The 56,101-nt window shown below is 53.7% G+C and carries 55 protein-coding genes, 1 other RNA gene and 1 pseudogene (1 of these 57 cut by a window edge); 8 read left to right on the forward strand and 49 right to left on the reverse strand.

Translation table 11 applies throughout. The annotated features are described in order from the left end of the window. The first annotated feature begins 302 nt into the window (after positions 1–302). Together OCH80_RS04965 and OCH80_RS04970 are read left to right on the forward strand one after the other, a co-directional pair. Positions 303–1,247 carry an NAD(P)/FAD-dependent oxidoreductase gene (locus OCH80_RS04965; RefSeq protein ID WP_404538466.1) on the forward strand — a complete coding sequence of 315 codons (945 nt, stop codon included), beginning with the start codon at positions 303–305 and terminating at the stop codon, positions 1,245–1,247. 101 nt (positions 1,248–1,348) lie between these two features. Further along, the gene (locus OCH80_RS04970; RefSeq protein WP_206989403.1) at positions 1,349–2,017 is read left to right on the forward strand and encodes a VTT domain-containing protein; all 669 of its coding nucleotides are present in this window, start codon (positions 1,349–1,351) and stop codon (positions 2,015–2,017) included. A gap of 80 nt (positions 2,018–2,097) precedes the next feature. Here OCH80_RS04970 and OCH80_RS04975 read toward each other — a convergent pair whose 3' ends face one another. From OCH80_RS04975 to OCH80_RS05000, 6 genes are all read right to left on the reverse strand, one after another. After that, positions 2,098–2,709: a TIGR01906 family membrane protein gene (locus tag OCH80_RS04975; protein ID WP_404538469.1), complete on the reverse strand. Its 612-nt coding sequence runs from the start codon at positions 2,707–2,709 to the stop codon at positions 2,098–2,100. A 2-nt stretch (positions 2,710–2,711) separates the two neighbouring features. Further along, positions 2,712–3,491 (reverse strand): TIGR01457 family HAD-type hydrolase, encoded by a 780-nt coding sequence (locus OCH80_RS04980; RefSeq protein WP_302188357.1) that lies wholly within the window; start codon positions 3,489–3,491, stop codon positions 2,712–2,714. After that, positions 3,472–4,101 carry a YutD family protein gene (locus tag OCH80_RS04985; protein ID WP_404538473.1) on the reverse strand — a complete coding sequence of 210 codons (630 nt, stop codon included), beginning with the start codon at positions 4,099–4,101 and terminating at the stop codon, positions 3,472–3,474. Before OCH80_RS04985 ends, OCH80_RS04980 begins: the two co-directional genes overlap by 20 nt. Further along, positions 4,067–5,470 carry a bifunctional metallophosphatase/5'-nucleotidase gene (locus tag OCH80_RS04990; protein WP_404538476.1) on the reverse strand — a complete coding sequence of 468 codons (1,404 nt, stop codon included), beginning with the start codon at positions 5,468–5,470 and terminating at the stop codon, positions 4,067–4,069. The genes OCH80_RS04985 and OCH80_RS04990 overlap by 35 nt, the downstream gene beginning before the upstream one ends. A gap of 9 nt (positions 5,471–5,479) precedes the next feature. After that, positions 5,480–5,806 carry a hypothetical protein gene (locus OCH80_RS04995; protein ID WP_404538479.1) on the reverse strand — a complete coding sequence of 109 codons (327 nt, stop codon included), beginning with the start codon at positions 5,804–5,806 and terminating at the stop codon, positions 5,480–5,482. A gap of 111 nt (positions 5,807–5,917) precedes the next feature. Beyond that, positions 5,918–6,919, reverse strand: a complete 1,002-nt coding sequence (locus tag OCH80_RS05000; RefSeq protein ID WP_154548132.1) for a substrate-binding domain-containing protein — start codon at positions 6,917–6,919, stop codon at positions 5,918–5,920. A 154-nt stretch (positions 6,920–7,073) separates the two neighbouring features. Here OCH80_RS05000 and pepQ point away from each other — a divergent pair, with 154 nt between their 5' ends. Continuing rightward, on the forward strand, positions 7,074–8,180 hold the full coding sequence (pepQ, locus tag OCH80_RS05005) for a Xaa-Pro dipeptidase (protein WP_404538483.1): 1,107 nt from the start codon (positions 7,074–7,076) through the stop codon (positions 8,178–8,180). A 62-nt stretch (positions 8,181–8,242) separates the two neighbouring features. Here pepQ and OCH80_RS05010 read toward each other — a convergent pair whose 3' ends face one another. Then, on the reverse strand, positions 8,243–8,488 hold the full coding sequence (locus OCH80_RS05010) for a hypothetical protein (RefSeq protein WP_404538486.1): 246 nt from the start codon (positions 8,486–8,488) through the stop codon (positions 8,243–8,245). Positions 8,489–8,727: 239 nt separating this feature from the next. Here OCH80_RS05010 and OCH80_RS05015 point away from each other — a divergent pair. After that, positions 8,728–8,907 (forward strand): annotated as a pseudogene (locus tag OCH80_RS05015) (M24 family metallopeptidase); the annotation flags it as partial. A 268-nt stretch (positions 8,908–9,175) separates the two neighbouring features. On the opposite strand, the gene OCH80_RS05020 reads toward OCH80_RS05015, so the two are convergent. Then, positions 9,176–9,550 (reverse strand): DUF1269 domain-containing family protein, encoded by a 375-nt coding sequence (locus OCH80_RS05020; RefSeq protein WP_404538489.1) that lies wholly within the window; start codon positions 9,548–9,550, stop codon positions 9,176–9,178. Positions 9,551–9,566: 16 nt separating this feature from the next. Beyond that, a complete protein-coding gene (locus OCH80_RS05025) occupies positions 9,567–10,013 on the reverse strand; it encodes a DUF948 domain-containing protein (protein WP_154548138.1) in 447 nt (148 codons plus the stop codon). Between the two features lie 115 nt (positions 10,014–10,128). Between OCH80_RS05025 and OCH80_RS05030 the strand changes: the two genes are divergently transcribed. Further along, the gene (locus OCH80_RS05030; protein WP_404538492.1) at positions 10,129–10,977 is read left to right on the forward strand and encodes a mechanosensitive ion channel family protein; all 849 of its coding nucleotides are present in this window, start codon (positions 10,129–10,131) and stop codon (positions 10,975–10,977) included. Positions 10,978–11,051: 74 nt separating this feature from the next. Here the strand turns inward: OCH80_RS05030 and OCH80_RS05035 are convergent, their stop codons facing one another. Beyond that, entirely contained in the window at positions 11,052–11,672 is a 621-nt protein-coding gene (locus OCH80_RS05035) for an XTP/dITP diphosphatase (RefSeq protein WP_404538495.1), read from the reverse strand. Positions 11,673–11,869: 197 nt separating this feature from the next. Between OCH80_RS05035 and OCH80_RS05040 the strand changes: the two genes are divergently transcribed. Beyond that, positions 11,870–12,265, forward strand: a complete 396-nt coding sequence (locus OCH80_RS05040) for a YslB family protein (protein ID WP_154548144.1) — start codon at positions 11,870–11,872, stop codon at positions 12,263–12,265. 134 nt (positions 12,266–12,399) lie between these two features. On the opposite strand, the gene trxA is transcribed toward OCH80_RS05040, so the two are convergent. The 18 genes from trxA to OCH80_RS05130 form a co-directional block, all read right to left on the reverse strand. Next, positions 12,400–12,711 (reverse strand): thioredoxin, encoded by a 312-nt coding sequence (gene trxA, locus OCH80_RS05045; RefSeq protein WP_404538499.1) that lies wholly within the window; start codon positions 12,709–12,711, stop codon positions 12,400–12,402. 116 nt (positions 12,712–12,827) lie between these two features. Continuing rightward, entirely contained in the window at positions 12,828–15,185 is a 2,358-nt protein-coding gene (locus tag OCH80_RS05050; RefSeq protein WP_206989392.1) for an endonuclease MutS2, read from the reverse strand. Between the two features lie 90 nt (positions 15,186–15,275). After that, positions 15,276–15,599 (reverse strand): DUF1292 domain-containing protein, encoded by a 324-nt coding sequence (locus OCH80_RS05055; RefSeq protein WP_154548150.1) that lies wholly within the window; start codon positions 15,597–15,599, stop codon positions 15,276–15,278. Positions 15,600–15,601: 2 nt separating this feature from the next. After that, on the reverse strand, positions 15,602–16,030 hold the full coding sequence (gene ruvX / locus OCH80_RS05060) for a Holliday junction resolvase RuvX (RefSeq protein WP_154548152.1): 429 nt from the start codon (positions 16,028–16,030) through the stop codon (positions 15,602–15,604). Then, the gene (locus OCH80_RS05065; RefSeq protein WP_302188049.1) at positions 16,030–16,287 is read right to left on the reverse strand and encodes an IreB family regulatory phosphoprotein; all 258 of its coding nucleotides are present in this window, start codon (positions 16,285–16,287) and stop codon (positions 16,030–16,032) included. Before OCH80_RS05065 ends, ruvX begins: the two co-directional genes overlap by 1 nt. Before the next feature lie 81 nt (positions 16,288–16,368). Next, positions 16,369–19,008: an alanine--tRNA ligase gene (gene alaS, locus OCH80_RS05070; RefSeq protein WP_404538503.1), complete on the reverse strand. Its 2,640-nt coding sequence runs from the start codon at positions 19,006–19,008 to the stop codon at positions 16,369–16,371. A gap of 252 nt (positions 19,009–19,260) precedes the next feature. Continuing rightward, the gene (locus OCH80_RS05075; protein ID WP_404538506.1) at positions 19,261–20,625 is read right to left on the reverse strand and encodes a DEAD/DEAH box helicase; all 1,365 of its coding nucleotides are present in this window, start codon (positions 20,623–20,625) and stop codon (positions 19,261–19,263) included. Further along, on the reverse strand, positions 20,618–21,583 hold the full coding sequence (locus OCH80_RS05080) for a bifunctional oligoribonuclease/PAP phosphatase NrnA (RefSeq protein WP_154548158.1): 966 nt from the start codon (positions 21,581–21,583) through the stop codon (positions 20,618–20,620). Before OCH80_RS05080 ends, OCH80_RS05075 begins: the two co-directional genes overlap by 8 nt. Before the next feature lie 84 nt (positions 21,584–21,667). Then, positions 21,668–22,789, reverse strand: coding sequence for a DNA polymerase IV (gene dinB, locus OCH80_RS05085; protein WP_206989388.1), 1,122 nt, complete (start codon positions 22,787–22,789; stop codon positions 21,668–21,670). A gap of 30 nt (positions 22,790–22,819) precedes the next feature. Beyond that, positions 22,820–24,265, reverse strand: a complete 1,446-nt coding sequence (gene zwf / locus OCH80_RS05090; RefSeq protein ID WP_404538510.1) for a glucose-6-phosphate dehydrogenase — start codon at positions 24,263–24,265, stop codon at positions 22,820–22,822. A 111-nt stretch (positions 24,266–24,376) separates the two neighbouring features. Beyond that, the gene (yajC, locus tag OCH80_RS05095; protein ID WP_404538513.1) at positions 24,377–24,763 is read right to left on the reverse strand and encodes a preprotein translocase subunit YajC; all 387 of its coding nucleotides are present in this window, start codon (positions 24,761–24,763) and stop codon (positions 24,377–24,379) included. An 86-nt stretch (positions 24,764–24,849) separates the two neighbouring features. Further along, positions 24,850–25,860, reverse strand: coding sequence for a Holliday junction branch migration DNA helicase RuvB (ruvB, locus tag OCH80_RS05100; protein WP_404538516.1), 1,011 nt, complete (start codon positions 25,858–25,860; stop codon positions 24,850–24,852). 35 nt (positions 25,861–25,895) lie between these two features. Further along, complete coding sequence (gene ruvA / locus OCH80_RS05105; protein WP_154548168.1) at positions 25,896–26,504, reverse strand: Holliday junction branch migration protein RuvA; 609 nt, start codon at positions 26,502–26,504, stop codon at positions 25,896–25,898. A gap of 40 nt (positions 26,505–26,544) precedes the next feature. Beyond that, positions 26,545–28,443: a DNA mismatch repair endonuclease MutL gene (gene mutL / locus OCH80_RS05110; protein WP_404538519.1), complete on the reverse strand. Its 1,899-nt coding sequence runs from the start codon at positions 28,441–28,443 to the stop codon at positions 26,545–26,547. A 7-nt stretch (positions 28,444–28,450) separates the two neighbouring features. Beyond that, entirely contained in the window at positions 28,451–31,030 is a 2,580-nt protein-coding gene (gene mutS / locus OCH80_RS05115) for a DNA mismatch repair protein MutS (RefSeq protein WP_404538522.1), read from the reverse strand. A 162-nt stretch (positions 31,031–31,192) separates the two neighbouring features. Beyond that, on the reverse strand, positions 31,193–32,812 hold the full coding sequence (gene groL, locus OCH80_RS05120) for a chaperonin GroEL (protein ID WP_154548172.1): 1,620 nt from the start codon (positions 32,810–32,812) through the stop codon (positions 31,193–31,195). A 21-nt stretch (positions 32,813–32,833) separates the two neighbouring features. After that, a complete protein-coding gene (gene groES, locus OCH80_RS05125; protein ID WP_206989376.1) occupies positions 32,834–33,118 on the reverse strand; it encodes a co-chaperone GroES in 285 nt (94 codons plus the stop codon). A gap of 154 nt (positions 33,119–33,272) precedes the next feature. Next, positions 33,273–33,938 carry a redox-sensing transcriptional repressor Rex gene (locus OCH80_RS05130; protein WP_302188057.1) on the reverse strand — a complete coding sequence of 222 codons (666 nt, stop codon included), beginning with the start codon at positions 33,936–33,938 and terminating at the stop codon, positions 33,273–33,275. Between the two features lie 207 nt (positions 33,939–34,145). Here OCH80_RS05130 and OCH80_RS05135 point away from each other — a divergent pair, with 207 nt between their 5' ends. Beyond that, positions 34,146–36,065 (forward strand): ABC-F family ATP-binding cassette domain-containing protein, encoded by a 1,920-nt coding sequence (locus OCH80_RS05135; protein ID WP_404538527.1) that lies wholly within the window; start codon positions 34,146–34,148, stop codon positions 36,063–36,065. A 372-nt stretch (positions 36,066–36,437) separates the two neighbouring features. Here the strand turns inward: OCH80_RS05135 and tsaD are convergent, their stop codons facing one another. The 20 genes from tsaD to OCH80_RS05235 all read right to left on the reverse strand — a co-directional run bounded on the left by tsaD (position 36,438) and on the right by OCH80_RS05235 (position 51,959). Further along, positions 36,438–37,478, reverse strand: a complete 1,041-nt coding sequence (gene tsaD, locus OCH80_RS05140) for a tRNA (adenosine(37)-N6)-threonylcarbamoyltransferase complex transferase subunit TsaD (RefSeq protein WP_404538590.1) — start codon at positions 37,476–37,478, stop codon at positions 36,438–36,440. A 2-nt stretch (positions 37,479–37,480) separates the two neighbouring features. Continuing rightward, positions 37,481–38,017, reverse strand: coding sequence for a GNAT family N-acetyltransferase (locus OCH80_RS05145; RefSeq protein ID WP_404538530.1), 537 nt, complete (start codon positions 38,015–38,017; stop codon positions 37,481–37,483). 13 nt (positions 38,018–38,030) lie between these two features. Then, on the reverse strand, positions 38,031–38,753 hold the full coding sequence (gene tsaB, locus OCH80_RS05150) for a tRNA (adenosine(37)-N6)-threonylcarbamoyltransferase complex dimerization subunit type 1 TsaB (protein ID WP_404538533.1): 723 nt from the start codon (positions 38,751–38,753) through the stop codon (positions 38,031–38,033). Between the two features lie 24 nt (positions 38,754–38,777). Beyond that, positions 38,778–39,326 carry a folate family ECF transporter S component gene (locus tag OCH80_RS05155; protein WP_404538536.1) on the reverse strand — a complete coding sequence of 183 codons (549 nt, stop codon included), beginning with the start codon at positions 39,324–39,326 and terminating at the stop codon, positions 38,778–38,780. A gap of 81 nt (positions 39,327–39,407) precedes the next feature. Next, positions 39,408–40,148, reverse strand: coding sequence for an acyl-[acyl-carrier-protein] thioesterase (locus OCH80_RS05160; protein WP_404538539.1), 741 nt, complete (start codon positions 40,146–40,148; stop codon positions 39,408–39,410). Positions 40,149–40,203: 55 nt separating this feature from the next. After that, entirely contained in the window at positions 40,204–41,061 is an 858-nt protein-coding gene (rsmI, locus tag OCH80_RS05165) for a 16S rRNA (cytidine(1402)-2'-O)-methyltransferase (RefSeq protein WP_154548186.1), read from the reverse strand. After that, on the reverse strand, positions 41,061–41,399 hold the full coding sequence (yabA, locus tag OCH80_RS05170) for a DNA replication initiation control protein YabA (protein ID WP_154548188.1): 339 nt from the start codon (positions 41,397–41,399) through the stop codon (positions 41,061–41,063). The genes rsmI and yabA overlap by 1 nt, the downstream gene beginning before the upstream one ends. A gap of 14 nt (positions 41,400–41,413) precedes the next feature. Then, positions 41,414–42,289: a DNA polymerase III subunit delta gene (locus tag OCH80_RS05175; protein WP_404538543.1), complete on the reverse strand. Its 876-nt coding sequence runs from the start codon at positions 42,287–42,289 to the stop codon at positions 41,414–41,416. After that, positions 42,289–42,615, reverse strand: a complete 327-nt coding sequence (locus OCH80_RS05180) for a cyclic-di-AMP receptor (protein ID WP_154548192.1) — start codon at positions 42,613–42,615, stop codon at positions 42,289–42,291. Before OCH80_RS05180 ends, OCH80_RS05175 begins: the two co-directional genes overlap by 1 nt. Before the next feature lie 46 nt (positions 42,616–42,661). Continuing rightward, on the reverse strand, positions 42,662–43,306 hold the full coding sequence (tmk, locus tag OCH80_RS05185; protein WP_404538546.1) for a dTMP kinase: 645 nt from the start codon (positions 43,304–43,306) through the stop codon (positions 42,662–42,664). A gap of 255 nt (positions 43,307–43,561) precedes the next feature. After that, positions 43,562–43,801, reverse strand: coding sequence for a YaaL family protein (locus OCH80_RS05190; RefSeq protein WP_154548196.1), 240 nt, complete (start codon positions 43,799–43,801; stop codon positions 43,562–43,564). Next, the gene (recR, locus tag OCH80_RS05195; RefSeq protein ID WP_154548198.1) at positions 43,801–44,400 is read right to left on the reverse strand and encodes a recombination mediator RecR; all 600 of its coding nucleotides are present in this window, start codon (positions 44,398–44,400) and stop codon (positions 43,801–43,803) included. The genes OCH80_RS05190 and recR overlap by 1 nt, the downstream gene beginning before the upstream one ends. Position 44,401: 1 nt before the next feature. Further along, positions 44,402–44,731 carry a YbaB/EbfC family nucleoid-associated protein gene (locus tag OCH80_RS05200; protein WP_154548200.1) on the reverse strand — a complete coding sequence of 110 codons (330 nt, stop codon included), beginning with the start codon at positions 44,729–44,731 and terminating at the stop codon, positions 44,402–44,404. Positions 44,732–44,831: 100 nt separating this feature from the next. Beyond that, on the reverse strand, positions 44,832–46,709 hold the full coding sequence (gene dnaX, locus OCH80_RS05205) for a DNA polymerase III subunit gamma/tau (RefSeq protein WP_404538551.1): 1,878 nt from the start codon (positions 46,707–46,709) through the stop codon (positions 44,832–44,834). 74 nt (positions 46,710–46,783) lie between these two features. Continuing rightward, positions 46,784–46,865: signal recognition particle sRNA small type (gene ffs / locus OCH80_RS05210), an RNA gene on the reverse strand. A gap of 1 nt (position 46,866) precedes the next feature. Next, positions 46,867–47,415, reverse strand: coding sequence for a tRNA adenosine(34) deaminase TadA (gene tadA, locus OCH80_RS05215; RefSeq protein WP_154548204.1), 549 nt, complete (start codon positions 47,413–47,415; stop codon positions 46,867–46,869). Beyond that, entirely contained in the window at positions 47,415–48,020 is a 606-nt protein-coding gene (locus OCH80_RS05220) for a class I SAM-dependent methyltransferase (protein ID WP_154548206.1), read from the reverse strand. Before OCH80_RS05220 ends, tadA begins: the two co-directional genes overlap by 1 nt. A gap of 3 nt (positions 48,021–48,023) precedes the next feature. Then, positions 48,024–48,557, reverse strand: a complete 534-nt coding sequence (gene pyrR, locus OCH80_RS05225) for a bifunctional pyr operon transcriptional regulator/uracil phosphoribosyltransferase PyrR (protein ID WP_404538556.1) — start codon at positions 48,555–48,557, stop codon at positions 48,024–48,026. A 109-nt stretch (positions 48,558–48,666) separates the two neighbouring features. Beyond that, complete coding sequence (locus tag OCH80_RS05230) at positions 48,667–51,582, reverse strand: hypothetical protein (protein ID WP_404538559.1); 2,916 nt, start codon at positions 51,580–51,582, stop codon at positions 48,667–48,669. Between the two features lie 101 nt (positions 51,583–51,683). After that, on the reverse strand, positions 51,684–51,959 hold the full coding sequence (locus OCH80_RS05235) for a hypothetical protein (RefSeq protein WP_404538562.1): 276 nt from the start codon (positions 51,957–51,959) through the stop codon (positions 51,684–51,686). A gap of 268 nt (positions 51,960–52,227) precedes the next feature. On the opposite strand from OCH80_RS05235, the gene OCH80_RS05240 reads away from it, so the two are divergent. Then, positions 52,228–53,445 (forward strand): SLAP domain-containing protein, encoded by a 1,218-nt coding sequence (locus OCH80_RS05240; protein ID WP_404538565.1) that lies wholly within the window; start codon positions 52,228–52,230, stop codon positions 53,443–53,445. Positions 53,446–54,071: 626 nt separating this feature from the next. Here OCH80_RS05240 and OCH80_RS05245 read toward each other — a convergent pair. Next, positions 54,072–56,101, reverse strand: partial view of an arabinogalactan endo-beta-1,4-galactanase gene (locus OCH80_RS05245; RefSeq protein WP_404538567.1) — the 3' portion only. 1,483 nt of this gene lie beyond the right edge of the window; 2,030 of the gene's 3,513 nt are visible here — the last part of the coding sequence; its start codon lies beyond the right edge, outside the window; the stop codon is at positions 54,072–54,074.

Genomic DNA, 56,101 nt, shown 5'->3' on the forward strand with positions numbered 1-56,101 from the left:
TTCAAATATTGAACCCGCACACTGCGAAACTTTGTTCAGTTTTCAAAGTACCAACGTCACCTGAACTCGATGACGGTTTCTATCTTAGCAAATTAGCAAAGGCTTTGCAAGCGCTTTGTTATTTTTTCTTTCTGCCACTGGCCAGGATTGTTCATCTGGGTCACAAGCGACATGTATTAAGATACTCTTTTTGCGCAGTGAATGCAAGCATGTTTTTAGTGAAAATTCAAAATAATCATGTTAAAGTAATTTTATGTGATTTTGGAAAGGAGCACCTTATTATCAAAAACTACGATTTAGCCGTGATTGGCGGCGGTCCGGTCGGCCTGTTCACCGCCTACTTCGCCCACCTTCATGGGCTCAAGACGGTCTTGCTTGAATCGCTGAACGATTTGGGCGGCCAACCAGAAATGCTTTATCCTTTTAAACAGATCCTGGACATCCCCGTCTTCAAGGAAATCAGTGCCGGAAGCCTGATCAGCCGCCTGAAAGATGATCTTGACGACAGCGTGGCGATCGTCACTGGCCACAAGGTTGCTGACGTCACTAAAAACGAGGACGGCAGCTTGACCATCGACGGCGAATTTCAGGTTCGCAGCCTCATCATTGCCACGGGCAACGGGGCCTTCAAGCCTAAGAAGTTTCCTTTGAAGGCTGACGCGGAAGCCAGCCAGCGGATTCACTATTTCTTCAAGGATCCCCAGTTTTTTGCCGGCAAGACGGTCGGCATTTTTGGCGGCGGCGACACGGCACTTGACTGGGCCAACGAATTGGCGGCTTATGCCAAAGTAACGCTCATCCACCGGCGCGACCAGTTTCGCGGCATGGAAAGCAGCGTCCAAAAGCTGCAGGACAATCCACAGGTCAGCTTGATGACCCCTTACCTGCCTAAGAGCATGGAAATGGCCGGCGGCAAGCTGGCCATCTGCTTAAAGGAAGTCGGCCAGCCTGACCACCTTGAGACTCTGGCCTTTGACCAGATCCTGGTGGCTTATGGCTTCAGAGCTGACAACCGCTTCGTCAAGAAGTGGGGCGTGGAGCTGGACCATGGCTTGATTGCCGTCTCCCGCTCCATGCAGACCAGCGCCCCTGGCATCTATGCCGTTGGCGATGCCTGCGGCTATGAGGGCCGAGTGCCAGTGATCGGCATCGGCTTTGGTGAGGCGCAGATTGCCGTCAACGCCATCATGCGCGACCTCTTCCCAGAAAAGACGCTGACCGTTCACTCAACTGCTTTAAGCAAGTAATCCTGGCAAAAGTAAGTTATAATCGGTTAAGACTTGCTTTATCGCTTGTTTAGATAAAACTGCAAAATAACCATTAAAAAAACTGCAAGAAAGGGATACATATGCCTCTGATTGATTTTATCCTCCACATCGATGACCACCTGGTCACGATCGTGAATACCTTTGGCGGGTGGACCTACCTGATTATTTTTGCCATTATCTTCATTGAGACTGGCTTGGTAGTCTTCCCCTTTCTGCCGGGTGACTCCTTGATCTTCGCGGCCGCGGCAATGGCCGCCAACCCCAAGTATGGCCTGAACATCTGGCTGCTCTATCTGACGGCGGCGGCTGCCGCCGTCATCGGCGACTCGGCCAACTATGAAATCGGCCGCTGGTCGGTCAATTCCGGCGCCAAGCACTCCTGGTTCAACAAGTTGATCAATGAAAAGAACCGGGTTGCCGCGGAGAAGTTCTTTGAACGCCATGGCTCCATCACTATCGTGATCGGCCGCTTCATCCCCTTCATCAGAACCTTCGTGCCATTCATTTCCGGGGGCTCAAAGATGCACTACAAGACCTTCGCCCTCTACAACCTGCTTGGCGGCTTGCTGTGGACCGGCCTGTTCTCCGGCATTGGCTACTTCTTCGGGAATTTCCCAGTCGTCAAGGAGCACTTCTCCTTGATCGTCCTGGCCATCATCCTGGTTTCAGTCGTGCCAGTCTTGGTCGTGGCCTTGAAGAAGAAGCTGTCCATCAAGCGCGAACGGCAATTCCAGGAGTCAGATATCTGATCCTTGAATAGCAAACAACAACTAAAAAAGAGGAAAATCCATTAGGGATTTTCCTCTTTTTTAGTTGTTTTCTTTTTTACTCAGTGCCTGCTGATCAAGTACTGGGCAAAATAGAGCTCATAGACTGCCCCGCCGACAGCAAAGCAGGACGAGAAAAAGCCTTCGGTCAGCACATCGATGATCGGGTCCGTGTTGGGATCAAAGAGCCAGTTGCTGTTGTGGAAGAGCAAAGTGTGGAAGGTCCTGAAGAAGTCGTCAAAGTTTGCAATGGCAAAGGGCAAGACGACGACCGGCAAGACCATGAAGATCAAGGCCGCCACCTGGCTCATCCCCAGATAAGGCTTGCGCTTAGCCTGCTGAAAGTAAAAATGCAAGGCCAGGCAGAGCAAAAAGACCAGTGCCGTCAATTGAAACAGGCCCTTGACTTCCGCGAAGTGGGCCGCGGCATTGGCCGAAGTCGGAAAGTCAGCCATCTTCAGCTGCCGGTGCCAGGGCAAGAGCAGGTAGCCCATCAGCTGGTTGTAGTTGCCCATGACCTTGAAGAGGGACATCCCCACCGTCTCATTGGTCTTCTCAATTGCCATAAAAAAGAACAGCAAGGGCCAGCTGGCAAATATTGCCCCCATGACCCCGCTCGTCAGCGCGAAGAAGAAGTGGTAGATCACGCTGCCAATCGTATCTTGTTTTTTCATAGTTACAGTTCAAATTCATCCAAAGTATCAACGATATAGGTTGGCTGCCGCTTGCCGGCCAGGTCCTCGCGCCGGTTGACCCCCGTCAAGGTCATCAGGGTGTCAACGCCGCTATTGAAGCCGGCATTGATGTCGGTCTGGTAGTTGTCGCCCACGATCAAAGCCTCCTGGCGGCTGGACTTGGTCAGCTCCAAGGCCTTGTCGATGATGATAGCCTCCGGCTTGCCGATAAAAGTTGGCTGCTGGCCGGAAGCGGCCGCCAGCATGGCGCAGATTGACCCATTGCCCGGCAGGAGCTCAGCCCCATATGGCAGGTTCAAGTCAGAATTGGTCCCGATAAAAGTTGCCCCATGTCTGATGCAGCGGTTGGCAACCTGCAGCTTGTGGTAGGTCAGGTCAGTGTCCATGCCGACGATGACATAGTCGGGATTCTGCTCATCAAAGTAGAATTCTGGCCGGCTAAGAATTTCCGTCCACAGGCCCACTTGACCGATGATGTAGACGCCGAAGCGTTTTTTGCCTGGGTTCTGCTCGATGATCCAGCTGGCCGTAGCCATGCAAGGCGTGTAGATGTGGGCCACGTCAGTCGCAACCCCGTGTCCTTTCAGCTTGTCGACCACCATCTGCGGGGTCCGGGTCGTGTTGTTGGTCAAAAAGAGGTAGTCCTTGCCAGCTTCCTGCAGGCGCTTGACGAAGCGGACGCCGGATTCAATCGTTTCCTTGCCCCGGTAGACGGTCCCGTCCAGGTCAACCAGGAATATCTTATAATCTCTGCTTTGCATCTTGCTCACGTTTGTTTTTCTTTCTAATTACAAAAGCCTGATGGTGGCCGTTCTTGCGCTTGCGCTCGGCGTGCGAGTTCTTCCTTGGCAGCTTGGTCTCATGCACCTTGCGCTCGCTGAAGGCCGCGCGGCCGCGGGGCTTCTTGCCGGAAGAGTGCTTGCGGTTCTTGATCTTGATCTTCGGCTTCTTGCTTTGCTGGGCTGAAGCCAGAATAAAGTAAGGGGCACCAGGATTGCAGTATTCGGCCAGGTAGTCGACGATCGTTGACTTCTTGCGGTCAATCGCCGTCTTTACGTAGTCATTGTAAAAGCCCTTCAGTCGCAGGTGCTCGCTGGAAATATCCCCTACCAGGTAGTCGTACTGGTCCAGATAGGGGTCATACTTCTGCCGGAGCTGCTCCGTGTCCAGGGCGCCGCGCTCATTGGCCACGATATGGTATTCGCGCTGGTTGATCATCACCGTGTCGCCGCTGATGGCCACGTCGGACAATTCATGCAAAAGCGGCCGGTCAGCAGCTTTTGCCGGCAAGGCCTGTTCCAGCTGGCTGGCCCGCTGCTTCTTGCCCTTATCCGGCTTATTGTTGTTCTTGCTTTTCTTCTTCAAAGACATCACTTTCCTTTAATGGATAATGCTTGCTCAGGTAGCTGCCTACGACTTCGCGCAGGAACTGCGGGAACAGGAATTCATTTTCCCCGACGATTGACAGGGTTGGGAAGAAGGGAATCAGGACATAGTGGTCCAGTACGGCAATCTGGTATTCCGCGTTTGGATTCAGCAGCTTGCCCTGGACATAGACGTTTCTGGTCATCATGTCGACCTTGATCCCTTTGTAGTGGACCTGGCCAAAAATCTTCCCTCTAAAGCTCATCCCAATCAGGTTAAAGTGGGACAAAAAGTGGCGGTTCTTTTCAACTTCCATGCACAAGCGCCACAAGTCCCTCCCCTGCAAGCTGGTCCGCACCACGTGCATTGGGTGGGGCAAGGCATGCTGGAGGTCAAACTTGTTGATGATCCCGCTCTTGAACGGGGACAAAAACAGGCCGGTGCTCAGCATAGCCAGGTCGGTGCCGGCAAAATCAGCGATGGCATCCAGCGAGACGCTGATGGCCGCTTCGACGTCATTGTTGTATTTTTCTGGCAGATAAGCCACGGCTGACCGCTCCAAGAGCTCCTTGCCCTTGTTGTACAGGGCATCAATCTCCTGCTGATCGCCTGGCTCTTCCGGCAGGCTAGCCGTGGCGATCGTAGTTGGCTTAACGTCAAGCAGGTGATGGTCATCATCCAGATGCAGGGTAATGTCGCCCACGTAATTGCCCCACTTGCCTGTTTGGGTAATCCAAGTATGGCCCTCCTGGAGGCCTTTGGCCAGCAAGGTGTGGCTGTGACCGCCAACGATCAGGTCGATCTGCGGATAGTGCTTGGCCAGCCACTTGTCCATTCTGACCCCGGTATGGGTGATCAGGATCAAAAGGTCATATTGGCCGGCAATCTCCTGCATCACGCTGTCCATGGTCTCGCCCAGCATCTTGATACTCCAGTGGTTTGGCCCGTAAGTCATAGGGTAAGCCGCGGTCAAGCCCACCAGCGCGATCCGCGTCCCCTTCTTGCTGGTCAAAAACAGGTGGCTCTTGGCCCACTTAGGCATCGATTCATCTTCTTCGCGCAAGTTGGCCAGGACGACCGGAAAATCAGCGTGGTCAAACAAGTGCTCCAGGACCTGGTGCGGGTTGGAGATGCCTTCATTGTTTCCGATCGTGATGGCATCATAGTTGAAGTCATTCATCAAGCGGATGTTGACCTGGCCCTCAGTCGCGTCAGACAACGGGTGGGACCGGTCCATGAAGTCGCCGGCGTCAAAAGTAAAGACTTGGTCAGCATCAGCGTTTTTTTGCACGTAATGCAGATAGCGCCTGATCTTTGGGAAATGCTCAAAGTGTGAGTGTAAATCATTCGTGTGCAAAATTCGCAGAGTTTCCATACTTTCCACCTACCCAATTCTATTGGCTTTCAAGACCATCTCATATGCCTCCCGGACAGGGCCCTTTGGCTTCTCCCATTCCACCCAGCTTGGATGTTCCCAAAACTGCTCATCCATCAGGGTATTGAGCGGATAAGTCTTGTTGATGTATTCCTCATACGTCTCCAGGGCCTTGGTCCGCGGAATGTTGATGACCAGGATCCGGACCTGCTTGATCATGCCGTTGTCAGCCGCCAGCTCCGCGATCCCGTTTTGGTCAATATTGGAAATTTCATAATAAGTGCTCCCGTCGTTGCGGGTAATTTCCTCAATCAGATCAAATTGTTCATAAGCCATTTCGTCTCTTCCCCCATTTTGTCTTTAGTAAAAATTGTATCACAAATTCAACGGGCACTTGGCAGATAAGAAAAGAGCCTGCTCGTGCAGGCTCTTTCCGCAAAAATCTTCTTATTTGTTCAGGGTGCTTTGCTTCTTGATCAATTCGTAAGGCAAAACAATGTGCTTTTCATCCAAGCCTTCGTCATTCATCAGCTTGGTCAGCATTCTCATGGCGACGGCCCCCAAGTCGTAAAGCGGCTGCTTGATGGTGGTCAAGGCCGGACGAACGACTGAGGCAATCTGGGTGGCTGAAGCCGTGATGATTTCAAAGTCTTCTGGCACTTTGGCCCCGCGGTCCAGGGCAGAATTCAAAAGGCCAACTGAAGACAAGTCCTTGGTCACGATCACCCCGTTGATGCCCTTCTTGGCCAGCTCTGGGTAAAGGTTGTAGCCGTCAGAGTAGTCCTTGATGCCGTCAAAGATTTCGCAGCCTTCCAGTTCATTGTCTTCAATGAACTTTTCAAAGGCTGGCACCCGGTTTTCAGCGTTGATCGGAGCGTTCTTGTCGCCAACGATCAAGGCCAGGTGCTTCTTGCCGTCATTAAGGAGCAGGTTCAAGGCTTCGGTGTCGGCCTTCTTGTAGTCAATGTTGACTGAAGGGAAGTTTTCATTGCCAGCAACCGTCCCGGCCAGAACGACTGGCGTATTGGTCCGCTTAAAGGCCTCAGCTGCTTCATCTGACAGCTTGTTGGACATGTAGATGACCCCGTCAACCTGCTTGTTCAAAAGCCCCTGAATTACCGCGTCTTCCTTCATCAAACGGTTTTCCACGCTGGAAATGATGATGTTGTACTTGTAGAGGACGGCAATGTCGTCAATCCCCTTGGAAAGCTCAGCGAAGTAGAGGTTGGTCAAGTCAGGAACGATCAAGCCGACCGTAGTAGTCCGCTTTGAAGCCAGACCTTGCGCTACAGCATTTGGCTGATAGTGGAGACGCTTGATGACTTCCATGACCCGGTCGCGGGTTTCCTTGCGGACATTATTGTTGCCATTTACGACACGTGAAACGGTGGCCATGGAAACCTTGGCTTCCCTAGCCACGTCATATATTGTTACATCTTGTTTGTGCATAATAACTGACCCATCCTATCTAAAAACTAATTACTAGTCATATGATAGCATGAAATCATTTTTGGTGCAATCGCTTACAGCAGAACTTTCATTTTTTTGCATTTTTTTAGTGCTATACTGAAATTAATTTCAATGATGCAAGGAGAATAGCTATATGAATTTAGATAAGTTACAGCAATGGCTGCAAGAAAATCACACTGACGTGGCTTACATTTCAAGTCCCACAACGATTAACTATTTTACCGGATTTATCACTGATCCGGAAGAAAGAATTTTCAAGCTTTTTGCCTTTAAGGACGCGGATCCCTTTATCTTCTGCCCGGCCTTAAACTATGAAGAAGCCAAGGCATCAGCCTGGGACGGGGACGTCGTTGGCTACCTTGACGACGAGGACCCTTGGAAGAAGATCGCCGCGGAAATCAAGAAGCGGACTAAGGACTTCCAAAGCTGGGCCGTTGAAAAGGACGGCTTGACCGTGGCCCACTACCAAGCCCTGCACGCTGAATTCCCAGACGCGGACTTTGACAAGAACCTTTCCCCATTCATCGCCCACATCCGCCTCTTCAAGACGGAAAGCGAGCTGGCCAAGCTGCGCAAGGCCGGAGAAGAAGCTGACTTTGCCTTCACGATCGGCTTTGATGCTCTTAGAAACGGGGTTACCGAAAGAGCCGTAGTCAGCCAAATTGAATACCAATTGAAGCTGCAAAAAGGCGTAATGCAGACCAGCTTTGACACCATCGTTCAAGCCGGTCCAAATGCCGCTAACCCTCACCAAGGGCCAAGCATGAACACGGTTAAGCCAAACGAACTGGTGCTTTTTGACCTGGGGACCATGCACGAAGGCTACGCTTCTGACTCCAGCCGGACGGTCGCCTACGGGGAACCGACCGACAAGATGCGGGAAATCTACGAAGTCAACCGGACTGCCCAGCAAGCGGCCATCGACGCGGCTAAGCCAGGCATGACGGCCAGTGAGCTTGACGGCGTAGCCCGCAAGATCATCACTGATGCCGGCTATGGTGAATACTTCATCCACCGCTTGGGCCACGGGATCGGGATGGAAGTCCACGAATTCCCATCTATCGCCAACGGCAACGACGTCGTTTTGCAAGAAGGCATGTGCTTCTCCATTGAACCAGGGATTTACATCCCAGGCTTTGCCGGCGTCCGGATCGAAGACTGCGGCGTCCTCACCAAGGACGGCTTCAAGCCATTCACCCACACCAGCAAGGAATTGAAGGTCCTGCCGGTTAAGGAATAAGATTGAAAACAGAAAAAGGCTTCTAGAAGCATCTCTCTTCTAGAAGCCTTTTTCGTATAAAATTATGCCTTACGAAGGTCGCGAATCAAGTAATAGACGCCAATTAAAGTCAACAACAAGTAGACATTCAGAAAATCGTGATAGCCTTCCTTCATGACAAAAATGGCAAAAAACGAGGCCGGTACGATGGTCAAGATTATCCCCCGGTATTTTCTCAGCTTCAAAATAAACAGATTTTCTGATTTTTTGAAGGAAAAATACATTCCCATCAAACAAATCAGAAAAAGAATCGTATCTGTTGTCGTCATGTGCTTTATCCTCTCCTACTTACTTAAACGTTTTGATTAACTGTTGAAGTATTCACAGCAACATCATTTCTTTGATCTGAACTCGCTTCTACAAGTGATGCAGGCTGTAAAAATGGAACTACAGCCATCACAAATGCCACTAATAATCTAATTGCTTTACTCACCTTTCTTGAGCAAAGAGTACACCGCAATTGGTAATAATGCAATCTGTATTTTAATTGAAAATCAATTATTTAAGAATCGCCAACGGCAACGACGTCGTTTTGCAAGAAGGCATGTGCTTCTCCATTGAACCAGGGATTTACATCCCAGGCTTTGCCGGCGTCCGGATCGAAGACTGCGGCGTCCTCACCAAGGACGGCTTCAAGCCATTCACCCACACCAGCAAGGAATTGAAGGTCCTGCCGGTTAAGGAATAAGGCAAAATTTTGACATTCAAAAAGCCTGACAGATTATCCTGTCAGGCTTTTTCTTGCAGCAATTTATGCCGGCCCAAGCCGCCGCGCGAAGTGGCTGCTGGCCAACGCCACGGATTCCAGACCCGTGGACAGGTGGCTTTAGCAACTAACAGGCCGCGGCTGCCTATTATCCGGCAATCGTCTTGACTGGAACTGCATCTAGCAGCCAGTGCCCTGCTGCCGCAAAAATCAAGCAATAGCTTCCTTGCTTTGTGGCTATTCTACGCCATTATTCAGCAGTTGGCGCTGCGGACGCATCGTCAGCTGCCTTGTCATCTTCGTCTTTTTCGGCATTTTCCAAATCACTGGCTGATTCAGCCGCTGACTTGCCGTCAGTTTCAGCTGGTTCAGAGTCGTCGATCACGATATCGTCAAAATCCTTCAGTTCAGAATCGTCTTCAACGTTCTTTGGGAAGGAAGCCAGTTGATTCTTCAAGATTTCCGTCCCGTTGTCGTACTTTTCCTTCAAGTCTTCAACGTTTGGATTGCTCTTGATCTTGTCCTTGACTTCCTTGACCTTGTCATCAGAAACCAGGCTGGCGGCAACCACGCCGGCAGCGGCCCCGAGGACTACGCCAAACAGAAAGCTCGTAAATTTTCTCATAGTGATTCTCCTTTGCTTAATCTTGGCCTCTGCGCCGGAAATGGCGCGCAAAAGCTGAGGTAATGACCGAAGTAAGCATCCCAGTCCGCGTAAAGTGGGCATTGGAAACGCGCTTAACCATCTTCTTGGATGATTCGTTGATTTCTGAGACGCTTTCGCCCAAGTCGGCAGCGGCCTTGACTACGGGTTCAACGGTCTTCATTTTGCCGTTGACGTCGTCCATCAGGTCATTCGTCTTGTCCATCAGGCTGTTTGCTTGCTTCATCAACTCGTCGACGTCATCCGTCAACTTGTTCAGTGATTCGTTCACGGTTTCCAAAGACTGGTTAGTCAGCTGAACGGTTCTTTCAGCTTCTTTCAGGGCCCGGCCCATCTTAACCAAAGTTGGAATGGTAAACAGCACCAATACTAAAAATGCAATTGCGGCAATAAGACCTGCCAATGCACCGTAGGATAAAACCATAACTTGCTCCCCTTTCTAAATTTCTAAAAAAAGTCTAGCATGAAAACACTTTTATCTCAATGGAAAGCAACTTTTTGGTATGCTTTATTCTAGTACTTGAAAGGAAACGACAAAAATGAAAGATTTAAAATTCAGTTTTGGGAGCGTATCCGTCGACTTGACTAAAATTTTCACTCATGTCGCCAGTGTTCTCTGGCAATTGTTGATCTCCACCCTGGTCTTTTACTTGATTGCCCATTTTGGCCACAAGCTGATCAACCGCTACCTCAACGGGCGGGCTGACAAGCTGTCCAAAAGAGCACAGACCATCTCGACTTTGATCAACAGCGGCTTCCGCTACACGATGATCTTCTTCTACCTTTACTCAGTCCTCTCCATCCTGGGCGTGCCTGTCGGCACCCTGATTGCCTCAGCCGGGATCTTCTCCCTGGCAATTGGTCTCGGGGCCCAAGGCTTTATGAGCGACCTGGTCAATGGCTTCTTCATCTTGAGCGAAGGCCAGTATGACGTCGGCGACAGCGTCAAGATCGGGACTGACGCCGGCACGGTGGTCCAGCTTGGCTTAAGAACCACCAGGATCATGTCCGCAGATGGGACCTTGATCTTTATCCCCAACCGGGAAATCAAGATCGTCAAGAACCTGACCCACGGTGGGATTGGCCTGGACTTGGACTTGGGCTTGCATGCCGACGCTGACCTTGAAGCCGTAAATGCTGCCTTGAACCAAGCCAACAGCCGCCTGGCTCAAGAAGAAGTCGCCAACTTCCTGGTCAGCGGCCCAAGCTGCCTGGGCGTCATTGAGCAAAGAGGCCGGTCAATCATTTACCGGGTGCACTTCCAAGTGCAGCCTGGCCATGAAGGCACGGTCAGAAAGGCCTACTGGGAAGCCTACCTGGAAGCCCTCAAAGACCAGCAGATCGAATTCGCGGAGAATAATCTCGTCATTCAAGAGACCAAGTCCTAATCCCTGGTCCACTATAGATTGTAACAAAAAATGCTGGACAAGGCGTCCAGCATTTTTAGATTCGCTTGCCGCGACTAGTCAAGCTCAGCAAACCAGTCTGGCAATTCCTTGACCAACTTGCGGACAGCATTGCCGCGGTGGGAAACTTCGTTCTTTTCATCCGTGTTCATTTCAGCAAAAGTCTTGCCCTTGGCTGGAACGTAGAACAATGGGTCGTAGCCGAAGCCATCGTTGCCGCGTGGGACAGCCAAGACTACGCCTTCACAAGTTCCTTCAACAACCAAGTCGCGTTCTGGCTTGCCTGGCTGTGACAGAACCAAAACGGAGACGAACTTGGCTTGGCGCTTTTCTTCTGGAACGCCGCCCAAGGCTGCCAGCAGCTTGGCGTTGTTGCGGGAGTCATTGTGGGCTTCGCCGCCGTAACGGGCTGAGTGCACGCCAGGAGCCCCGTTCAGCTTGTCAACTACAAGACCGGAGTCGTCAGCTAGCGTTGGCAACTTGCTGAAGTCTGCCAAGGCGTGGGCCTTGAGCTTGGCATTTTCTTCGAAAGTGTTGCCTCTTTCGTTGACGTATGGTGGGTTTTCAAGATCTGCCTTTGACTTGACTTCGATATCCAAGCCGGCCTTTGCAAAGGCTTCGCGCAATTCCTTGACTTTGTTTTGATTATCAGTAGCAAATAACAATACTTGGGTCATAATATGCTCCAATCACAATCACGAATATATTATTAAAAACTCATCAAGTTAATTTTACCACTCTTTAAGGCAATTTCGATAATTTTACAGCAATTTATCAATCACCTGCTTCTTTAATTTCCGTAAACTTTTCAAAAATATTTCACCATCCCCTTGGTTTAGGGTAAAATGAAGTCATTGAATAAGGATGAGGTTTTATGTCTGAACAAAACGAACACGTATATTTTGTCAACCAGCTGTATCGTGATTTCCTGTTGCCAACCATTCTAGGCAGCGACGCTCCGGCCATCCTCTATTGGGCCGGCAAGCGAATCACGCGCAAATATGATCTGAGCGACCTTGATGATTTGGTCGAATTCTTCAACATGGCCGAATTTGGCCAGCTTAAGGTGGTCAAGGAACGGCGGGCTTCTATGATCTTCAGCCTGAGCGGACAGGCAGTCAGCGACCGCTTAGCCAGCGGCAGCAAGGAGTTCTCCTTGGAAAGCGGCATGATCGCTGAAGCGGTCGAGGAAGCCAAGCAGCGGTCTACTGAAGCTGAGATTGCCGTTGACGACAAGAAGCAGACCGTCACCATCACCACTTTCTTCTAAGAGCCAGATTTGCTGTCTTTGCGCTCTTTTTCAGCCAGCAACCTGGATCAATATTCAAAAAGCAAACACGTCAAAAAGGACCGGGCAATTGCCCGGTCCTTTTCTTGTGTCTGTCAATTGGCTTTGCTGGCAGCTTAGTCAGCATACTGGTCCAGGATTTGGTCCAGCTTTTCCTTTGGCGTGTAGCCAGTCAGGCGGTCAACGATCTGGCCGTCCTTCTTAATGATCAAAGTTGGGATGGCCATGATCCCCAATTCCTTGGCCGTGTTTGGGTTTTCGTCAACGTCCATCTTGGTGAAGTGCACGTCTTGGCGCTCTTCAGCCAAGGCTTCGATGACCGGAGACTGCATGCGGCAAGGACCGCACCAGGTTGCCCAGAAGTCGATCAGGACTACGCCATCCTTGGTTTCTTCAGCAAAAGTTTGATCGGTAATTGCGTCTACCATTAGTTAATACCTCTTCTTCTAGCTAATTTTATCTAATCTCTAGCAATCGCGATTTGCTTATGCTCTTAGTTTACCATGTTACTTACTTTTTGCAAGTGACATGCTTGCATTGATCGCTATTTCAAAACGACAATCGTGGCCCCAGTCCCGCCTTCATTGGCTGGCGCGTAGGCAAAGGACTTGACGTGCTTGTTGCGCTTGAGGTACTGCTGAACGCCTTCACGGATGGCCCCGGTCCCGATCCCATGGATGATGGTCACGGTGCTCAAGCCGGACAGCAGGATCGTGTCAAAGTAGCGGTCCAAATTGATCATCGCCTCTTCGTAGCGCTGGCCGCGCAAGTCCAGGGAGGCATGGGCCCGGCTGCTTCTTGAAGCGCTCGTTGCCCGGGTCTTCTTCTTTGGCTTGGCACTTGCCGCCAGCTTGTCGATGTCCCGGTCTGAGACCTTCAGCTTGATCATCCCCAGCGAAACCTGGTATTCATGCTCGCCCAGCTGCTTGGTGACCGTCCCCGTCTGTCCATAGGACAGGACCTTGACCTTGTCGCCAACTTGCACGTGGTGGCGCTTCTTTTCCTTTTGCAGGACCTTGTTGTTGGCCAGGTTCTGCTCCTGCTTGGCCAGCTTGTTGAACTCGCCCTTGGCGTCCATCAGCTGGTTGGCCTTGACGTTGGCCCCCTGCTTTCTGGCCGCTTCCAGGTCAGCGATGATCTGATCAGCCTTCTTGCGCTTCTTGGCTACCACTTCATTGGCCCGCTCCTGGGCAAAGTCCAGCTGCTTTTGCACGCGCTGGTTGTAGATGTCCAAAGCATCGCGCAGCTGCTTTTCCAAGCTTCTGGCCCGGTCCAGGGCGCTTTGCAGCTTGCGGCGGTTTTCAGTCGCCTGCTTGGTCTGCTTGTTCAGCTCATCGATCATGTGGTTGAGGTCGGAGTCATCGTCATTCATCAAGCCTTCCGCGTTCTGGACGACATCCTCCCGCATCCCCAGGCGGCGGGCAATCGCGAAGGCGTTGCTGTGGCCCGGGATGCCCATCTGCAGGCGGTAGGTCGGCGACAGGGTCTTGATGTCAAATTCCATGGAGGCGTTGGTGGTGCGCTCACGGTTGTAGCCATAGAGCTTAAGCTCCGGGTAGTGGGTCGTAACGATGATCTTGGCCTGCTTCTTCCTGAAGAAGTCCAGGATGGAGATGGCCAGGCTGGCCCCTTCTTCGGGGTCGGTCCCGGCCCCGATTTCATCGATCAGGACCAGGCTTTCCTTGCTTACCTGCTTCATGATCGCCACGATATCGTTGATGTGGGAGGAGAAGGTACTCAAGGACTGTTCGATTGACTGTTCGTCCCCAATATCGGCAAAAATCTGGTCAAAAACGGCAGCCTTGCTGCCTTCTGCCGCTGGGATGAACAAGCCGGACTGGGCCATCAGCTGCAAAAGCCCTGCCGTCTTCAGGGTAATGGTCTTCCCCCCGGTGTTGGGCCCCGTGATCAGGATCGTGTCAAAGTCTTCGCCCAAGCTGATGTCATTGGCGACGACTTTCTCCGGGTCAATCAAGGGGTGGCGGGCGGCCAGGAGCTTAAAGGAATGATCCTTGGTCAAGACTGGCTGGACGGCCTGCATCTTTTTGGCCAGCTTGGCCTTGGCCTGGAGGAAGTCCAGCTGGCTCAAAGCCTGGGCCAGCTGCTTAATGGCTGGGGCTTCTTCTCTGGCGGCCAAAGAAAGCTCATGCAGGATCCGGCGGATTTCCTGGCGCTCTTCTGCCAGCAGGTTCTGCAGGCGGTTGTTCAGGTTCAGGATGGCTTCTGGCTCCACAAACAAGGTCTGCCCTGACGCGCTTTGGTCGTGGACGACCCCGCCAAACTTGTGCCGGTACTCCTGCTTGACTGGAATTACGTAGCGGTCGTCACGGATAGTAACGATGGCTTCTGACAAGTATTGGCTCATCTTGCCCCGGGTGTAGCCCTCCATCCGCTGCTTGATTTCCGTTTCATTGGCCTGGCGGCCGCGGCGCAGGCGGGCCAGATTCTCTGACGCCGTATCCAGCACTTCCCCGTCAAAAGTCAACGAAGTCCGCAGGCGGCGGTACAGGCGGTCTGGAACTTCAAGCTGGTCCAGCAGGCTGTCGATCGCTGACAAGTCGCAATTTTCATCTGCAACGTCTTCCACGAACTGGTTGATTTCCTGGGCCAGGGTAAAGACCAGCAAGACGTTGCCCAGTTCTTTGGCATTCAGGTCAGCCTTGACCTTCAAGCGCTTCAGGCTTGGGGTCACGCTGGCAAAATCCGTCAGCGGCAGCTGCCCCTTGACCCGCAGCAAGTTGGCCAGAGCATTGGTCTCATTCAAAGCCTGCTCTACGGCCTGCGGGTCTGAGCTTGGGACCAGGTCTAAGGCTTCGCGGGCGGCTGGCTTTGTGATGGTTTCTGCAGCCAGACGCTGGGTAATCTGTTCATATTCAAGCGTATCTAAAATTTTATGATTCATGTTTTCTATCTGTAAGTTCTGTTTAGCAAATTCAAGAATAGCCTTAATATAAAAAAAGCGGGCTCTCACCCGCTTTTCTCATTGCTTTAACTATTGTTCGTCGCCACTCAAGCGCTCATCGTCCAAGAAGGTGTTGAGCACCCCTTGAACCATGTCCCATTCAGCGTCAGACTCAATTTCGTGCAAGTCGCTGCTGGTGACGTCGCCGTCTTCGTCGGCGTCATAGCTGAAGGCTTGAACCTCAATTTCATCGTCGTCATCTACAGCTGCTGGGTAAAGCAAAATGTAAGACTTGTCGTTGTCTTCTGAGTGGAAGGTAAACAATACTTCGAACAATTCCTCGTTGCCGTTTTCGTCAACCAAGGTGATTTGCCGGTCAGTGTTGCCGGAAGTAGGATCGATTTGTACTGCCATGGTTAGTCCTTTCGATGTAAATCTAAATAATTTTGCAAAATCAAGACGGCCGCAAGCTGATCGACGACTTCTTTGCGTTCGCGGCGATCATGCATGCCAGCTTCTTCAACGAGCACCCGCTCCGATTCAACCGTAGTCAAGCGTTCATCGGAGTAGTAGACGGGCAGGCCGAATTTCTTGGCCAATCTTTCCCCCATCGCGTGGCTCCGGTCAACGGAAGCCCCGGCTGAGCCGTCCAGCTTCTTGGGCAAGCCCAAGACGAAGGCTTCCGGCTCATATTCCCGGACCAGCTTCTTCAAGCTCCGCATGCCAAAGTTGTGGCGGGTCTCGTCAATTTGAATCGTTTCCAGCGGCTGCGCCGTGATCCCCAAGGGATCGCTGACCGCGACGCCAATCGTGCGCGAGCCGACATCCAAGCCAAGCAGCCGCATTACTTGTCCTTGCCAAGGTAGCTCTTGACGAGCTCTTCAATAATCTCATCACGTTCATGACGCAGGATCAGGTTCCGGGCGTCATTGTGCCGCGGGATGTACGCCGGGTCGCCTGAAAGCAGGTAGCCCACAATTTGGTTGATTGGATTATAACCCTTTTCTTCAAGCGCCTTGTATACGTCTTCCAAGGTATCGTGAATGTTCTTGCCCTTGTTTTGATTAAAATCAAAGTGCATCGTCTTATCAAGCGAACTCATTGTTATTCCCCCTCTTTTTTCTATTTTACTGAAAAAGCCAAGCGAACTCAATTGATCTGATTGGCCTCAGTGCCGCTTTCTTTAGTTGTTGTCCAAAAGTGAGACAGCAGCATCGATCGCGTCTTGCAAGCCTTCTGGCTTCTTGCCGCCGGCTTGGGCCATGTTTGGCCGGCCACCGCCGCCGCCGCCGAAGATGCGGGCAACGGACTTGATCATGTCGCCAGCCTTCAGGCCCTTGTCCAGGGCCTTTTGGCCCAGGCTGACCAGCATGTTGGCCTTGCCGTCAGCCTTCAAGCCGAGGATCAGGACGTCTGACTTGTTTTCAGCCTTCCATTGGTCGGCGATTTCCCGCAAGTCGTTCATGCTGTTGACGTCAGCAATCGTGGCGATGACGCTGAGGCCGGCAACCGTCTTTACGTTGTCGAAGATCTTGCCCGCCTTGGCCTTGTTGATTTGGGCTTCAAAGGCGGCATTCTGCTTTTGGGCAGCGCGCAGGTCTTCTTGCAGGGAGGCAACCTTAGTCTTGATGCCTTCTGGTTTCGTTGCCTTGACTTCAGCCTGCAATTCGTCAAGCATTTCTGAGCGACCAGCCAGGTATTCGTAAGCCAGCTTAGAGGTTACGGCTTCAATTCTTCTGACGCCGGCACCGATCGCCTGCTCTGAAACGATCTTGAAGATCCCGATTTGCGAAGTGTTGTCGCAGTGGGTCCCACCACAGAATTCAATTGAGAAGTCGTCCATTTGAACCACGCGGACCTTATCGGCGTACTTGCCGTCAAAGAGGGCCAAAGCCCCCATCTTGCGGCCAGTGTCTGGGTCGGTTTCGGTCGTCTTGACCTGGATTGCTTCCCAGATCTTTTGGTTGACGATCTTTTCAACCGTCTTCAGCTCTCTTGGCGTCGTTGGGTCCAGGGAGGTGAAGTCAAAGCGCAGATAGTCTGGCTCAACGACTGAGCCGGCTTGGTGGGTGTGCTCACCCAAGACTTGCCGCAGGGCAGCGTGCAAGAGGTGGGTCGCTGAGTGTGAGTGACGCAGGCCTTCACGGCGGGCCTTGTCAATCTTCAACGTGTAGGTCTTGCCCTTTTCCAGTGGCAGGGTCACGTCAACGAAGTGCAGGTTTTGGTCGTTAGGCGCGTGCTGAACGTCAACCACGGTCGCAACCAGATTGCCGTCTTCGTCCAGGATTTCCCCGTGGTCAGCCACTTGGCCGCCCCGTTCAGCGTAGAAAGGAGTGTGGTCAAAGACCAGGGTGGCCTTTTCGCCGTCAGCCTTGTCTACCAGCTGGTCGTTGACGATGATGTCAATCAGCTTGCTCTTTTCTTCATATACGCCGTAGTCAAAAGTACTTGCGTCCTTCAAGCTCATCAAGGTTTCGTCTTGTGAGCCCATTGACTGCAAGTCGCCCCGGGCCTTGCGGGCCCGTTCCTTCTGGGCTTCCATTTCAGCGTCAAAGCCCTTCTTGTCAACCTTCAGGCCGTTGTCTTGCGCTGCTTCAAAGGTCAGTTCGTATGGGAAGCCGTAAGTGTCGAACATCTTGAAGGCGTCCTTGCCGGAGATGGTCTTGTCGTCGCTTTCCTTGGCCTTGCCGATCAAGTCGTCCAGCAGGGTCAGGCCGGCTTCAAGAGTAGCGCCAAAGCGGTCTTCTTCGTTCTTGACGACCTTGCTGATGAAGGCTGCCTGGTTGATCACTTCTGGGTAGTGGCTCTTCATGATGTCGCCGACAACTGGCACCAGCTTGTAGAGGAATGGCCCTTGGATGCCCAGCTTGCGGCCGTTCAAGGCTGCCCGCCGCAGCAAGCGGCGCAAAACGTAGCCACGGCCGTTGTTGCCTGGCAGGGCGCCGTCGCCAATGGCAAAGGAGATGGCGCGGATGTGGTCGGCGATGATCTTGAAGGAAGTGTCGTCAGCCTTGTTGTCCGCGTACTTCTTGCCTGCGGTCATTTCTTCAGTCGCGTGAATGATTGGCAGGAACAAGTCGGTTTCGAAGTTGGTTGGGGCGTCTTGCAGGATTGAAAGCACGCGTTCCAGACCCATCCCGGTATCGATGTTCTTGTGTGGCTGCTCAACGTAGCGGCCGTCTGGCAAGTGGTTGAATTCTGAGAACACGATGTTCCAGATTTCCAGGTAGCGGGCGTTCTCGCCGCCTGGGAAGTTTTCCGGGTCGTCTTCAGCCACGTCATTGTTTTCCTGGCCACGGTCGTAGAAGATTTCTGAGTCAGGACCACAAGGGCCTTCACCGATGTCCCAGAAGTTGTCTTCCAGCTGCACGATGTGGTCTTCTGGCAGACCTACGACTTCATGCCAAATGCGGTGAGCTTCCGTGTCCTTTGGGTAGACGGTCACGTACAGCTTGTCCTTGTCCAGGTCCAGCCACTTTGGACTGGTCAGGAATTCCCAAGCCCAAGGAATCGCTTCTTCCTTGAAGTAGTCGCCAACTGAGAAGTTGCCCAGCATTTCAAACAGGGTCTGGTGGCGGGCCGTCTTGCCGACGTTTTCAATGTCGTTGGTTCTGATTGACTTTTGTGAGCTGGTGATCCGGCGGTTCTTAGGAACGACGGAGCCGTCAAAGTACTTCTTCATCGTCGCAACGCCGGAGTTGATCCACAGCAAGGTTGGGTCATCTTGCGGGATCAGGCTGGCTGATGGCATCACCATGTGGCCGTGTTCGTGGAAGAAGTCCAGGAACATTTGCCGAAATTCAGAACTGTTTAATTTCTTCATCGAAATCTCCTACAAATAAAACAAAACAAAAACAAGCACAGTCGCGTGAAATTCAAGGACGCTCAAGAAACGCGGTACCACCTTGATTGCAACAGTGCTTGTTACCTCTTAATTATCTCATTGTGATCGCTTTAAGGAGCATTTCCTGCTCTGGGATAAGCCCTTCTCACCGGCCTGGCTCTCTCTTTGAATCCTGAAAGCAAGAAACATATCTTAAACGAGATTCATTTTACTACTTTAAGCGGGCAGCTGTCAACGGCCTTGCTCGCGCTTGCGCTTGCGCAGGCGCTTTTGGTGGCGCATTTCATGGCGCTGCTCCAGTTTCCGCTGCTGGCGGTTGTCTTCTTGGATGGCCTGCTTGATCTTCTTCTTGTAGCCGGGCTTTTTCTTGCGCTTGGCCTTAGCCACGATCCCCTTGGTCTGGGCATTGACTGTCCGGGTCTTGGCCGCCTTGCGGTTGTCTCTTCTGCGGTAGTGGCTTCTCGCGGTCAACTCGCCGCCCTTGATTTCAACGAAGTCAAAGTGGACGCCCATCTTTTCCAGGCCAGCCACCCGGTCCATCTCTTCTTCCCGGATCAGGGTCACGGCATGGCCTGGCAGGCCGTTGCGGCCCGTCCGGCCGATCCGGTGGATCATGAATTCCAAGTCCTTGGGAATTTCATAGTTGATGACCAGGCTGACCCCATCAATGTCGATCCCGCGGGCAGCCAGGTCGCTGGCAACCAGGTACTGGAACTGGCCGTTTCTGACTTCGCGCAAGGTCCGCTTGCGCTCGCGCTCAGTAATGCCGCCGTGGATCTTGGCCACGCGCAGGCCCTTTTCGCTCAGGTAGGCCGCCAATTCGTCCACCTTTTGCTTGGTGTTGGCAAAAACCAGGGCCAGGTATGGCTGACCCATGGTCAAGAGCTGGTAGACGATCTTCTTGCGGTCCTTTGACCCGATATCCAGCAGGTCGTTCTTGATGGTTGGGGCAATCACGGCTGGGTTGTCGATTACGATTTCCTGGGGCTTGGCCATGTACTTGCGCAGGAAATTGGCCAGCTTGACCGGGATCGTGGCTGAAAAGGCGGACATGACCACGTCCTTCGGCAGTCGGGCCGCCACCTTGTCAACGTCGCTTAAAAAGCCCATGTCCAAAGTCATGTCGGCTTCGTCGATGACGAAGTTCTTTACCCGGTCCAGGACCAGGATCTTCTTATCGGCAAAGTCCAGCAGCCGCCCTGGCGTGGCTACGATCAGCTGAGGCTTGTTTTGGGCAAACTTGGCGATCTGCCGGTCGCGGTCGCTCCCGCCGGCCAAGTGGGCAATCGAGATTGCCAGACCGGAGGCATCCCGCAACTGGCGGGCCACCTGGTAGAGCTGGTCAGCCAGCTCCCGGCTTGGCGCGGTCACGATAGCTTGCACGCATTGGTCTGCCGGATCAATGTCGTTCAAGAGCGGCAGCAGGTAGGCGTGGGTCTTGCCTGACCCAGTCGCGGCCTGGACGATCACGCTTTGGTGGTCCAGCATGACCGGGATGACCGCGCTTTGGACCTTGGTCGCCTTCTTAAAGCCGATCTTGGCCAAGCCCGCCCGCAATTCGGGGCGTAAACGAGTGTCTTCAAAAATATTAGTCATTCGGGTGTTCTTCCTTGTAGTTCTTGCATGCGTCGACCAATTCACGGTAGATCTGGTCAACTTCGGCAGCATCCTTGGCGTTGGCGCCTGAGGCCAGCTCGTGGCCGCCGCCATCGTGGCTTTCAGCCAGCTTGTGGATGAAAGGCCCCTTTGACCGGTAGTGAATCCGGTAGGTCCCATCGCCCTTTTCCACGGCCACGATCCAGGCCAGAATGCCGCGGATGCGGCCAGGACTGGACACGCAGGCGGAAGCTTCCGCCTGGCTGACGCCCAGCTGCTTTAAGTCAGCCTGGGAAATGACCGCCAAAGCCGCGCCAGTTTCCTCGTCAATCGCCAATTTGTCGATTGACAGGTTCTGAAGCTTGGCCTGACCCAGGGTAACTTCGCTGATGCTGCGGGCAATTTGGGCAGTATCGATGCCGGTTGCCTTCAAGCGCGCGGCAACTTCAAAGGTGTGGGTGGTCGTCGCGTCGTACAAAAAGCGCCCAGTGTCGCCAACGATGCCGGCGTACAGGGCCAAGGCAATTTCCTGGTTCAGCGGCAGCTTTTCCTGGTCGATGAAGTCGGCAATCAATTCGCTGGCCGCGCTGGCCGTAGGGTCAACGTATTCCATGTCAGCGTATTGGTCAACGTCTGGGTGGTGGTCAATCTTAATCAGGAAGTCGCCCATGTTGTAGCGTTTGTCGGAAACTCTTGGCGTGTTGGCCGTGTCCGTGGTGATGACCAGGGCACCTTCATAGTCACTGTCCTTGACTTCATCCATCGTATTGATCCAAGCCAGGTCGCCAACGTCGTTTTCGCCCGTGCAGAGAATGGTCTTCTCTGGGAAAGCCAGGCGCAGGGACTTGGCCAGGCCTGCTTGTGAGCCAATGGCATCAGGGTCCGGGTTGGTGTGCCGGTGCAGGATGATCGTGTCGTATTCTTTGATTTTGCCTAAAATTTCGTCAAACGTGTTCATGGGTACCTCCTATTTATTCGGCTACCTATTTTAGCAAAAAAAGCCGGCTCGCGCTATTTTCAAAGCTAAACTGCCACTTTTTTCTCATTCGTCAGTTGGAAAAAGGGAAATCTCTTCATACCGCGCTCCAGACAGGTCGCCCCCGGAAACCCCCAGCAAGCGGAGGCCATTTTCGATAAACTCCGGCTCCCGGTCCAGCAGCTCCTTCGCCACTGGATAAAAGTCCGCCGCCTTGTTGCTTGCCGCTGGCAGCTGCTGGCGTCTGGTAATGGTATTGAAATCCCGGTCGCGCAATTTTAAGACCAGAACCCGCGCCACTAGTCCCCGCGCCTGCAGGCTTTGAGCAATCTCGCCGCAATACTGGCGCAGCAAGGTCTGGGCCTGGACTGGATCATAGATTTCCGGCTCAAAAGTCCGCTCCTTGCCCAAGGACTTGCGCTGGCGCGTGGATCTGACCGGCGAGAGGTCAATGCCATAGGCCTGCATGGCCATATAGTAGCCCGCCTTCTTGAACTTCTCCAGCAGCTTTCTGGTCCCAAAAGCCCGCAGGTCAGCGCCGTTGTTGATGCCTAAGTCCCGCAAGGCGGCCTGGGTCTTCTTGCCAATGCCCGGAAACTCCTTGATGTCCTGCTTGGCCAAAAAAGCGCGCGCCTCTTGCGGCAGAATCACGGTGCGGCCAAACGGCTTGGCGTACTCTGACCCCATCTTGGCCAGAAACTTGTTGTAGCTGGCCCCAAAAGAGCATGTCAGCTGCAGCTCGGCATAGATTTTCTGCTGCATATAGCAGCCCAATTCAATTACTGAGCTTCGCTGCAGCTTGTTCTGGGTCACGTCCAGATATGCTTCATCCAAGGCCACCGTTTCAATCTGGTCAGTCACTTCGTGCATGATGGCATGGACTTGGTCGGAAACGGCATGGTACTTGGCAAAATCCGGGTCGACAAAGACCAGCTCTTCTTTTGGAATCTGCTGGATGGCCTTGATGGCCGGCATGGCGCTGCCAACCCCGTATTTCCGCGCCCGGTAATTAGCCGTCGCGATCACCCCGTGCCCGCCATGCAGACGGGGGTCTTGGGCAATCACGACGGCCTTGCCGCGCAATTCCGGATGATCCCGCATTTCCACTGAGGCATAGAAGGCATCCATGTCCAAATGGATGATCCGCCGCGAACAGTCATTTCGCGGCAGCAGGTCTTCATCTTTCATTTCGTCTCTTCGTATTTATTTTTTCATCAATCAGTAGATCCAGCGGTCGGTTGGATTAGCAAAAACCTGCTTGGATTCAGCTGGTCCCATCTTGTACGGGGCATAAGTCAGCGGCTTTTGGCCGCTTTCGTTCTGCTTCTGCCAAGCATCTTCAACGGCGTCCACGAATTCCCAGTAGCGCTTGAGCTCCTTCCACTTGGTGAAGTTGGTGGAGTCGTTGACGAAAACGTCGTGGATCAAGCGCTCATAGCCATCTGGGACTTGGGCCTGCTCTTCCGGACTGAACTTGTAGGCCAGGCGTTCGCGGCGCAAGCCCCCGCCCTGGATGGTCTTGCCGTTGATAGTGAGATAGATTTCGCTGGCCGGGTCGACTTCAATGGTAATGCTGTTTTCGCCGGTTTCGCCGTAAATGCCGGCCATGTCCTTCAAGACGATGTCGATTCTGGTCCGCTTTTCCTTCATTTCCTTGCCAGTCCGGAAGTAGATCGGGACTCCGGCAAGTGGCCCCTGGTCAAATTTCACCCGGCCGGCCACGAAGGTCTCAGTCTTGGATTCAGGATCAACGTTGGGCTCGCTGGTGTAGGCAAAAGTAGTCTCGGTGCCGCCGTACTGGCCGCGGACAAAACCGGCCGCGACTTCCGCCTCATCAGGAATTTCCAAAGAATCCAGCAGGGCTTCCTTAGCCGCGTGAATGTCAGTGTCAGCCAGGCTGGCTGGTTCTGGCATGGCCAAAAGGGTGATGATCTGGAAGATGTGGTTCTGCACCATGTCGCGCATGGCACCAGAAGCATCGTAGTAGCCGCCCCGCGCTTCAACGCCAAGGCGCTCAGCCAGGGTCACCTGGATGTTCTTGATGCAATCCTTGTTCCAGATGCTCTTGATCATTGGATTGCTCAGCCGCAAAGGCAGGATGTTCTGCACCATTTCCTTGCCCAGATAGTGGTCAATCCGGAAAACCTGCTCTTCATCAAAGGAGCCGTTGATCTGCTTGTTCAAGACTTCCGCCGTCTCCAGGCTGGTCCCGAATGGCTTTTCAACCACCAGGCGGTTGAAGCCGCTGCCCGTCAGCTTCTGGTCGGCAATGTGCTCCGCGATCGTGCCAAAGAAGCTTGGCGCCATGGCCATGTAGAAGATGCGGTTGCCTTGGCAGGAGTAGCGCTCATCCAGCTCTTGGGCCAGCTTCTTCAAGGTCACGTAGTGCTCAACGTTGGTCACGTCGTGTGACTGGTAGTAGAAGTGGCTGGCAAAGGCTTCCAGGTCAGTTTCATCGACCTCCCCGTAGGTCTCATGCACCGCGTCGGCAACCTGCCCGCGCAGGTATTCATGCGACCAAGGCCGCCGCGCCGTTCCGATCACGGCAAAATTGTCGTGAATCAAGCCGCTGCGGTAAAGGTTAAACAAGGCGGGATAGATCTTCCGGTGGGCCAGATCCCCGCTGCCGCCAAAAATAATCATCACTGTTGGAATATTGTTCATTTTGTACCCCTTAGAATAACTATTGTTTCAACTGCTTTTATTTTAGCAAGTTCCAGACACGAAAAAAAACAAAACGTTGCGAAAAAACGTTTTGTTTTTAAAATTGCTTGTTTACTTTTCGTCAGTTGAGTCAGCTTCTTGGCCGTCTGCTTCTGCAGGCTTTTCGGCTACTGGCTTGGCGTCTTCAGCTGAAGCCTTCTTCAAGACGGTTCTGACTGCCAGGCGGGAGAAGGTCAAGTAGATCCCATCCGCGTCCAAAACGACCGTCTTGTCTTCATCGTTGATCGAGTCGATCTTGCCGTGCAGGCCGTCAACCATTTCGACCTGGTCGCCCTTTTGCAGCTTGTTCATCATTTCCTGACGTTCTCGCTGCTGCTTCTTTTGCGGCTTAATCATGGTGAAGTAGGTAAAACCGAACAAAACCACCAAAATAATGATCATGAACAGCTGGCTGCCAGCACCGTTGCCAGCTTGCGCAGCTAATGCGAAAGTATTCAATATAGTCCACCTCATAAATAAATCTTTGTTTTTTGAACGATAACATCAATTATACTGTATCGCTAATTTTTTTGCAGTATTTACGCCTATTCTTCGCCAGGAAGCGGCAGATTGAGCTGCCGGTAGGCCTTGTCGGTCACCACGCGTCCCCGGGGCGTCATGACGATGAAGCCTTTTTGCAGCAGATATGGCTCATACAAAGACTCAATCGTTTCCCGGTCTTCCCCAATATTGGAAGCCAGGGTCCTGATGCCGACCGGGCCGCCGCCATAGCTCATGATCATGGTCAGCAAGAGCTTGCGGTCAGTCTGGTCCAGCCCGGCGCTATCCACTTGCAGCTGGTGCAGGGCCTGGGCCGTGGTTGCCAGGGAGATCTCGCTTTCGCCCTTGACCTCGGCAAAGTCGCGGACCCGCTTGAGCAGGCGGTTGGCCACCCGGGGCGTTCCCCGGGACCGGCGGGCCAGTTCATGGGCGGCTTCTGGCGAGATCTTGGTGTGGAAGACCGCGCTTGAGCGCAGGACGATATCCTCCAGATCCTTGACCTCATAATACTGCATGTGCTCCACGATCCCAAAGCGGTCGCGCAAAGGTGCGGACAGCTGGCCGGCCAAAGTCGTGGCCCCGATCAAGGTGAAAGGCGGCAAAGGCAGGTGCACCGCGTGCGTCGTCTGCCCCTCCCCAACCACGATATCGACATAGTAGTCTTCCATCGCGGAATAAAGGACCTCTTCCACCGGCTTGGCCAGGCGGTGGATTTCGTCGATAAACAGGACATCCCCGGGATCCAGGTCTGACAAGAGAGCCACCAGGTCCCCGGCTCTTTCAATGGCCGGACCGCTGATGCTCTTGAGCTTGACGCCCAGTTCATTGGCGATGACAAACGCCATGGTCGTCTTCCCCAAGCCAGGCGGGCCGTAAAGCAGGACATGGTCCAGGGCCTCGTCGCGCTGCTTGGCGGCCTTGATATAGATCTCCATGTCTTTTTTGACCCTGGTCTGCCCAATGTACTGGGACAGGTATTGGGGTCTCAAGGACAATTCCATCGCTTCTTCCCCTGGACCCGCGGTCTCCTGGGAAGTGATGTGTTCATCCGTCATTCAATCTCTCCTTTTCCTACTGCGCTAATTGCCAGCTAGGCCTTCTTCAAAAGCAGGGCCAGACCCTTTCTGGTGTAGTCGTCAGCCGACAGGCCAGTCAGCTTGGCCAATTTAGGCGTGATCCGGTCAAGCTCTTTTTGGGTGTAGCCCAAAGCCGCCAAGGCCAGCAAGGCATCGTGCAGCTCGGGCGTGACCGCTTCAGCTGCTTTTGGCTGGTCTTCATACTCATTGAAGAGGTTCTCGCCAACATATGCCCCCATCTTGCCCTTTAAGTCCAGGACGATTTGGGAGGCCGTCTTCTTGCCAATGCCCGGGAAGCGGGTCAGATACTTGACTTCCCCGTTCTCAATCGCTGATGCCAAGGCGCCGTTGTCTTGGGCCGCCATAATGGCCAAAGCCGACTTGGGCCCAATGCCGGAAACCTGGTTGAGCTTCATAAACAAGCCCTTGTCCTGCTGGCTGCGAAAGCCATACAGGGTAATGCCGGTGTCGCGGACGACCTGCTCGACCCATACCCGGGCCTTGTCGCCTTCATGGTAAGCGTAAGGAACGGGACTGTAGATCTTATAGCCAATTCCGCCCGCTTCCAGGACGATATAGCCAGGCGTGATCAGGGTCACGACTCCATCAAAATATTCATACATCTGCTTTTATCCTCAGTCTTTAATCTGCTTTGTCTCTGCTTTACTTGTTGAACAGCTTGCGCAGGTCATTGGCACTCAGGCGCACGACCGCGGTTCTGCCGCTGGCGTCCTGGTAAGGATTTGAGGCCTTGCGCAGGGCAGCGAGCAGCTGGCTGGCCTCGGCATTGGTCAAATTGACCCGCCGGCCCGCGTTGATTTCAGCTGCCTGGGCGGCAATCGCCTTCAGCAGCTTCTCCCCGGTCATCTGCCGGCCATTCAAGAAGATGTCCAGCAAGCCGCGGACTTCGCTTTCCAGATCGCCAGTCAGCCAGGTTGGATAAGTCCGCATGACCAGGGAATTTTGCCCGAAGTCTTCCAGGTGCAGGCCGATCTTGTCCAGCAGCGGCAAGGCATCCAGCAGGCGCTCGTAGTCCAGGCTGCCAAAATCAAAGACCAAGGGCTCCAGCAGCCCTTGCTGGTAGTTGGTCTCCTGGGTCAGGCTGCCCATGATCTCGTCATAATCCAAGCGCCGGCGGGCAGCCAGCTGGTCAACCAGATACAAGTCGCCTTCATGGGCGGCCACTAGACAGCCATTGATCTGCCCCAGCAGCGTCAAGGCCGGCATATTGTTGGCCAGAACCTTGTCCGCGGGAGCGATGACTGCTTCCCCGCTGACGTCCTCTTCAAAAGGCTTAAGCTGCTGCTGGGCCAACACGTTGGCGTCCCAGGTCTTGGTCAGGACATACTGGTCGTCTTCTCTGACCTGGTTTAAATCAACGTATTCGGCTTTTCGCGCCTTGACCGCTTTTTTCTCCGGCGCTGGCACTTTAGCCGGCTCGCTGACTGCCAGGTCATCCTGCAAGGAAAAGGTGTCCGGCCGCCGGGTATCGACTACCTTTTGGTTCAGGTTGAATTCCAGCTGCTCTTGCTGGGTGGAATTTTTGTACGGAGTCAGGCGGAAAAGGGGATCCTCCTCCCCTGCCAGCAAGGCGTCAGTCACCGCGCTCGTCAGCAGACGGCTGAGTTCCTTTTCCTTGGACAAGCGGACCTCTTCCTTGGTCGGGTGGACGTTGACGTCGACCAAGAGCGGATCGGCCTCAATCGCGACGACCGCGATCGGGTACTTCTTGCCGGAAAGCTTGGTCCCGTAGCCGTCCAGCAGGGCTGAGGCCAGGGCATAGTTCTTAATGTAGCGGCCATTCAGCAGAATGGAGATAAAGTTCCGGCTGGATCTGGACAATTCCGGCTTGGAAACCAGGCCGTAAACCGTGAAGTCGGGGTCTTCGCTTTCAATCTTGACCATCTGCTCAGCAACTTTGCGCCCGTAAATGTTGGCCACATCCTGCTGGAGGTTGCCGTTGCCGGAAGTGCGCAAAAGCACCTTGCCTTCGCTGGTCAAAGTCAGGCTGATTTCAGGGTGGCCCAAGGCGATCCGGTTGACGATGTCGACAATCTTCATGAGCTCCGTTCTGGGGCTCTTCAAGTACTTCAATCTGGCTGGCGTATTGTAAAACAGGTCGCGGACCGTAATCTTGCTCCCCTTGGCGCTGCCCGCGTCTTCTTGGAAAGTCTTGGCCCCGCCGGCAAAGCCGGCTCTGGTGCCCAATTGTCCGTCCGTTGACGTCAGAATCTCCACGTGGGCAACGGCGGCAATTGAGGCCAGGGCTTCGCCTCTAAAGCCCAAGGTCGCGATATTGAACAGGTCATGCTCATTGGCAATCTTGCTGGTGGCGTGGCGCATAAAAGCCAAGTCAATCTGGTCAGGCGCGATCCCTGTCCCGTTGTCCTGGACGGCGACTTCCAATAGTCCGGACTTCTTGACTTCCACCCTGATCCGCGTGGCTTGGGCATCGATGGCGTTTTCCACCAGCTCCTTGACCACGCTGGCCGGCCGCTCGATGACTTCGCCGGCCGCAATCTGGTTGGTCAGGTTTTCGGATAGTTCATGAATCTTGGCCATAGTCTGCTCAGCCCTCATCCTTTAATTTCTTCTGCCAGTCAGCCACCAGCTGCATGACTTCCAGCGGGGTCTGCTCATTCAAGTCCACCTGGCTGATCTCATCCAGCAGATCCTGGCGGCTTTCCGCCAGTGGATCCGGCTCGCTGACCTCTGGAGCTGGGGCAAACAGGCTCAGCTGCTCAGCCACTGGCTCATTGATCTCCCCTGCTCCTTGGGCCTCCAGGCGTTTAAGCATGGTAGAGGCGTCCCGCAGCACCTTCTTGGGCAGACCAGCCAGCTTGGCCACGTGAATCCCGTAAGACTGGTCGGCTGGGCCGGGCAGGATCTTGTGCAGGAAGATCAGCTTGCCATTTTCTTCCGTGGCCCCAACGTGAATGTTCTTCAAGTGCGGCAAAGTCTGGTCCAGGTCGGTCAGCTCATGGTAGTGGGTGGCAAACAGGGTCTTGGCCCCAACCTTGTCATGCAGGTACTTGATGATCGCGCCGGCCAGGGCCATCCCGTCGTAAGTGGCGGTCCCGCGGCCAATTTCGTCAAACAGGATCAAGGACCTTGGCGTCGCGCGCTGCAAGGCTTCATTGGCCTCGCTCATTTCAACCATAAAGGTGCTCTTGCCGGAATACAGGTCGTCAGCGGCACCAATTCTGGTAAAGATCTGGTCAAAAATCGGCAATTGGGCCGAATCAGCCGGCACGAAGGAGCCGACTTGGGCCATAATGGCAATCAAAGCGGCTTGGCGCATGTAGGTGCTCTTGCCGGACATGTTCGGGCCGGTAATCAAGTAGATGCTGGTATCCTCATCCATCTCCAGGTCGTTGGGGATATAGTTGCCGGCGCCCAGAACGTTTTCAACGACCGGGTGGCGGCCGTTCTTGACTTCAAGGTCCTGCCGGTCCACGAAGACTGGCCGGCAGTAGTTCTTCTCTTCTGCTACCTTGGCAAAAGCCACGCAGACGTCCAAAGCAGCCAGCTGGCGGCCCAAGGTCTGCAGCTGCGGAATATGCTGCTTGATCGCGTCGCGCAGCTGAACGAACAATTCATGCTCCAGGTCCGTTGACCGGCTTTCCGCTTCCAGGATCAGGCTTTCATGCTCCTTCAATTCCGGCGTGATGTAGCGCTCGGCGTTGGTCAGGGTCTGCTTTCTCGTGTAGCGGTCTTGCGGCACCTTGGAGACGTTGCCCTTGGAGACTTGGATGAAGTAGCCAAAGACCCGGTTGTAGCCGATCTTCAAGTTGTCGATGCCGGTCCGCTGCCGCTCAGCCAGCTCTTCTTGGGCCAGCCACTGCTTGCCGCCGTTCATGACCTCACGGTACTTGTCCAGCTCCTCGCTGACGCCGGCCTTGATAATGCCGCCATCAGTGCTGGAAACCGGCGGGTCATCGACGATCGTGTTCTGAATGGTCTCCGCGATTTCACCCAAAGGATCGATTGCCTGCCCATAGCTGGCCAAGACCTCATTGCCTGACTCGCTCAAGGCCTGGAGAATGGCCGGGACGGCATTTAAGGTCCGGGACAGCTGCAGCAATTCGCGCGGGTTGACGCTGCCAAAAGCAATCCGCCCGCTGAGCCGCTCCAGGTCATAGACGCCCTTCAAGGCATCGACGATATTTTCCCGGCTGAAGTATTCATCCAGCAGGGCCTGGACCAAGTCTTGCCGGCGCTTGATCTTCTCTTGGCTCAAGAGCGGCCGGCTCAGCCACTGCTTAAGCAGGCGGCCGCCCATGGCGGTACTGGTCTTATCCAGGACCCAGAACAAGGAGCCCTGCTTTTTGCCGGTCGTGGCTGACTCGGTCAATTCCAGATTCCGCTGGACGGTGTTGGACATCTGCAGGTACTGGCCGACTTCAAAGCTTTCAGCTGCCTGCAAATGGGCCAGGCTCCGCTTCTGGGTTGCCAAAAGGTAGACCACTAGCTGCCTGGTCGCGGCTCTTTCCAGGGAGTCGGTCAGATTCTGCTCAGCATAAGAAATTTCAGCATGCTCCCCAGCAAGCTCTGCCGGCACGGAGATGGTAATGTTGGACTTTTGCAGGCTTTCGCGTTCATCCTGCTTCATCTGCCCGTCAAAAACCACTTCCCTGGTTCTTAAGGACAGGAGCTCATTGAAAACCTCAGCGAACCGCTTGACGTGGGTGGCAAAAATCTCCCCCGTGGACAAGTCGCTGTAAGCCAGGCCATAGCCGCTCTTCTTGGCAATGACGCTGGTCAAGTAGTTGGCTTCTGCCCCGTCTTCCGGGCCTGAAGCCATGCGCGTCCCAGGCGTGACCAGCTGGATAATCCCCCGCTTGACCATTCCCTGGGCCTTCTTGGGGTCTTCCAGCTGCTCACAGATCGCCACCTTGTAGCCCTTTTCGACCAGGGTGTTGACGTAGGAGTCAACGGCCATGTGCGGCACCCCAGCCATTGGGATCGGATTGGCTGACTTATTGGACCGGTGGGTCAGGGTCAGCTCCAGAATCTGCGAGCCCTTGACCGCGTCGTCTTCATACAATTCGTAAAAGTCCCCGACCCGGTAGAAGAGAAAGGCATCCGGGTACTGTTCCTTGATTTTGTAGTATTGCTCCATCATTGGAGTCGTGGCTTTCTTTGGCATTAAAGATCTCCCTCACGTAATTCAGTTGCCTTCTATTATACATTATTTTTCCAAACAAACGTTTATCCCGCCAACAGCAAATCCAAAAACGACAAAAAGAGCCTAGCCCAGGGCTAAGCTCTTCTTGCAGTAATTCTTTGTCTTGTTGTCTTTTCAGTCAGTTTACATCATCCCTGGTTGAGCGCCAGCGGCAGGAGCTTCTGGCTTGTCTTCTGGGATTTCAGCCACGACAGCTTCAGTGGTCAAAAGCAGGCTGGCAATTGAAGCAGCGTTTTGCAAAGCTGAACGGGTAACCTTGGTTGGGTCGATGATCCCTTCGTCAATCATGTTGACGTATTCGTCATTTGCAGCGTTGTAGCCGACTTCTGGGTCAACGTGACGCAGGTGTTCAACGACGACTGAGCCGTCCTTGCCGGCGTTTTGGGCAATTTGACGAACAGGAGCGGTCAAAGCCTTCAAAACGATGTTGATCCCGGTTTGTTCGTCTGGGGTCTCACCCTTGACTTCGCTTACGGCCTTTTCAACGTTGACCAAAGCAGTACCACCACCGGCTACGTAGCCTTCGTCAACGGCCGCGCGGGTAGCGTTCAAGGCGTCTTCAACCCGGTAGCGGCGTTCCTTCAATTCAGTTTCAGTTGCGGCACCAACGTGAATGACTGCTACACCGCCGACCAATTTAGCCAAGCGTTCTTGCAGCTTCTTCTTGTCGAAGTCGGAAGTAGTAACTTCGATTTGCTTTCTAATGGTGTCAACGCGTTCTTGGATGGCTTCCTTTGAGCCTGAGCCGTCAACGATCGTGGTTGAGTCCTTAGTAACCGTTACGCGGCGGGCTTGACCCAATTGTTCAAGCTTGGTGTCCTTGAGTTCCAGGCCAAGGTCGTCTGAGATGACCGTACCGCCAGTCAAGGCAGCGATGTCAGCCAGTTGTTCCTTGCGGCGGTCGCCAAAGCCAGGAGCCTTAACGGCAACGACGTTGAAGGTCCCGCGGATCTTGTTCAAGACCAAGGTTGGCAAAGCTTCGCCAGTTACGTCGTCAGCAATGATCAAGAGGGCACGGCCTTGTTGAACGATGCCTTGCAGCAATGGCAGAATGTCTTGGACATTGGAGATCTTCTTGTCAGTAATCAAGATGTATGGGTTTTCCAAGTCGGCTTCCATCTTGTCGTTGTCAGTTACCATGTATTGTGACAGGTAGCCGCGGTCGAATTGCATCCCTTCAACGACGCTCAATTCAGTTTCAATCCCGCGGGAGTCTTCGATGGTGATGACGCCGTCGTTGCCGACCTTTTCCATGGCGTCAGCGATCAGGTTGCCGACTTCGCTTGAAGCACTTGAAATAGAAGCAACTTGGGCAATTTGGTCCCGGCTGGAAACTTCGTGGCTGTTCTTGTGCAATTCGTCTACGGCAGCCTTGGTGGCCTTTTCAATCCCGCGGCGGATGCCAACTGGGTTAGCCCCGGCAACGACGTTCTTCATGCCTTCTTGAACGATTGCTTGGGTCAAAACCGTAGCCGTCGTCGTACCGTCACCGGCGATGTCGTTGGTCTTTGAAGCAGCTTCCGCAACCAGCTTGGCGCCCATGTTTTCGTAGTGGTCTTTCAATTCAATGGCCTTGGCGATGGTTACGCCGTCATTGGTGATGGTTGGGTTGCCGTAGCTTTGTTCCAAAACTACGTTTCTGCCCTTAGGCCCCAAAGTGGTCTTAACCGTGTTGGCCAGCTTGTCAACCCCGTTTAAAAGTGAACGTCTTGCGTCTTCTGAAAACTTAATGTCTTTTGCCATCTTTTATCTGCACTCCTTAAATTACTTAACGATTGCCAAAATGTCTTTTTCGTGCAATACCAAGTATTCTTGGCCTTCATACTTAACCTTGGTGCCAGAGTACTTGTCGTATACGACTTCATCGCCCTCTTGGACGGTCATAGGAAGCTTGCTGCCGTTTTCAGCATAAGCGCCAGCACCTACGGCAACAACCTTGCCTTGGGTTGGCTTTTCCTTAGCGTTGGAAGCAAGTACGATGCCACCAACGGTTTGTTCTTCTTCTTTCTTAACTTCAACGATCACGCGATCTCCAATTGGTTGTAACACGTTTGTCCCTCCTGAAATAATAGTCTTAATCAAAGTGTTTAGCACTCTTGTTTTCCAAGTGCTAACTTACAAGTATGATAATAAGCCCTTTTTGCAAAGAATGCAAGAAAAAAATAGCACTTTTTAGCTTCGAGTGCTAAAAAGTGTCATTTGCCTATTTATTTTGCTCATTTTCAGCCTGTTTTTCGGCCAGCTGGTCGGAGTCAAGGAAGTAGATCAAAGTCTGCAGCTCCGTAGCCAGGTCCACGTTCTGGACCCGCACGCCGCTTGGCGCAGACAAACGGATCGGGGTAAAGTTCATGATCCCCTTGATGCCAGCTTCAATCATTTCATCCGCCGTCTTTTGAGCCGTGGACTGGGGAACGGTCAGGATCGCGATGCGGATCTGCTGGTCAGCAATCTGCTTCTTCATTTCCTCCATGGAGTAGACCGGCACGCCCTGCATGATCTTGCCGGTAATCTCGGGGTTGATGTCGAAGGCACAGGAAATTCTGATATTGTTGCTGCGCTTGAAGTTGTAGTTCAACAGGGCATGGCCCAGATTGCCGACCCCGACCAGGGCCACGTTGGTCAAGGTGTCCTGGTTCAGAATCTTCTTGAAAAAGCTCAGCAGGTTCTTGACGTCATAGCCATAGCCCCGCTTGCCCAAGGCCCCAAAGTAGGAAAAGTCGCGCCGAATGGAGGCGCTGTCTACCTGCACTGCTTCCGCCAGTTCAGTTGAGGAAACCTTGTCTTTGCCTTCATCATTTAAGAGCAGCAAGTAGCGGTAGTAGAGCGGCAAGCGTTTTGCCGTAGCCTTGGGAATCTTAATTTTGCTCATAAAAAGCCTCCCATTTCATTTGTCTTGTGAATGTGAATCTCTAATCAATCACTTATTATAATAATAGTTTTTCCCGTCAGTTGACAAGATGCAATTTCACAATATTTGCTTTTACGCAAAAAATAGGACTTTTTTCACAAAATAAAATTCAATCTTTTTCCTTTATAATCCTACTGTATGATAGAATGTGACAAGGTGAAAAAAGATATGATAATTGCACAAGGACATGACTTGGAGCAGCGCTTTGGCGCGACTCCATTATTCAGCAACGTAAACTTTACAATTGAAAACAACGCCCGGATCGGCCTGGTCGGCCCCAACGGGGTCGGCAAGACCACCCTGCTCAAGATCATGACCGGCAAGCAGGAAGCGACCCACGGCGAATTTACGGTCAACAAGGGAATTGAGCTGGGCTATATTGCCCAGGAGCACGACTTTGACGAGTCAAAGTCCATCTGGGATGAAATGATTACGGTCTTCCAGCCCCTGATTGACCAAGGCAAGCAGCTGGAGCAGCTGCAGTACGCGGTCGCTGACCATCCAGAAGACCAGGACCTGCTCAAGAAGCTTGACCAGGCCCAATTCAGTTTTGAACAAGCCGGCGGATATACCTACCAAGCCGAAATGAAGTCCATGCTCAACGGCTTCAACTTCCCGCAGGCTGCTTGGCAAAAGCAGATTGCCAGCCTGTCTGGCGGGGAAAAGACCCGCTTGAGCTTCGTCAAGCTCCTGCTTAAGAAGCCGCCCTTGCTGCTTTTGGACGAACCGACCAACTACCTGGACCTGGACACCCTGGACTGGCTGGAAGCCTTCTTGAAGAACTATCCCGGCGCCATCGTCACGGTCTCCCACGACCAGTACTTCCTGGACCACCTGGCCACGCAGATCTTTGAGCTGAACCACGGGGCTTTGACCATTTTCAAGGGCAACTACAGCCAATACCTGGCCCAGCGCGAGCTGCGCGACCAGCAGCAGGAAGCCGCCTTTGAGAAGCAGCAGGAGGAAATCAAGCGCCAGGAAGAGTTCATTCAAAAGAACATCGTCAGAGCCTCCACGACCAAGCAGGCCCAAAGCCGCCGCAAGGCCCTGGAGAAGATGGACCTGATTGACCCGCCTAAGCATTCCGGCAAGGTCCGGATCAGCTTCAAGAGCGCCAGACCATCCGGCAAGGAGGTCTTGATTCTCAAGGACCTGACCATCGGCTACCCTGACAAGGTGATGCTGCGCGACATCGACTTCCAGATCAACAAGGGCGACCGGGTCGCGGTGATTGGGCCCAACGGGATTGGCAAGTCCACCCTGCTGAAGACGGTCGTCAAGCAGCTAGAGCCAAAAGGCGGCTCCATCAAGTACGGGGCCAGCCTGGACATTGGCTACTATGACCAGGAACTGCAGGGGCTGGACTACTCCAAGACGGTCATCGACACCATCTGGGACAAGCACCGGGACATGGATGAAAAAGATATCCGCTCCATCCTGGCCTCCTTCCTGTTCACGGCCAAGGACATCGACAAGAAGGTCAGCCAGCTTTCCGGCGGGCAAAGAGCCCGGCTGACCTTGACCGTCCTGTCAATGGAGCACGACAACTTCCTTTTGATGGACGAGCCAACCAACCACTTGGACATCGAGGCCAAGGAAGTCCTGGAGAAGGCGCTGGCCAGCTATGACGGCACCCTCCTCTTCGTCTCCCACGACCGCTACTTTATCAACCAGCTGGCCAACAAGATCGTTGCTGTCCGGGACGGCCACGCCAAGATCTATGAGGGCAACTACTCCTACTATCTGGATGAGAAGGCCAAGCAGGCCCAAGCCGAAGCAGAAAAGGCGCCAGCAGCCCCCCAGTCGCCGGTCAAGACCAGCGACAGCAAGCTCTCCTACCAGGAGCAGAAGAAGCGGGATTCAGAAAAGCGGAAGCTCCAGCGCCTGGTCGACCAGGCTGAACAGCAATTGGCCGAATTGGAAGCCAAGGAAGCCGACATCCAGCAACAGATGGCTGATCCAGCCATCGCCGCTGACTTCTCCAAGCTTGGCCCCCTGCAGGAAGACCTGACCGCGGTCCAGGAGGAATTGGAAAAGGTCAGCGCCCAATGGGAAGAAAATTCCCTGAAGCTGGAAGATTTTGCTTAATTGCTCATTTCCCATAAATTACTACTCAAAGTGCTCTATCAGTTGATATATCAACTGATAGAAGAATTCGCTGAGTTTAAGTTACAACTCAAAAAATAATATCTTAAACTTTGAAAAAGGCCGTAATAGTAGGCTTCTTAGACATTGAGTTGTAAGATCCTGGGAAATTAGCATTAATTTGTTCTTTTGGCTTACAATAAACAGGATTTGTTTTTAACAGATCCAAATCCGCAAAATATCAACATCAACAATCGATTAACGGCAAAAGGGCATCCCCAGTGAAGGGATGCCCTTTCGTTTGCTTATTGGCAAATAATTCTGAATTGTTTTTAGTTGTTTTCTGTAGCGTTCAATTATTATTTTTTGGCATTCTTACTGATAGTCTGCCGCGTATGGGAGTTCCAATGAAGGATCGGCATCCAGGTCCAGACCAGCAAACTTGCCTTCCTTGTACAGGTTGTAGGCCGCTGCCCCGATCATCGCCGCGTTGTCGCCGCACAATTTAAGCGGTGGCAGGACGACCTTCGGCGGCTGGGCCAAGTTCTTGATCTCCTGTTCCATCCGCTCGCGCAGGCCCAAGTTGGCGGCTACCCCGCCGCCCATGATAAAGGTCTTTGGCTGGTACTGCTTGATCGCCCGGATGGTCTTGGCCGCCAGGACGTCAACGACCGCGGCCTGGAAGCTGGCCGCCAGATCATACTTGTCCAGCTTCTGGCCAAGCTGGTCAGCATGGTGGCAGGTGTTGATGAAGGCACTCTTCAGGCCAGAGAAGGAGAAGTCGTAGTTGTCTTCGTCAATCATGGCTCTCGGGAAATTGAAAGTATCCTTGCCCTGGTGAGCCCACTGGTCAATGGTCTTGCCGGCTGGGTAGTTGATGCCCAGAACCCGGCCGATCTTGTCATAGGCTTCCCCAGCCGCGTCATCACGGGTATCGCCCACAATTTCAAAGTGGGTTGGATCCTTCAGCAAGACGATTTCAGTATGACCGCCGGAAACCTGCAGGGCCAAGGCTGGGTATGCGATCGTGTCTGCCAGCTGGCCGGCCGAAATGTGGCCCATGATGTGGTCCACGGCGATCAGCGGAATGCCTGTCGCCATTGAAGCGGCCTTAGCGGCGTTGATCCCGATCAGCAAGGCCCCAACCAATCCTGGCCCGTAAGTGACGGCGATCGCGTCAATGTCTTGCCAAGTGCAGCCGGCTTCAGCCAAAGCTTCCCGGGTAATCTGGGTAATCACTTCAATGTGGTGGCGGCTGGCCACTTCCGGAACCACCCCGCCAAAGCGGGCATGGCTCTTGATTTGGGTGGCCACGACCAGGCTCTCGATCTCTGAGCCGTTCTTGACGACTGAGGTTGAGGTTTCATCACAGGAGCTTTCAAAAGCCAGGATGCGAATGTCTTTCTTCTCGTTCAAATTCATTGCTTCTTTCTTCCTAAGTACATGATCATTTCCAAGGCGTCCATCGTTGACCCGTCAAGATGGGTATAGTAGCCTTCGCGCTTAAAATTGTCCTCAAAGCCCAAATGCCGGTAGACAGCGATTGCCCGCTGGTTGTCAACCGCGACCTCCAAAGTCAGGCGCTTGTAGCCGGCGGCTTTGGCCAGGTCGATCATCAAGCGGAGCAGGCAGCCGGCTACCCCCTGTCCTTGCCTGGCCGGAGCGACGGCAACAAAGGTAATGTGGGCCTGAACATAGCCAAAGCGCATGCCAATGGCAGCGGCCAGCTGGTCGCCGGCATAGCAGGCCAGATACAGGCAGTTTGGCTTGGCCAATTCTCTTTTAAAAGCCTCCCCATCCCAAGGGGTCGCTCCATCATAGTCTTCAGCTTCCAGGTACAGGAGCTGGCTGATCTGGCGGCGACTGGCCTCAGCCTGCCTGATCTGATAGGCCTGGCCCTTGATAATGACCTGGCGCGGCTTAAATGGCGCGACGTGCGGCGTAAACAATCCCATTTGGATCAGCTGTCTATACTTCTTCGACGTATTCGCTGTCAGGCGCGAAAGCTTGGCCGGTCTTCTTGTGCCAGTCATATTCAGCCTGGGTCCGGCGCAAGTAGTTCGGGACGGCCTGGTCAGGATCGATTGGCGCGGCTTTGGCCGCGAGGCGGCCAACCTGGCCGGCGTGCAGCAGGTTCTCGTCTCCGCTGGCAAAAATCAGCTCGCGGTCAGCCAGCTGGTCTTTGATCATTTCCATGTACTTGCTAAAGTCGCTGCCGAGGAAGATGAGCTTCTTGTCCTCCTGGTCCTTGAGCTGGTTCAAAAGCTCGCTTAAAGCATAGTGGCCGTCTGGAATGACTGCTTCAGCCTGACGGTAGGCGCCAGCGAAAAAGTTCTGGTTGCGGGCGTCAAGCGCGGGCACGACCAGGGCCTCCTGGCCGGCAAAGTTCTGGGCCAGGGCCTGCAGGGTTGAAATTCCCACCAAGTCCTTGCCTAAAATGCTGGCAAACATCTTGGCCGTGGTCAAGCCAACCCGCAGGCCGGTATATGAGCCCGGCCCAATGGCAACGGCGAAGCGGTCAATGTCTTTCAAGGACAGGCCCTGCTCTTGCAGCAGCCTGTCGATGTCGGGATCAAGGTCAACGCTGTGGTTGCGCTTGTTTGGCTCGACCGTTTCACTGATAATCTGTTCATCGTCATTCAAGGCTACGCTCAAGTCGCTGGTGGCCGTTGAAATGCTCAAAATCTTCATTAAATGGAATCCCCAATTTCTAACTTATTTTCTCAATCTGGCGTCAACGCGTGACAGGGCCTGCAGCACAAACCAGGTCACGACCATTTGAATCCAAGGAGCAATCATTTCCTTGACGATTCTAACGCCCAAAGTCTTCATAAATGGCATGTTGTACATGATGTGCAGCCACAAGGTGTTCATCCCAATGTTGCAGACGATCGTAACCATGATAGTGGCCGCGATGACCCGCCAAATCTGAACAGGCTTCTTGTAGAAGAAGAAGCCGTAGATCATTGGCCCAACGGCAGCCGTCAGCGTAAAGCCGATGAAAAAGCCGCCCATGTTGCCAAAAATAGCTGAATTGACCAGGTCGCTGATCGCACCGCCGGCAAAGCCCCAAAGCGGCCCAAACAAGTAGCCCAGCATGACGCTGCCGATAAAGCCCAAGCCGACTTGGAGCAGCTGGCTCCCGACCGTAAACTTGCCCAGGATGATCTTGATGGCAATCACCATGCCCAGCAGAATTACGTCGCGCAATTCCAGCTTGGCGCCAAACTTAACTTTGCCCAAAGTCTTTGATTCAGTCTTCAATTTGTAAATCCTCCGTGAATAAAACCGTGGCTATCGATAAATCAGAATCAAGCCTTATTAAAGCACAAAAGCGACTTTAAATCATAAAGACTTGCGCCAGGCTATCTCACAAAGGGCCATGTCGTCTTCGCCCACCTTGATCAGGTGCTGGGACAGGCACTCTTCTTGGCTGGTCCGCGTGAACTTCAGCCAGCTTTGGGCCTCATCCCCGTACTGCACTTCCTTGTCAAAGCGCAGGTCAATCCGCACGGGCACGTGCTGATTTAAAAAGTCCCGCGGCAAGGTATCAACGATCCAGTCAAAGTAGCGGCCATTGTTCATGTGGTGGTTGGTGTCTAGGTCATAATAGCGGACCCGGTAGACGTGGGAGGAGTCATACGCTTCCAGTGGCCGCAGGCGCTTAAAGCGCGGCAGTTTGGCCAGCTTCGGCGCTCCAATCCCCTTGACCAAGTCTGGGTCCGTCGGCAGCATCTTGCGCAGCTTAAGGTCAAACAGAACCCACTGGCTACGCACCGTCAGCAATTCGTTGCCTTCAAGGTCCTCCATGCCAAAGTCCCGGTAGCAGAGAAAGCGGTTGTAGCCAGCCGCCTCTGTCCAGGCCTTGACCGCCTCCAGGGCTTTTGGCAGACGCTTGACGTGGAACTCATACTGGGTGACGACCCAGCCGCGTCCCTGCTCATTCATGGCCTTGGCGCTGCCTAGAGTATTGGCCAGCTGGGCTTCGGAAACCTCCATCAGCATGTTGATCATGGTCGTCAGCTTTAAGCGCTTGGTCTCATCGCAGTCATCATACTGCACCCGGTAATCCTTGTAAAACTTCATTGCATGCCTCATCTTGATTGCAATCTAATCTTTAGTTTAGCACAAGCCAAAAGCACTACTTCTGGTGGTAGCGGTCATAAAGCTCGTTTTTGGAAACCTTGTTCTCCTTGGCCACCTGCTTGATGGCGTCCTTCTTGGACACGCCCTTTTCAGTCAGCTCCTGCACCAGCTTGACCAGGTCATCCCAGCTCAGGGCTTGGACTGCTTCAGTGGCCGGAGCAACGAGCACGACGAATTCACCCCGGGGAGCGACTTCCTGGAAGTGGTCCAGCACTTCCTGAATCCTCCCGCGAACGAATTCTTCATGAATCTTGGTCAATTCCCGGGCACATACGATCTGCCGGTCCGGGCCAAAAACCGCCGCGGCCGTTTCCAAGGTCTTGACCAGGCGGTGGGGCGCCTCATAGAAAATCGAGGTGGCCATGGCCTGCTTCATCTGCTCAAAATAGGGCTTTTGCTGGCTGCTCTTGCGCGGCAAAAAGCCATAGTAGGTAAAGGGCTGGGCGTCAAAGCCGGAAGCGATCAAGGCCGTCGCGAAAGCGGACGGACCTGGCAGCGGAACGACTGGAATGTCGTTTTTGATGCATTCCTGGACCAAAATAAAGCCGGGATCAGAAATGACCGGCATTCCGGCATCACTGATTTCGGCAATCACGGCCCCTTCCCGCATCAACTTGATGAGCTCTGGCGCCTTTTCCTTGGAGTTGAACTTGTGGAAGGCCACCATCTTGTTGTGGATGCCCAACCGGTCCAGCATGATCCCGCTGGTCCGGGTGTCTTCGGCGGCGATATAGTCAGCTTGCTGCAGGACCTTCTTGGCCCGAATGGTCATGTCCTCCAGGTTGCCGATTGGCGTTGGCACCAAGTAGAGCTTGCCTGCCTGTTCATCCCCGTAGCTGCTTTGAATCTGCATTATTTGTGACCTGTCTTCTTTCCAAAATTATCTAAAATGTCCAGGCAAAACATGCAATCGGCGCTTGGATCCTTGTGGGTGCCATAGTACATGTTGCAGATATGGTAACCCGACTTGTAGATCTGCTTCAAGGTTTCAATGCCGCTTGGCGTCTTGCCCTCATGCTCCGGACGGTTGACGGACATCTTGTCCAGTTTCTCGCGCAGGAGCTGGTTTTCAACTTTTAATTCCGTGTTTTCCTTCAGCGTCTCCAGCACTTCCTGCTGCAGGGAAGAGATGCTCTTCACCATGCGCTCCATCTGCTGCTGAAGCTGCTGCAATTTTGAATATGGATCCATTCCGTTACCTGCCTTCATTTCTGCCGCTGCAAGGCCAAATAGTCCAAGCTGCTTAAAAAGTTCACGTTGCTCTGCCGCATCTGGTCGATTTTCATCAAGTCGGTCAACAGGCTGGCCGCGACCGGCCGCAGGGCAGCCTGGTCCAGGTCCTCGTCGGCCCAGCGCTTGAGCATGATCCAGACGTACTTCTCCAAGACCCCGCTGGCCTGCTTCTGCTTCTTGACGCTGGCCGCCAGCTGGTGGGCCGTAATCAGCGAAAGCGAATCCTGCCCCTGCAGCTCTTGGTAAAAGGACTTAAGCTGACGGTCAAAAGCCGCGGTCTCGCCCAGCTGGTCGATTTCCTCCTGGCTGAGCCCGTTCTCCAGCAAGAAGCTGGTCCGGTCGCTGACCTGAACCTGGCTGAAATTGATGATCTGCGTTCTTGACTTGACCGTTGGCAGAATCTGGTTGACGTTATTGGCCACCAGAAAAGTAATCACCGGGGCGATCGGCTCTTCCAGGAGGTTGAGCAGACCGTTGGCGGCCGGCAGGGTCAGGGCTTGGGCATGGTTAATGATGAAAAAGCGGTAGGTTCCTTCCGCGGGCCGCTTCATCAATTCCTGCTTCAATTCCCGGACCTGGTCAATTGAAATGGTCTGCCGCTTGTCCGGCACGTCAACCAAGCGGATGTCGGGGTGGTTGCCTTCCAAGATCCGCCGGCAGTTGGCACAGGTTCCATCTGGCTTCTGGACGCCCATGCAGTTCAGGTAGCAGATCAGCCAATAGGCCGTGTTGACCGCCAGTTCCTCGTCATTGCCTGCCAAAAGGTAAGCATGCGAGAGCTGGTCCTTGTCAGCGGCCTGCTTGAGCAATTGAGCCTGGTCCTGGCCCACCTTCTTGATGTCAATCATCAGAACTGCTCAAAGCGGTCAACCGGCAGGACAAAGACCGTGGCCCCGCCCACAGTAATGTTGACCGGCTCGATCTGCTGCTCAAAGGAGATTCCCGGGTGCAGGCCCGGCGTAATCAATTCCTCGCGCTGCTCAGAATGCTTCTTGATCACGCTTAGGACTTCTTCAACCTTGTCGTCGGCAATCCCGACCAGGAAAGTGGTGTTGCCTTCCCGCAAAAAGCCGCCCGTTGACGACAGCTTGGTCGCCCTAATGTTATGATCGACAAATGCCGCCTGCAGGCGGCTGGCGTCTTCTGACTGCACGATGGCGATAATCATTTTCATAAGCAAATCCCCCTTGTCTGGCAAGCCTGTCTGGCAGGCCTGCTTCTTACTTTTCAAAAATCTCTGGTAAGGTGCTTGCAATTAGTTTAACACTTGCCGCCACGACTTGTGGCAATTCCTGACTGGCATCCACCAGCTTGACCCGGTCTGGGTGCAGGGCGTTGACTTCCTGGTAGCCAGCATAGACCTCTTGGTGAAAGGCCAGCTTTTCCTGCTCCAGGCGGTCTTCCGTGCCTGCTCTTGCCCGGCTGATGCGGGCCAGGCCAAGGCGCGGGTCAAGATCCAAAAAGATCGTCAAATCCGGCTGCAGGTGGCCCGTCGCGAAGTCGTTGATCGCCTGCACCTGCTCGATGCCCAGGCCCCGCCCCTTGCCTTGATAAGCCAGGGATGAGTCAACGAAGCGGTCGGAAATTACCAGGTCCCCGCGCTTCAAGGCCGGCTCAATGATCTCGCTGACGTGCTGAGACCGGCTGGCCGCGTAAAGGAGGGCCTCAGTCTTGGCGTTCATTTCCGTGTTGGCGGGATCCAGAATGATCTGGCGGATCTTTTCCGCGATCTTGGAGCCGCCGGGCTCTCTGGTCACCAGAATCGGCCGCTTGCAGGAAGCTTGGATTTGCTTGACGACTTCATTGATCACGGTCGTCTTGCCAGCGCCGTCTGGGCCTTCAAAAGTAATAAAATATCCTGTCATTTTGCTGCATATTCCTTCCGATATTCTACGTTCTATTTTACAGAACTATCGCTAGTATTTACAGTCATATCTTGTACCAAATCTAGGGGGTTGGTCCAAAGGACAGGAAAAAACTCAATGTTATTATGGCAGTTAGGGACTTTTGAGCTTCAGCAGCTTGCTGCTGTGATTTGAAATACATAAAAAAGGCTTCCAGAAGTTTTTCACTTCTAGAAGCCTTTAATTATTCGTTAGAGATATTCTGCTCCCGCTCAATCATTGGGAAATCGCGTTGGTCACGCCGGTGTAGCTCGCGTGCCGGTAGCGGGCTTCATCGTACAAGAAGGCATACTCTGCCCGCAATACCTTGTCAGTGATGATGTTGTCGTCAGACATGTCCAGGGTGGTATTGTCCAGGCCTTTGTTCAGGCTGATTTCCTGCTGGATCTTCTCCACCGCGGCCATCAATTTGGCATCTTCTGCTTGCTTGATCTTGTCGGATCTTCTTTTTGACATCAGAGTTCCGTCCTTCCTTGTACCGCGCGCTTGAGCGTGATCAGGTTGGCATATTCAATGTCAGAGCCAACGGCCAGGCCGGCCGCCAAGCGCGTCACCTTGATTCCGGCCGGCTTGATCAGCCGGCTGATATACATTGAAGTCGATTCGCCTTCAGGCGTTGAATTCAAGGCCAGGATGACCTCCTTGGCCGCGTCGTTCTTCTGCAGGCGGACGATCAGCGACTTGATGTTGATCTCTTCCGGCCCAATCCCGTCCATCGGCGACAAAACGCCATGCAGCACGTGATACAAGCCGTTGTACTCGCCCATGTTCTCAAAAGCCATGACGTCCTTGGGCTCTTCCACCACCATGATCGTTGACCGGTCGCGGTTGGGATTGGTGCAGATCTCGCAGGGGTCATGCTCAGTGATGTTGCCGCAGACTGAACAGGTCGTCAATTTCTGCTTCACGTCCACCAGGGCCTCTGAAAATTCCTTGACGTCGCCCTCAGGCATGTCCATCACGTAAAAAGCCAGCCGGGTCGCGGTCTTTTCCCCGATCCCGGGCAGCTTCATGAATGAATCGATCAAATGGGCAATGGGCAATGGGTACTGCAAATTACATCAGGCCTTTCGTGTACTTGCCTAAGCTGGCTTGGGTAGCTTGGTCGATTTGGGTCAAGCCCTTGTTGACGGCGTCAATGATCAAATCCTGCAGCATGTCAGGGTCGTCCGGGTCAATGGCGTCCGGCTTGATGGCGATCTCCTTCAAGTGCCGGTCACCGGTGAAAGTGGCAACCACCATGTCGTCAGCTGACTTGCCAACGAATTCCTGCTCAGTGATGGTCTGCTGTTCTTGGGCCATCTGTTCTTGAAGCTTCTTGGCTTGCTTCATCATTTGTTGCATGTTCATGCCGCCCATGCCTGGGAAAGCTGGTCTTCTACTCATTGTAAATTACTCCTTTTATGACAATATTTTAGCGCTAATCCGGACTTTTCCTAGAGCAAAAAGCCCGGTTTTTGCGATTTTTTGCAATATTTACGAATCGTTAATCTTTTACCTGAACCAGGTCGCCGAAGACTTCCCGGGCCTTGTCCACGACATCGGAATTATCTGGCTCCACTTCCGGCTCTGCTTCTGCCGGTGCTTCCGGCGGCACGGGTCCTGTTTCCGCAGCCGTTGCCTCTGCAGCTGGCTGCTCGGCTGGCGAATCAGCTGGGGCCGGCTTCTTCTTGGCGAAGTGCTCCTTGATAAAGGCTTGGCGGATGCTTGGCCATTCTGCTTCCTCGACCAGGGCCAAGGTCCATGGGGTCTTGGTGAAGCGCTCCAGCAGGTCCTTCAGCTCGGTCAAAAAGCCGTCTGGGTCATGACCGACCTGCCAAGCATCGTTCTTGACCTTCAGCAGCATCTTTCCGTTCCCGGCCGCGATTGGCTCCAGGAATTTCAAGGCTGCCTGGTCTGGCCCCGTCAATTCCGACGGCAGGTCCCGCTCCCACAAGTTCTTGGCTTCTTCCAAGTCAGCCCGGGTCGCGGCGGCTAAAACGGCATTGACGTCCGCGCTTGAGGACTTGAAAGACCGCGGACTTGGGGCAGCCGCCTTGCCTTGGCCGAGCTGGGCGCGGCTGCTCAAGAGTTCCTGCTTCTTCTTGTCGTCAAACAAGGTCTGGTTAAGCCTGAAGACATGATTTGGACTCAGGCTGCCCCCGCCATTCGCCCGCCCTTGGCTAAGGTGCGCGACTTGCTGGCTCAAGGCCTGCACCTGCTGGGTCAGCTGGTCGACCTGCTGGGCCAGTCTTGGGTCAGCGGCGGCTACGGCCACTGATCCTTGGCTTTGGGCCGGCTCCTTTTGCACGCTTTGGCCGCTGGCAGCCTTGACCAGGAAGACGTCCAACGGAATCTGCTGCTGGTTGGTGAAGCGGAGGTTGTTCAAGGCATCGTTGGCCTGGTCGATCACCTGGTAAAAGCGCCCTTCCCGCACCTGCAGCAGGGTCTGGTAGAAGTCTGGGGTCAAGAAGTTCCCGCTGTCCTGCTGGGTCTTGACCGCCAGCAGCCCTTCCGTGGCCAGGTTGATGATTTCGCTTAAGATGTTCTGGGGACTGGCCCCGTCCTTGGCCGCCTCCTTGGCTAAGGTCAAGGCGCTGGCCGCGTCTTCCTTAAAAAGGGCCAGCAGGATCTTTTCGATCTGCTCTCTGGCGGCAAAGCCGGTGATTTCCAGGGCATCCTGGTAAAGCAGCTGCTCTTTTTCAAAGGACAGCAGCTGGTCCAGGATGCTCAAGGCGTCCCGCATCCCCCCGTCAGCGACTTGGGCAATGACGGACAGGGCCTTGTCCTCATACTTGATCCCTTCCTGATCCAGGATGTATTTCATCCGCTTGACCAGGTCCTGCTTGGAGATGCGCTTGAAGTTGTAGCGCTGGGTCCGGGAGATGATCGTGGCCGGCACCTTCTGCAGCTCGGTCGTGGCCAGGATAAAGACCACGCTCTCCGGCGGCTCTTCCAAGGTCTTCAAGAGGGCGTTGAAGGCTGACATGGTCAGCATGTGGACTTCGTCGATGATGTAGACCTTGCAGCGGCCCTGGTTGGGACTGTAGCTGACCTTGGACAAAAGGTCGCGGATGTCCTCCACGCTGTTGTTGGAGGCCGCGTCAAGTTCCAGAATGTCCGGCATGGCCCCTTCGTCAGCCGCCTTGCAGTTGGCGCATTCGTTGCAGGGCTCCCCGTCCTGCAGATTCAAGCAGTTCAAGGCCTTGGCAAAAATCTTGGCACAAGAGGTCTTCCCCGTCCCCCGGGGACCGGCGAACAGGAAGGCGTGCGAAACCTTGCCGCGCTTGATCGCGTTCTTCAGGGTATCAGTAATAGCCTCTTGGCCGACGACCGCGTCAAAGGTCTGGGGCCGCCATTTCCGGTAAAGAGCTTGATATGCCATTCTCTTTGCTTGCTCCTTTGCTTGCGATTAAAAAAGCTCCTAGCTCCGAGGAGCTAAGAGCTTGTTGATTTCAAAATAAAGGGCACATGCCTGAACGACCTTAGTGCTGCTACCTTCCGGTCCTGACACGCTTCGGAAGACAAACATTGCCCGACAACTATTGTATCTTAAACTGCTCCGTTTGGCAATTTTCTGAGTCATTTTCTTGGGCTTTTTTCGCTTTTTCCTTGGCCGCCTTCTGCTTGGCCCGGATCTGGCGGAAGAAGTCCTTTAAGATCTGGGCGCCCTGCTCCTTGAACAAGCCACGGACCACTGCCGGATGATGATTGAACTTCTCAACGGCAAACAAGTCCACCACGCTGCCCGCGGCGCCGGCCTTGGGGTCCATAGCCGCGAAGTAGACTTCCTTGATCCGGGAGTTGATGATGGCCCCGGCGCACATGGCACAAGGCTCAAGGGTCACGAACAGGCTGCAGTCGATCAGGCGCCAGGAGTCAAGAGCCTGGCAGGCCTGGCGGATTGCCAGCATTTCGGCATGGGCCGTCCCGTCCTCATCCAGCTCGCGGCGGTTGTAGCCCTTCCCGATCACGGTTCCGTCCGGTCCCACGACGATGGCGCCGATCGGCACCTCATCCTGGACCCGGGCCTTTTCAGCCTCAGCAAAGGCCAGCTGCATGTAGCGCTTCTTTTCTTCGCTCGTATACATCAGTTCTTCACGCTCTTTAAAATGTAGTAGCCCTTGTCCCGGGTCAAAATCTCGCAGTTGCCAAACTTGGCCTTCATCAGCTTGCGGGCACTGGGCTCGCCTTGCTTCTTCTGGATCACGACCAAGAGCAGGCCGCCAGCAGCCAGGTGCTGGGGGGCTTGCTCGATCATGGCTGACCAGATGCTCTTGCCCGCCCGGATCGGCGGGTTGGTCACGATCATGGCGTAGTCGCTTGCCGCAACTTGCTCATAGCGGTCTGAGGCAAAAATTTGGACGTTCTTGACCCCGTTGGCGGCCGCGTTGCGCTTGGCCAAGGCCAGGGCCCGCTCATTGACGTCGACCATGTCCACTTGCCGGTCAGGCCACTTTTTGGCGGCAAACAGGCCAATTGGCCCATAGCCGCAGCCCAGGTCCAGAATCTTGCCCGCTGCCGGCTCTTGCTCCAGCATCTGCTCAATCAAGACTCCTGACCCATAGTCAACCCGGTTCTTGGAAAAAACGCCGGCATCGGTGGTCAAATTCAGGCTGATCCCTTGCAAGTGGTAGTTGACCTGCTGCTCGTCATGGGCCGTGGTTGGATTTTCTGTAAAGTACTGTTCTGCCATTCTCTATTCACCTTCACTGATCTTGACGGCATCCTCGCCGTCAGTTTCCTGCACGTAGACTTGCACGTCCTCGCTGGCGGCAGTCGGAATATTCTTCCCGATAAAGTCCGGCCGGATCGGCAGCTCCCGGTGCCCGCGGTCAATCAGGACCGCCAGGGCGATCTTGGCTGGCCGTCCCTGGTCCATGATGGCGTCTAAAGCCGCCCGGATGGTCCGGCCCGTATAAAGGACGTCATCGACCAGGATGACAGTCTTGCCGGTCAAGTCGACTGGCGTTTCAAAGCTCTCCATGGCCTTTTCCTTTTCCTCCTGGCTCAAGTCGTCGCGGTAGCCGGAAATATCCAAGGAGACGACTGGCAGCTCATGCCCTTCGATCTGCTTTAAGCGGTCCGCGATCCGCTGGGCCAGATACCAGCCCCGGGTCTTGATCCCGATCAGGACCAGATTTTCCGTCCCCTGGTTGCGTTCAACGATTTCATAGCTCATTCTTGTCAAGGCCCGGCGGATGCCGTCCTTGTCCATAATCTTCTTGGTCATCGCGAGTGATCCCCTCTCTTCCTGGAATTAATTGCTGCTATTTTTGCCTGCATTAGCGAATTTATCTTTTTTGGCCTATCTATTTTAGCAAAAAACCGGGCCTTCTGCCTTACTCAGCTGGGGTCAAATTGCGCCAATTGTTCTCATAGGCGCTTTCCACCAGCTCCAGGTACTTGTCAAGGTCAAGCGAGTCCAGCAGCTGGCCGGCGGCTTCTGGGTCCAGTAAGTTGATGGCCCGGTTTTCCAGGTGCATGAACCAGGCCGGATTCAAGTTTGGAATCCGCTTGACGGCCGCCTCTCTTCCCCGGCCCAGGTTCTTAAAGCCATTGGCCTCCAGCACCAGGCGGGCGGTCTGGTCATCTTGCAGCAAAGGCTCCCCGTCCCGCTGGCGCTTTTTCTGCATGGCCGGCGTCACCTTCTTGGCCGTGGCCGCGTACAGGTGCACGGTCAAAGGCGAGTCATCCTTGCAGATGAAGACCCGGTTGTAGCGCTGCATAATCAAGGGATCCGGGCAGACTTGACTAGGGTCGTCCAAGTCAAAAGCTTCCGCCGGGTCAACCCCAAAGATGCAGCTGGCCTTTTCCCGGCTGTGGTTGGAGGCCAGCACGTTTTGGAACATCCGCAGGCGGTGGGCCGGGTCTGGAAAGGCCGCTGGAATCTTGGCCATGATCTTTTGACCAAGCTCGCGGTCAAAGTGGGCGCTCAAAGTGCCGCTGGCGGCTGCCTGGCGCAGGTATTCGCTCAAGGCCCAGTCGATGATGGCCGGATGGGACAAGGACTTGGTCGGTGAAGTGTCCTTACGGCAGGCCAGACTGGCCCCGGAAGCGGACAACACCGCGGCATCAAGGGCGGGACTGGCCAGCTCCATCCGGTTGTTGGAGTCCTTGGAAATCAGGTACAGCTCTTCCGGCTCAATCTCGACCCCGATCTGCTTGGCTTCATCAGCCAGAATTTTATCGTTCAGCCCTTTTTCCAAGACTGAGTACAGGCCATCCGTGTTGGTGGAAACGATTCTGGCCCCGTAGTAGGTCTGCGCCTGGCCAATCATGTAAGTGAACAGCTGGCCGATAATCCGCATGGAGCGAATGCGGTTGTTCATCCGGATCACCGACGGCGTATGCTCATCCCGCGGGTCAGCCGCCCCAGTGGCGGAATTCAGAATCAGTTTGGTCCCTTCCCGCTCGATATTGTACATCCGCCGCTCTTCCGGACTGGCCTTGGGATCCTTGCGAAAGACGTCCAATTCCTGCTTTCTTTGGAAGATCGCCGTGTAGCGGTCTTCCCCCAGCTTCTCGTTGTAAAAGGCATTCAGCCGGCGGAGCATGTTTGGATAGTAGGAGGTAAAGTCCTCGTGGTTGGTCAGGTCAGCGGAAGTGTAGGCGTAGCGCTCGTTTAGCTTGACCTTGCCGCCTGTCAGCTTGAAGACTGCCGGTTCTTCGTCTTTGAAGTCCTTCCAGAACTGGTCTAGCTCTTCGGGCTTAGCCGCCGACATGGCCTTGATCGTAGCCTTGCTGGTCAAAAAGGCGTTGTATTTTTCCACCCGCCCGTCTGGCAGTTCAACGGTCTTAGCCTGGCGCAGGGCCAGCGGATCAGGAAACTTGCGCTTCACGTAAGCCAAATCCGCTGTCTTTTGCTCCCAGGCCTGGTGGTCTTTTTCAAACAAGTCCCGGTTGTATTCCGACCCATGCAGGCCCCCAATTGAAAAAGTAATGTAGCAAGTCGACGGCCGGCCATCTTTTTCATAGTAAAACAAGTTGGTGTCGCCGGTCTTCAGCTGGGCCAGATCAGCCACTGGCAAGGCCTCGTCCCCGTAGTCTTCTTGGTACTCCTTGCTGGGGTTGAAGTTCTTCCCCGCGAACTGCTTGTAAAAGTCATAGACCCGGTCGAACTTCTCGCGCAGGTCAGGCTCTTTGAACAAGCCGTAGAAAAAGTCCCGGCTTTCCTCCAGGATATCGCGCTGCTTTTCGCCGGTCTTTTGGCAGACCTCCTTGGCTGGATACAGGAAGGAGACGCAGCGGCTGTCCTTCAAGCGACCATAAGGGCACAAGGTCTTGCGGGCGAAGTTGGCGGAAGTTGAGTCAATCGTCAGCCGGTCTTTTCTGACCGCTTTAGGCGAGACGTTTGGCTGATAGCTGCTTCCTTTTTCCTCATAGACCAAGTCGGGGTAGCGTTCCAGCAGGCCCTTTTTCAAAATGAACTGGCCCTGGTAGAAGGGATGCAGGAAAAGCTCCTTTAAATTGACGACGTCTGAGACATTGTAGGCAATCAAGTCAGCCAGCTCGTCTTCATTCCGCAAGTGGTCAGTCCCTGGGCGCAATTTGTCGCTTTCCAGGATCTGCCAGCCCAGCATCCCCAGCAGGCGCTTGAGACCGACCCGCCTTTGCCGCTCGTTGAGCTGGGCCACGTCGATCTGCCGTCCGCTCATGATGAAGTTCTTGGCAATCATCCCCAGCGTCTGGTCATTCCAGAGTCTGAGGCGCATGTTGCCGATGTAGCGGCCGGAAAAAAGCTCATCATTGAAGGCCCGCATGATTCTGGCGGTCGTGGGCTTGAAGCGGGACCGCTTGCCGTCTTCCCCAGGCTGCCAGACCAAGTTGAAGTAGTAGGCCAGCATGGTCAGGTCGTAGTTGCTGGAATTGTAGCCCATCAGCCATGGCGCCTTTTCCGGGCGATAGTCCGGGTCAGTGTCGCAGATGGGACGGAAGGCATCAGGAAAACTGGATTCAGCGTCTGGATCATTGACGTAATGGGCGTCAGAGACGCCAAAAGTCATGGCCAGGCGCTCGTTGGCCTTTTGCCCCTGCAGGTTCTGGTAGTAGACCTGGCCGGCAAAGTTCTGGTTCTTCTGCCGGATCCGGGCAGCCGTCATTTTCTTGAAGTCCATGCTGTCCCCGTCCATCAAGGCCGGGTCATCAACCAGGTAATAGATGTCGACGCGGCCGTCATCAGGCCGGTAGCAGGACAAGGTAAAGGCATTGGTCAGCGACTCGATGTCGTAAAAACAAGCGTTGATTCTTTCTGCCATAAGTCTTTTCCTTTCCGTTTTTATGCAAAATTCTAAGTCAATTATACTATAAGGCACCCATAAGCAAAAAAACGGGCCAGCAGCTTGCTGGCTCGCTTTTCTCAATCCAAATGCTCCTGCTTGAGCAGCTGCTCCCAGCGCTCGCTCGACATCGAGGTCACGTGGTAGTGCTTGCAGTATGGACAAAGGTAGGCCCGGATCGGCATCTTGTGCCAGTGCTCGTGGTTGATTTCCATCGAGTGCATGGCGGCTTGCTCCCGGTAGAGGAACAGATCCGCGTCAAACTTGGTCTTAAAGGCCTTCTTCCCGCTTGGGCAGGCTAGCTGCCGCTGGCGGCGGGCTTTGCGATAGGCTTTCTTGGCATGGGTTCTGGTCATGACAAATTACCCCCTTCTCTTGGGCTAACTGTGCAACTGATCCATCTGGCATGTGGCCACCATTTAGGCAAAATGCTCTCACCTTTTCACGTTAATCCTAGCACCTTTTGCAAGCGTAAACAAATATGACAATTTTTTCAACATATAAAGGAAAAAACTTTGCCAATCAGCAACGGAAAACGGGCCGGATTCTATTGTCAAATGTGCCTTTAAGTACGATAATAAAAAACGGAAAAGATCATTGTGTTATGTTCTTAGGAGGTAAAAATTGCGAAAAATTACTAAGTCTTTGCTGACTGCCCTGTCACTGGCAACCTCCGTTGTCAGCCTGGCCCCAGCAGTCAGCGCCGGCGTTGCTTCTGCCGCAGTCAAGACGACCAAGTCCATTGAATACCACGATGGCACTTACGCTGTCAGTGCTGAATTCTACGATGTCGGCAGCAACGTCAACTCAACTGAAGCCAGCCTGCTGCCAACCATGATGAACGTGGTCATCAAGAATGGCAAGCTGACCACGCTCAGCTTCAGCCTAGACAAGGACAGTGCCGTTTACAGCGACCTGACTTTAAACGGCAAGAAGGCCAAGACGACCACTGACAAGAATGGCAAGGTAACCTACACCTTTACCGGTGCCTATAAGGTCGGAAAAGGCAGCGCCAGCTTCGTCGTAAGCAGCTTGGGGACTGACGCCTTCAAGGCCGACATGGTTTTAGGGGCATTGCCAAGCAAGTCTTACACCAACATCACTACGACCAATGCCGTAGCCAAGAAGAAGGTTCAAAGAAACTCAGCCGTTTACAATAGCAAAGCCGTTCGCATCAAGGGCGTCAAGACCATCAAGGCCGGCAAGACGATTACCACCTATGGCACTTTGACCCGCGGGACGACCAAGTTCTACAAGATCTCCAAGAAGGCCAGCCAATACATCAGAGCCTCAAACGTTGACGGCAAGTACATCACCTTGAAGGTCGGCACCTTGGTCTACGACAAGAACGCCAAGGCCACCAAGGAAGGCTACAAGCCTGGCAAGAAGCTTTACGCTTACGAAAAGGTAACCCTGGCCGGCAGCAAGTTCTACCGCATCGGGACCAACAAGTACGTCCGCGCGGTCAACGCCGACGGCAAGTACATTACCTTGAAGCACGGCTCTATCGCCTACACCAAGGACTTGCAAAAGACCATGGTTTCCTACGCTGAAGGCAAGAAGCTCTACGCTTTGGCCAGTGCTGCTTTGAACAATAAGAAGTACTACCAAGTTGGCACCAACGCCTTTGTCGTTGCGGCAAACGCCGACGGGACCCAGCGGACTTTGAAGAAGAACGCTTACGTCTACAAGAAGTCCAAGGGCAAGGCTGTCCGCTCAGGCAAGACGACCTGGAAGAAGAACAGCAAGCACAAGACCTATGGCTCAGCAGTCACGATTAAAGGCAAGAAGTACTACATCGTTGCTGTTGGCAAGTACGTCGTTAAGTCCAACTTCCGTTAACCGAAAAAATCTAGAGTCAGCTCCAATGTCATTAAGCTAAGACATTGACTTTGGGCAAGGCCTTAGAACGCTCATCTAATTTAGATGAGCGTTCTTGTTTTGGGCAAGCGAATGTGGGAAAACGCCGCAGGGCAATACCTTAACTTAATGACAGTGAGTCAGCTCCAGGCTGCTTTTTGACTGAAAAGTTAAGAAGCTTAACGCAAATACATCTTTTCTTAGCTTAATGTTCATCAGATGTTCACAGACTCCGGCTATGATGTAGATACAACTTCAAAAAAAGTTGCAAAGCAAGCATTTAAACTATTCAAGGAGGTAATCGTTATGACTTTTTTATCCAAATTTATCGGTTTGACAACAGCAGTGATTCTGCTTGCATTAGGCTACCGGCAATTGGCTGAACGAGCTGTACCGGTTGCCGCCCGCCACAGACATTAAGCAGCGCTTTTTGCCACTCCCCTCTTATATTTGAAATCCATAACTGTTTGCTGCATCTATTGACTGATTTTATTTCTCATACATCATCTTATTTTCTATATTTTTAATATCTTTTCCATAGCGAATTTTCGCCCCAAAAAAGCAGCTTAGATCACGCGATCTAAGCTGTTTTGCTTGTTTATCATTTTTTACAAGTTGGCAATCCACTTCAATGAGGCGGTCAGATTTAACTTGACCGGATCACCGTACTTGGCGTCCTTGTTCAAGGCCGCCAGGTCACTGCCATCAAGGTAGTAGACGTAGTGGTAGGTTGACTTGCTCCCGCTGTCAAAAGCAACCGTGAAGACGTCATTGCCGTTGACGCCATTGGCAAAAGCGGACTTAACTTTGTCCCAGGCTGAGCTTGGGATAGCCGTGCCCTTTTCGCCGGTCAGGCTGCTTGCCAGCAGGCCATTGATCGTCTTGACGTCGGCTTCCGGCAAGACTGCTCCCGCGGTCAAAGGCTTGTCGATCGTCACGCCGTCAAGTCCCCAGACCTTGGTCAAGGCAGGAGCCGCGCTTGAAGTCGCGGACACGGAGTTCTGCTTGTCCTTGATCAAAGTTGCGGTGTAATTGGCCGTCAAAGCATCCCCGTACTTAATGCCGCTGTTGGCCTTCAGGAAGTTGGCCAGCTTTTCAGCAGCCGTCTGGCCTTCAAGCCAGTATTCCCAATGGTACTTGTTGCCGTCAGCATCGGTAAATTGGGCGCTCTTGATGGCTTCAGCCGTGCCGCTCAAGCCATTGAACAAGGCCTTCAGTGCCCCTTCGCTGATTGCGGTTCCTTTAATCCCGTTCAAGTAGACGGCCGCCGCTGAACTCAAATTGTCATTCAAGACTACGCTCTGCCCTGCCTTTAAGACATTGGCTTCTGGCAGCTTGACCCCGTCAGTCCCGTAAACGGCGCTGATCTTGTTCGTTACGGCTGAAGCCGTATTTTCTGGGGAGACATAGCCATTCAGCATGCCCTTGTAGACCAGCAATGACTGCAGCGGGTAGCCATGGTCGTCAAAAAGCCCCATGTTGTCCCAGGTTGACCCGCCCCAGGTTTCCTGGCCATTGTAATGCATTTCACTGTCAGGGGCGTAGCCGATCACATACTTGGAAGCCCAGCCAGTGCCAAAGACATTGACCAGCTGCTTGTTGTAATTCCAGCTGTTCCAACCGGCTCTGACCGCGATTTGGGCTGGCTCCCAGTAGAAGGCCCCAACGCCGCCGCCCTGAACCAGTGACTTGTAGAGGGCAGTCAGCTCATCGACCTGCCCTTGCGGGCCAACTGGATAGTCGCCTGGCGCATAGCCGATATTGTTGTGGGTGCCATCTGAGTCATTGACGTTGTTCAGCCAGCCGGTTTCCATGACGACTACCCGCTTGCCAAATTCATTTTTGGCCATTTCCTGTACCTTCAGCAGGTTGTCCGGATTGTTGTTGGCGCTGCCCCAGAATGGGTAATAAGACGTGCCCAAGTAGTCGTAGTCAACCCCGTTATTCTTCAAAACGGTCATGATCATCCGGTAGCGGTCAACGTCTGGCGATTCAAACTGAACAGCAAGCTTGGCATCCTTGTCAGCAGTTCTGACGGCCTTGGCCGCGGTTGCCAAATAGCCAGCAACGGTCGTGCCATAATCGCTTTGCCAGAACTTGTTCCAGTCGCCGCCAGTCAATTGGTCGGCATCATAGCCGAAGCAGCCCTTGGTGATTTCATTGCCGATTTGTACCATGGATGGCGCGACGCCGGCCTTGGCCATGTCGGTCAAAACCTTCTTGGTGTAAAGGGCAATGGACTCATTCAATTCAGCCTTGGACAGGTTCTTCCATGACTTAGGCAAAAGCTGCTTGGCTGGGTCAGCCCAAAAGTCGGAGTAGTGGAAGTCCAGCAGGACCTTCATCCCGTACTTTTTGGCCTGCAGGGCAGTCTTAATCAAGCTTTCCTCATCGCTGTTCCCGCCGCCGTAGCCGTTGCCATCAGCGTTGTACGGGTCGTTCCACAGGCGCAGGCGAACCCAGTTGACGCCCGCTTCCTTCAAGACGTCAAACAGGTCGGCTTCCTTGCCGTTGAAGTCATAGTATTTCACGCCGGCCTTGAGCATGGCCTGGTAGGTTGACACGTCTACCCCGCGGGCCATGTCGTCGGTCATGCCCGGGATTTTTTCAACCTTGACGCTCTCGTACTTCAAGCCGG

The organism is Lactobacillus sp. 23-2 (assembly GCF_044902225.1).
Lineage (GTDB): Bacteria > Bacillota > Bacilli > Lactobacillales > Lactobacillaceae > Lactobacillus > Lactobacillus absianus.

What these genes read in the sequence shown, in the direction of transcription:
- OCH80_RS05220 (WP_154548206.1), bottom strand. Translation starts at nt 48,020, where the DNA reads ATGGCAGAACAGTACTTTACAGAAAATCCAACCACGGCCCATGACGAG.
- alaS (WP_404538503.1), bottom strand. Translation starts at nt 19,008, where the DNA reads ATGAAGAAATTAAACAGTTCTGAATTTCGGCAAATGTTCCTGGACTTC.
- yabA (WP_154548188.1), bottom strand. Translation starts at nt 41,399, where the DNA reads ATGGATCCATATTCAAAATTGCAGCAGCTTCAGCAGCAGATGGAGCGC.
- OCH80_RS05080 (WP_154548158.1), bottom strand. Translation starts at nt 21,583, where the DNA reads ATGAACACGTTTGACGAAATTTTAGGCAAAATCAAAGAATACGACACG.
- dinB (WP_206989388.1), bottom strand. Translation starts at nt 22,789, where the DNA reads ATGAAAGATGAAGACCTGCTGCCGCGAAATGACTGTTCGCGGCGGATC.
- mutL (WP_404538519.1), bottom strand. Translation starts at nt 28,443, where the DNA reads ATGGCCAAGATTCATGAACTATCCGAAAACCTGACCAACCAGATTGCG.
- OCH80_RS05175 (WP_404538543.1), bottom strand. Translation starts at nt 42,289, where the DNA reads ATGATTGACATCAAGAAGGTGGGCCAGGACCAGGCTCAATTGCTCAAG.
- tadA (WP_154548204.1), bottom strand. Translation starts at nt 47,415, where the DNA reads ATGTATACGAGCGAAGAAAAGAAGCGCTACATGCAGCTGGCCTTTGCT.
- OCH80_RS05160 (WP_404538539.1), bottom strand. Translation starts at nt 40,148, where the DNA reads ATGAAGTTTTACAAGGATTACCGGGTGCAGTATGATGACTGCGATGAG.
- OCH80_RS05130 (WP_302188057.1), bottom strand. Translation starts at nt 33,938, where the DNA reads ATGAGCAAAATTAAGATTCCCAAGGCTACGGCAAAACGCTTGCCGCTC.
- OCH80_RS04995 (WP_404538479.1), bottom strand. Translation starts at nt 5,806, where the DNA reads ATGGCTTATGAACAATTTGATCTGATTGAGGAAATTACCCGCAACGAC.
- OCH80_RS04980 (WP_302188357.1), bottom strand. Translation starts at nt 3,491, where the DNA reads ATGCAAAGCAGAGATTATAAGATATTCCTGGTTGACCTGGACGGGACC.
- OCH80_RS05065 (WP_302188049.1), bottom strand. Translation starts at nt 16,287, where the DNA reads ATGAGTTCGCTTGATAAGACGATGCACTTTGATTTTAATCAAAACAAG.
- tsaB (WP_404538533.1), bottom strand. Translation starts at nt 38,753, where the DNA reads ATGAAGATTTTGAGCATTTCAACGGCCACCAGCGACTTGAGCGTAGCC.
- mutS (WP_404538522.1), bottom strand. Translation starts at nt 31,030, where the DNA reads ATGCCAAAGAAAGCCACGACTCCAATGATGGAGCAATACTACAAAATC.
- OCH80_RS05025 (WP_154548138.1), bottom strand. Translation starts at nt 10,013, where the DNA reads ATGGTTTTATCCTACGGTGCATTGGCAGGTCTTATTGCCGCAATTGCA.
- OCH80_RS04970 (WP_206989403.1), top strand. Translation starts at nt 1,349, where the DNA reads ATGCCTCTGATTGATTTTATCCTCCACATCGATGACCACCTGGTCACG.
- OCH80_RS05180 (WP_154548192.1), bottom strand. Translation starts at nt 42,615, where the DNA reads ATGAAAATGATTATCGCCATCGTGCAGTCAGAAGACGCCAGCCGCCTG.
- OCH80_RS05010 (WP_404538486.1), bottom strand. Translation starts at nt 8,488, where the DNA reads ATGACGACAACAGATACGATTCTTTTTCTGATTTGTTTGATGGGAATG.
- OCH80_RS04975 (WP_404538469.1), bottom strand. Translation starts at nt 2,709, where the DNA reads ATGAAAAAACAAGATACGATTGGCAGCGTGATCTACCACTTCTTCTTC.
- ruvX (WP_154548152.1), bottom strand. Translation starts at nt 16,030, where the DNA reads ATGCGGCTGCTTGGCTTGGATGTCGGCTCGCGCACGATTGGCGTCGCG.
- ruvB (WP_404538516.1), bottom strand. Translation starts at nt 25,860, where the DNA reads ATGACGGATGAACACATCACTTCCCAGGAGACCGCGGGTCCAGGGGAA.
- OCH80_RS05035 (WP_404538495.1), bottom strand. Translation starts at nt 11,672, where the DNA reads ATGACCCAAGTATTGTTATTTGCTACTGATAATCAAAACAAAGTCAAG.
- ruvA (WP_154548168.1), bottom strand. Translation starts at nt 26,504, where the DNA reads ATGTATGAATATTTTGATGGAGTCGTGACCCTGATCACGCCTGGCTAT.
- OCH80_RS05040 (WP_154548144.1), top strand. Translation starts at nt 11,870, where the DNA reads ATGTCTGAACAAAACGAACACGTATATTTTGTCAACCAGCTGTATCGT.
- OCH80_RS05055 (WP_154548150.1), bottom strand. Translation starts at nt 15,599, where the DNA reads ATGGCAGTACAAATCGATCCTACTTCCGGCAACACTGACCGGCAAATC.
- trxA (WP_404538499.1), bottom strand. Translation starts at nt 12,711, where the DNA reads ATGGTAGACGCAATTACCGATCAAACTTTTGCTGAAGAAACCAAGGAT.
- OCH80_RS05075 (WP_404538506.1), bottom strand. Translation starts at nt 20,625, where the DNA reads ATGACTAATATTTTTGAAGACACTCGTTTACGCCCCGAATTGCGGGCG.
- OCH80_RS05050 (WP_206989392.1), bottom strand. Translation starts at nt 15,185, where the DNA reads ATGAATCATAAAATTTTAGATACGCTTGAATATGAACAGATTACCCAG.
- OCH80_RS05020 (WP_404538489.1), bottom strand. Translation starts at nt 9,550, where the DNA reads ATGAGAAAATTTACGAGCTTTCTGTTTGGCGTAGTCCTCGGGGCCGCT.
- pepQ (WP_404538483.1), top strand. Translation starts at nt 7,074, where the DNA reads ATGAATTTAGATAAGTTACAGCAATGGCTGCAAGAAAATCACACTGAC.
- OCH80_RS05145 (WP_404538530.1), bottom strand. Translation starts at nt 38,017, where the DNA reads ATGGGATTGTTTACGCCGCACGTCGCGCCATTTAAGCCGCGCCAGGTC.
- rsmI (WP_154548186.1), bottom strand. Translation starts at nt 41,061, where the DNA reads ATGCAGATTCAAAGCAGCTACGGGGATGAACAGGCAGGCAAGCTCTAC.
- OCH80_RS05030 (WP_404538492.1), top strand. Translation starts at nt 10,129, where the DNA reads ATGAAAGATTTAAAATTCAGTTTTGGGAGCGTATCCGTCGACTTGACT.
- tmk (WP_404538546.1), bottom strand. Translation starts at nt 43,306, where the DNA reads ATGACAGGATATTTTATTACTTTTGAAGGCCCAGACGGCGCTGGCAAG.
- OCH80_RS05190 (WP_154548196.1), bottom strand. Translation starts at nt 43,801, where the DNA reads ATGTCAAAAAGAAGATCCGACAAGATCAAGCAAGCAGAAGATGCCAAA.
- OCH80_RS05135 (WP_404538527.1), top strand. Translation starts at nt 34,146, where the DNA reads ATGATAATTGCACAAGGACATGACTTGGAGCAGCGCTTTGGCGCGACT.
- groL (WP_154548172.1), bottom strand. Translation starts at nt 32,812, where the DNA reads ATGGCAAAAGACATTAAGTTTTCAGAAGACGCAAGACGTTCACTTTTA.
- OCH80_RS05200 (WP_154548200.1), bottom strand. Translation starts at nt 44,731, where the DNA reads ATGAGTAGAAGACCAGCTTTCCCAGGCATGGGCGGCATGAACATGCAA.
- OCH80_RS05235 (WP_404538562.1), bottom strand. Translation starts at nt 51,959, where the DNA reads ATGACCAGAACCCATGCCAAGAAAGCCTATCGCAAAGCCCGCCGCCAG.
- pyrR (WP_404538556.1), bottom strand. Translation starts at nt 48,557, where the DNA reads ATGACCAAGAAGATTATGGACAAGGACGGCATCCGCCGGGCCTTGACA.
- OCH80_RS05230 (WP_404538559.1), bottom strand. Translation starts at nt 51,582, where the DNA reads ATGGCAGAAAGAATCAACGCTTGTTTTTACGACATCGAGTCGCTGACC.
- OCH80_RS04990 (WP_404538476.1), bottom strand. Translation starts at nt 5,470, where the DNA reads ATGGAAACTCTGCGAATTTTGCACACGAATGATTTACACTCACACTTT.
- OCH80_RS04985 (WP_404538473.1), bottom strand. Translation starts at nt 4,101, where the DNA reads ATGTCTTTGAAGAAGAAAAGCAAGAACAACAATAAGCCGGATAAGGGC.
- OCH80_RS05000 (WP_154548132.1), bottom strand. Translation starts at nt 6,919, where the DNA reads ATGCACAAACAAGATGTAACAATATATGACGTGGCTAGGGAAGCCAAG.
- zwf (WP_404538510.1), bottom strand. Translation starts at nt 24,265, where the DNA reads ATGAACAATATTCCAACAGTGATGATTATTTTTGGCGGCAGCGGGGAT.
- dnaX (WP_404538551.1), bottom strand. Translation starts at nt 46,709, where the DNA reads ATGGCATATCAAGCTCTTTACCGGAAATGGCGGCCCCAGACCTTTGAC.